The 56,096-nt window shown below is 74.6% G+C and carries 54 protein-coding genes (2 of these 54 running past the window's edge); 29 read left to right on the top strand and 25 right to left on the bottom strand.

The window, feature by feature from the left end:
* Positions 1-1,356, bottom strand: the 5' portion of a protein-coding gene (locus I4I81_RS07315; RefSeq protein ID WP_504739663.1) for a HelD family protein. 1,023 nt of this gene lie to the left of the window's left edge; 1,356 of the gene's 2,379 nt are visible here — the first part of the coding sequence; the start codon lies at positions 1,354-1,356; its stop codon lies off the left edge, out of view.
* Positions 1,357-1,456: 100 nt separating this feature from the next.
* Here I4I81_RS07315 and I4I81_RS07310 point away from each other — a divergent pair, with 100 nt between their 5' ends.
* Entirely contained in the window at positions 1,457-2,233 is a 777-nt protein-coding gene (locus tag I4I81_RS07310; RefSeq protein ID WP_218604512.1) for an RNA polymerase sigma factor SigF, read from the top strand.
* Here I4I81_RS07310 and I4I81_RS07305 read toward each other — a convergent pair.
* Together I4I81_RS07305 and I4I81_RS07300 are read right to left on the bottom strand one after the other, a co-directional pair.
* Complete coding sequence (locus I4I81_RS07305) at positions 2,217-2,699, bottom strand: DUF6328 family protein (protein WP_218604511.1); 483 nt, start codon at positions 2,697-2,699, stop codon at positions 2,217-2,219. The genes I4I81_RS07310 and I4I81_RS07305 overlap by 17 nt on opposite strands.
* 9 nt (positions 2,700-2,708) lie before the next feature.
* Positions 2,709-3,251, bottom strand: a complete 543-nt coding sequence (locus tag I4I81_RS07300) for a type 1 glutamine amidotransferase domain-containing protein (RefSeq protein WP_218604510.1) — start codon at positions 3,249-3,251, stop codon at positions 2,709-2,711.
* 42 nt (positions 3,252-3,293) lie between these two features.
* Between I4I81_RS07300 and I4I81_RS07295 the strand changes: the two genes are divergently transcribed.
* Positions 3,294-3,503, top strand: coding sequence for a hypervirulence associated TUDOR domain-containing protein (locus I4I81_RS07295; protein ID WP_218604509.1), 210 nt, complete (start codon positions 3,294-3,296; stop codon positions 3,501-3,503).
* On the opposite strand, the gene I4I81_RS07290 is transcribed toward I4I81_RS07295, so the two are convergent.
* From I4I81_RS07290 to I4I81_RS07275, 4 genes are all read right to left on the bottom strand, one after another.
* Complete coding sequence (locus I4I81_RS07290) at positions 3,500-3,853, bottom strand: TraR/DksA family transcriptional regulator (RefSeq protein ID WP_218604508.1); 354 nt, start codon at positions 3,851-3,853, stop codon at positions 3,500-3,502. The genes I4I81_RS07295 and I4I81_RS07290 overlap by 4 nt on opposite strands.
* Positions 3,854-3,923: 70 nt before the next feature.
* The gene (locus tag I4I81_RS07285; protein WP_218604507.1) at positions 3,924-6,284 is read right to left on the bottom strand and encodes a glycoside hydrolase family 65 protein; all 2,361 of its coding nucleotides are present in this window, start codon (positions 6,282-6,284) and stop codon (positions 3,924-3,926) included.
* Positions 6,281-6,979 carry an HAD family hydrolase gene (locus I4I81_RS07280; protein WP_218604506.1) on the bottom strand — a complete coding sequence of 233 codons (699 nt, stop codon included), beginning with the start codon at positions 6,977-6,979 and terminating at the stop codon, positions 6,281-6,283. Before I4I81_RS07280 ends, I4I81_RS07285 begins: the two co-directional genes overlap by 4 nt.
* Positions 6,980-7,032: 53 nt before the next feature.
* Complete coding sequence (locus tag I4I81_RS07275) at positions 7,033-8,637, bottom strand: ATP dependent DNA ligase (RefSeq protein ID WP_218615907.1); 1,605 nt, start codon at positions 8,635-8,637, stop codon at positions 7,033-7,035.
* 69 nt (positions 8,638-8,706) lie between these two features.
* On the opposite strand from I4I81_RS07275, the gene I4I81_RS07270 reads away from it, so the two are divergent.
* The 4 genes from I4I81_RS07270 (at position 8,707) to I4I81_RS07255 (ending at position 14,781) form a co-directional block, all read left to right on the top strand.
* Positions 8,707-11,241, top strand: coding sequence for a DEAD/DEAH box helicase (locus tag I4I81_RS07270; protein ID WP_218604693.1), 2,535 nt, complete (start codon positions 8,707-8,709; stop codon positions 11,239-11,241).
* Positions 11,242-11,357: 116 nt separating this feature from the next.
* On the top strand, positions 11,358-11,738 hold the full coding sequence (locus I4I81_RS07265; protein WP_218604690.1) for a hypothetical protein: 381 nt from the start codon (positions 11,358-11,360) through the stop codon (positions 11,736-11,738).
* Between the two features lie 81 nt (positions 11,739-11,819).
* Positions 11,820-12,629: an SAM-dependent methyltransferase gene (locus I4I81_RS07260; RefSeq protein WP_218604686.1), complete on the top strand. Its 810-nt coding sequence runs from the start codon at positions 11,820-11,822 to the stop codon at positions 12,627-12,629.
* Between the two features lie 58 nt (positions 12,630-12,687).
* Positions 12,688-14,781, top strand: a complete 2,094-nt coding sequence (locus I4I81_RS07255) for a putative bifunctional diguanylate cyclase/phosphodiesterase (protein WP_226363807.1) — start codon at positions 12,688-12,690, stop codon at positions 14,779-14,781.
* Here the strand turns inward: I4I81_RS07255 and I4I81_RS07250 are convergent.
* Both I4I81_RS07250 and I4I81_RS07245 read right to left on the bottom strand, forming a co-directional pair.
* Positions 14,778-15,980, bottom strand: coding sequence for an acyl-CoA dehydrogenase family protein (locus I4I81_RS07250; RefSeq protein WP_226363806.1), 1,203 nt, complete (start codon positions 15,978-15,980; stop codon positions 14,778-14,780). The genes I4I81_RS07255 and I4I81_RS07250 overlap by 4 nt on opposite strands.
* Before the next feature lie 50 nt (positions 15,981-16,030).
* Positions 16,031-16,720: a DUF742 domain-containing protein gene (locus I4I81_RS07245; protein WP_225924511.1), complete on the bottom strand. Its 690-nt coding sequence runs from the start codon at positions 16,718-16,720 to the stop codon at positions 16,031-16,033.
* A gap of 148 nt (positions 16,721-16,868) precedes the next feature.
* Here I4I81_RS07245 and I4I81_RS07240 point away from each other — a divergent pair, with 148 nt between their 5' ends.
* The 3 genes from I4I81_RS07240 to I4I81_RS07230 are packed head-to-tail and all read left to right on the top strand — an operon-like array spanning position 16,869 to position 18,790.
* Entirely contained in the window at positions 16,869-17,522 is a 654-nt protein-coding gene (locus I4I81_RS07240) for a Pr6Pr family membrane protein (RefSeq protein WP_218606099.1), read from the top strand.
* Entirely contained in the window at positions 17,519-18,292 is a 774-nt protein-coding gene (locus I4I81_RS07235; protein WP_218606100.1) for an LLM class F420-dependent oxidoreductase, read from the top strand. Before I4I81_RS07240 ends, I4I81_RS07235 begins: the two co-directional genes overlap by 4 nt.
* Positions 18,293-18,310: 18 nt before the next feature.
* Complete coding sequence (locus I4I81_RS07230; RefSeq protein WP_218606101.1) at positions 18,311-18,790, top strand: NUDIX hydrolase; 480 nt, start codon at positions 18,311-18,313, stop codon at positions 18,788-18,790.
* Here I4I81_RS07230 and I4I81_RS07225 read toward each other — a convergent pair.
* Positions 18,779-19,123, bottom strand: coding sequence for a hypothetical protein (locus I4I81_RS07225; protein WP_218606102.1), 345 nt, complete (start codon positions 19,121-19,123; stop codon positions 18,779-18,781). The genes I4I81_RS07230 and I4I81_RS07225 overlap by 12 nt on opposite strands.
* A 111-nt stretch (positions 19,124-19,234) precedes the next feature.
* Here I4I81_RS07225 and I4I81_RS07220 point away from each other — a divergent pair, with 111 nt between their 5' ends.
* Genes I4I81_RS07220 through I4I81_RS07210 form a run of 3 tightly spaced genes read left to right on the top strand, consistent with a single transcriptional unit; the run spans position 19,235 to position 21,513 of the window.
* Positions 19,235-20,161, top strand: coding sequence for a hypothetical protein (locus tag I4I81_RS07220; RefSeq protein ID WP_218615906.1), 927 nt, complete (start codon positions 19,235-19,237; stop codon positions 20,159-20,161).
* Positions 20,162-20,211: 50 nt separating this feature from the next.
* A complete protein-coding gene (locus I4I81_RS07215; RefSeq protein WP_218606442.1) occupies positions 20,212-20,814 on the top strand; it encodes a sulfite oxidase-like oxidoreductase in 603 nt (200 codons plus the stop codon).
* A complete protein-coding gene (locus I4I81_RS07210; protein ID WP_218615905.1) occupies positions 20,815-21,513 on the top strand; it encodes a ferredoxin reductase in 699 nt (232 codons plus the stop codon).
* 143 nt (positions 21,514-21,656) lie between these two features.
* Here I4I81_RS07210 and I4I81_RS07205 read toward each other — a convergent pair whose 3' ends face one another.
* Entirely contained in the window at positions 21,657-22,064 is a 408-nt protein-coding gene (locus tag I4I81_RS07205; RefSeq protein WP_226363805.1) for a MarR family winged helix-turn-helix transcriptional regulator, read from the bottom strand.
* Positions 22,065-22,154: 90 nt separating this feature from the next.
* Between I4I81_RS07205 and I4I81_RS07200 the strand changes: the two genes are divergently transcribed.
* From I4I81_RS07200 to I4I81_RS07190, 3 genes are all read left to right on the top strand, one after another.
* Entirely contained in the window at positions 22,155-23,933 is a 1,779-nt protein-coding gene (locus I4I81_RS07200) for an ABC transporter ATP-binding protein (protein WP_218604242.1), read from the top strand.
* Positions 23,930-24,340, top strand: coding sequence for an SDR family NAD(P)-dependent oxidoreductase (locus I4I81_RS07195; protein WP_218604241.1), 411 nt, complete (start codon positions 23,930-23,932; stop codon positions 24,338-24,340). The genes I4I81_RS07200 and I4I81_RS07195 overlap by 4 nt, the downstream gene beginning before the upstream one ends.
* 67 nt (positions 24,341-24,407) lie before the next feature.
* Positions 24,408-24,560: a hypothetical protein gene (locus I4I81_RS07190; protein WP_218604240.1), complete on the top strand. Its 153-nt coding sequence runs from the start codon at positions 24,408-24,410 to the stop codon at positions 24,558-24,560.
* Positions 24,561-24,645: 85 nt separating this feature from the next.
* Here the strand turns inward: I4I81_RS07190 and I4I81_RS07185 are convergent, their stop codons facing one another.
* The 8 genes from I4I81_RS07185 to I4I81_RS07150 form a co-directional block, all read right to left on the bottom strand.
* A complete protein-coding gene (locus I4I81_RS07185) occupies positions 24,646-25,461 on the bottom strand; it encodes an NAD(P)-dependent oxidoreductase (RefSeq protein ID WP_218604239.1) in 816 nt (271 codons plus the stop codon).
* Complete coding sequence (locus I4I81_RS07180; RefSeq protein ID WP_218604238.1) at positions 25,458-26,276, bottom strand: metal-dependent hydrolase; 819 nt, start codon at positions 26,274-26,276, stop codon at positions 25,458-25,460. Before I4I81_RS07180 ends, I4I81_RS07185 begins: the two co-directional genes overlap by 4 nt.
* Positions 26,277-26,396: 120 nt before the next feature.
* On the bottom strand, positions 26,397-27,407 hold the full coding sequence (gene meaB, locus I4I81_RS07175) for a methylmalonyl Co-A mutase-associated GTPase MeaB (protein WP_218604237.1): 1,011 nt from the start codon (positions 27,405-27,407) through the stop codon (positions 26,397-26,399).
* 48 nt (positions 27,408-27,455) lie between these two features.
* Complete coding sequence (scpA, locus tag I4I81_RS07170) at positions 27,456-29,597, bottom strand: methylmalonyl-CoA mutase (protein WP_218604236.1); 2,142 nt, start codon at positions 29,595-29,597, stop codon at positions 27,456-27,458.
* Complete coding sequence (locus I4I81_RS07165; RefSeq protein ID WP_218604235.1) at positions 29,594-31,423, bottom strand: methylmalonyl-CoA mutase family protein; 1,830 nt, start codon at positions 31,421-31,423, stop codon at positions 29,594-29,596. Before I4I81_RS07165 ends, scpA begins: the two co-directional genes overlap by 4 nt.
* Positions 31,424-31,511: 88 nt before the next feature.
* The gene (locus I4I81_RS07160; RefSeq protein WP_218615904.1) at positions 31,512-32,000 is read right to left on the bottom strand and encodes a Rieske (2Fe-2S) protein; all 489 of its coding nucleotides are present in this window, start codon (positions 31,998-32,000) and stop codon (positions 31,512-31,514) included.
* 10 nt (positions 32,001-32,010) lie between these two features.
* Complete coding sequence (locus tag I4I81_RS07155) at positions 32,011-32,607, bottom strand: DUF6529 family protein (protein ID WP_225924510.1); 597 nt, start codon at positions 32,605-32,607, stop codon at positions 32,011-32,013.
* Positions 32,607-33,182: a hypothetical protein gene (locus tag I4I81_RS07150; protein ID WP_218615903.1), complete on the bottom strand. Its 576-nt coding sequence runs from the start codon at positions 33,180-33,182 to the stop codon at positions 32,607-32,609. The genes I4I81_RS07155 and I4I81_RS07150 overlap by 1 nt, the downstream gene beginning before the upstream one ends.
* A 102-nt stretch (positions 33,183-33,284) precedes the next feature.
* Here I4I81_RS07150 and I4I81_RS07145 point away from each other — a divergent pair, with 102 nt between their 5' ends.
* Positions 33,285-33,809 carry a sigma-70 family RNA polymerase sigma factor gene (locus I4I81_RS07145; RefSeq protein WP_226363803.1) on the top strand — a complete coding sequence of 175 codons (525 nt, stop codon included), beginning with the start codon at positions 33,285-33,287 and terminating at the stop codon, positions 33,807-33,809.
* The gene (locus tag I4I81_RS07140; RefSeq protein ID WP_218605381.1) at positions 33,806-34,465 is read left to right on the top strand and encodes an anti-sigma factor family protein; all 660 of its coding nucleotides are present in this window, start codon (positions 33,806-33,808) and stop codon (positions 34,463-34,465) included. The genes I4I81_RS07145 and I4I81_RS07140 overlap by 4 nt, the downstream gene beginning before the upstream one ends.
* On the opposite strand, the gene I4I81_RS07135 is transcribed toward I4I81_RS07140, so the two are convergent.
* Positions 34,449-35,498: an LLM class flavin-dependent oxidoreductase gene (locus I4I81_RS07135; protein ID WP_218605382.1), complete on the bottom strand. Its 1,050-nt coding sequence runs from the start codon at positions 35,496-35,498 to the stop codon at positions 34,449-34,451. The genes I4I81_RS07140 and I4I81_RS07135 overlap by 17 nt on opposite strands.
* An 85-nt stretch (positions 35,499-35,583) precedes the next feature.
* Between I4I81_RS07135 and I4I81_RS07130 the strand changes: the two genes are divergently transcribed.
* From I4I81_RS07130 to cydC, 4 genes are all read left to right on the top strand, one after another.
* Complete coding sequence (locus tag I4I81_RS07130; RefSeq protein ID WP_218605383.1) at positions 35,584-36,978, top strand: cytochrome ubiquinol oxidase subunit I; 1,395 nt, start codon at positions 35,584-35,586, stop codon at positions 36,976-36,978.
* 9 nt (positions 36,979-36,987) lie between these two features.
* Positions 36,988-37,971, top strand: coding sequence for a cytochrome d ubiquinol oxidase subunit II (gene cydB, locus I4I81_RS07125; protein ID WP_218605384.1), 984 nt, complete (start codon positions 36,988-36,990; stop codon positions 37,969-37,971).
* 10 nt (positions 37,972-37,981) lie between these two features.
* Positions 37,982-39,682, top strand: a complete 1,701-nt coding sequence (cydD, locus tag I4I81_RS07120; RefSeq protein ID WP_226363802.1) for a thiol reductant ABC exporter subunit CydD — start codon at positions 37,982-37,984, stop codon at positions 39,680-39,682.
* A gap of 164 nt (positions 39,683-39,846) precedes the next feature.
* A complete protein-coding gene (gene cydC / locus I4I81_RS07115; protein ID WP_218605254.1) occupies positions 39,847-41,454 on the top strand; it encodes a thiol reductant ABC exporter subunit CydC in 1,608 nt (535 codons plus the stop codon).
* Here cydC and I4I81_RS07110 read toward each other — a convergent pair.
* The gene (locus tag I4I81_RS07110; protein WP_218605255.1) at positions 41,443-42,696 is read right to left on the bottom strand and encodes a DUF4032 domain-containing protein; all 1,254 of its coding nucleotides are present in this window, start codon (positions 42,694-42,696) and stop codon (positions 41,443-41,445) included. The genes cydC and I4I81_RS07110 overlap by 12 nt on opposite strands.
* Positions 42,696-43,454 carry a 3-oxoacyl-ACP reductase FabG gene (fabG, locus tag I4I81_RS07105; RefSeq protein ID WP_218605256.1) on the bottom strand — a complete coding sequence of 253 codons (759 nt, stop codon included), beginning with the start codon at positions 43,452-43,454 and terminating at the stop codon, positions 42,696-42,698. The genes I4I81_RS07110 and fabG overlap by 1 nt, the downstream gene beginning before the upstream one ends.
* A 313-nt stretch (positions 43,455-43,767) precedes the next feature.
* Here fabG and arfA point away from each other — a divergent pair, with 313 nt between their 5' ends.
* The 4 genes from arfA to I4I81_RS07085 are packed head-to-tail and all read left to right on the top strand — an operon-like array spanning position 43,768 to position 51,810.
* Positions 43,768-44,886 carry a channel-forming protein ArfA/OmpATb gene (arfA, locus tag I4I81_RS07100; protein WP_218605257.1) on the top strand — a complete coding sequence of 373 codons (1,119 nt, stop codon included), beginning with the start codon at positions 43,768-43,770 and terminating at the stop codon, positions 44,884-44,886.
* Positions 44,887-44,917: 31 nt separating this feature from the next.
* Positions 44,918-45,079, top strand: a complete 162-nt coding sequence (locus I4I81_RS07095; RefSeq protein ID WP_218605258.1) for a hypothetical protein — start codon at positions 44,918-44,920, stop codon at positions 45,077-45,079.
* Positions 45,080-45,124: 45 nt separating this feature from the next.
* Positions 45,125-47,506: a sunset domain-containing protein gene (locus I4I81_RS07090; RefSeq protein WP_218615901.1), complete on the top strand. Its 2,382-nt coding sequence runs from the start codon at positions 45,125-45,127 to the stop codon at positions 47,504-47,506.
* 26 nt (positions 47,507-47,532) lie between these two features.
* Positions 47,533-51,810 (top strand): PAS domain-containing protein, encoded by a 4,278-nt coding sequence (locus I4I81_RS07085; RefSeq protein ID WP_218615900.1) that lies wholly within the window; start codon positions 47,533-47,535, stop codon positions 51,808-51,810.
* A 3-nt stretch (positions 51,811-51,813) separates the two neighbouring features.
* On the opposite strand, the gene I4I81_RS07080 is transcribed toward I4I81_RS07085, so the two are convergent.
* Positions 51,814-52,647: a class II aldolase/adducin family protein gene (locus tag I4I81_RS07080; protein WP_226363801.1), complete on the bottom strand. Its 834-nt coding sequence runs from the start codon at positions 52,645-52,647 to the stop codon at positions 51,814-51,816.
* Positions 52,648-52,694: 47 nt separating this feature from the next.
* Between I4I81_RS07080 and I4I81_RS07075 the strand changes: the two genes are divergently transcribed.
* The 4 genes from I4I81_RS07075 (at position 52,695) to I4I81_RS07060 (ending at position 55,128) form a co-directional block, all read left to right on the top strand.
* Positions 52,695-53,771, top strand: coding sequence for an AbrB family transcriptional regulator (locus I4I81_RS07075; RefSeq protein WP_218603911.1), 1,077 nt, complete (start codon positions 52,695-52,697; stop codon positions 53,769-53,771).
* 78 nt (positions 53,772-53,849) lie between these two features.
* A complete protein-coding gene (locus I4I81_RS07070; protein WP_218603912.1) occupies positions 53,850-54,023 on the top strand; it encodes a CsbD family protein in 174 nt (57 codons plus the stop codon).
* Between the two features lie 89 nt (positions 54,024-54,112).
* The gene (locus I4I81_RS07065) at positions 54,113-54,499 is read left to right on the top strand and encodes a VOC family protein (RefSeq protein WP_218603913.1); all 387 of its coding nucleotides are present in this window, start codon (positions 54,113-54,115) and stop codon (positions 54,497-54,499) included.
* A complete protein-coding gene (locus tag I4I81_RS07060) occupies positions 54,496-55,128 on the top strand; it encodes a pyridoxamine 5'-phosphate oxidase family protein (protein WP_218603914.1) in 633 nt (210 codons plus the stop codon). The genes I4I81_RS07065 and I4I81_RS07060 overlap by 4 nt, the downstream gene beginning before the upstream one ends.
* 52 nt (positions 55,129-55,180) lie before the next feature.
* Here I4I81_RS07060 and I4I81_RS07055 read toward each other — a convergent pair whose 3' ends face one another.
* The gene (locus I4I81_RS07055) at positions 55,181-55,714 is read right to left on the bottom strand and encodes a response regulator (RefSeq protein WP_218603915.1); all 534 of its coding nucleotides are present in this window, start codon (positions 55,712-55,714) and stop codon (positions 55,181-55,183) included.
* Positions 55,715-55,748: 34 nt separating this feature from the next.
* Positions 55,749-56,096 carry the 3' end of a HAMP domain-containing protein gene (locus I4I81_RS07050; protein ID WP_226363800.1) on the bottom strand. It continues 4,071 nt past the right edge of the window, so the window shows 348 of its 4,419 coding nt (coding positions 4,072-4,419); the start codon falls outside the window, past its right edge; the stop codon is at positions 55,749-55,751.

The raw sequence follows: 56,096 nt of genomic DNA, 5'->3' as shown, positions 1-56,096 counted from the left end.
GGGCCGTTCCAGGCGCGCGCGGTCCTCGGCGGGGATACGGCGGGCCACCGAGTTGAGCCGGCGGGTGTCGGAGTAGAGGTCGGTGAGCAGCTGCTCGGCCGAGAGCGTGGGCCACAGGTCGTCGAGTGCCCTGGCCAGCTCGCGGCTCTCGGTGAGCTCCTCGCGGATGTCGGCGAGGTCGCCCGCGTCGAGGAACCGGGACGAGTTGAGCCCGGCGCCGCCCAGCCCGCGCGCGGCCTGCTCGGCCAGCAGCCGCACGGCCTCCTTGTGGAAGATCCGCTTCGCCTCGTTGTGCGGCTTGCGCGAGCGGCGGGCGCGGGTGCGCGCGGAGTTGGCGAGGTCGCGGTCGAGCCGGAGCTTCTGGCCCTCCACGTCGATCTCGACGGCCCGGCGCGGCACCTGCTGGCGGTCGCGCACCGCCGCGGCGACGACGGCGGCCATGTCGACGCGTCCCTTCACCTCCGCCGTGGCGGCGGGCTCCGGCCGCCGCGCGTCGAGGTTCGGGAACAGCTGCCCGACCGTGCCGAGCACGACGCTGGTCTCCCCCAGCGACGGGAGGACCTGCCCGATGTAGCGCAGGAACGTCGGGTTCGGCCCGACGACGAGCACGCCGCGCCGCGCCAGGCGGTCGCGGTGGGTGTAGAGCAGGTAGGCGGCGCGGTGCAGTGCGACCGCGGTCTTGCCGGTGCCCGGCCCGCCCTGCACCACCAGCACGCCCGACGGCTTGGAGCGGATGATCGCGTCCTGCTCGGACTGGATGGTGGCGACGATGTCGCCCATCCGCCCGGTCCGCCGCGCCCCGACCGCGGCGAGCAGCGCCGCCTCACTGGTGAGGCCGGAGGACTGGCTGCCCGCGTCGGCGTCGTCGAGGTCGAGCACCTCGTCGTCGATCGCGAGCAGCTCCCGGCGCCGGGTGCGCAGGTGCCTGCGCCGCCGCATGCCCTCCGGTGACGCGGCCGTGGCGGTGTAGAACGGCCGCGCCGCGGGCGCGCGCCAGTCCATCAGCAGCGGCTCGTAGTCGTTGTCCTCGTCGAGCAGGCCCAGGCGGCCGATGTAGCGGCGCTCCCCCGGCGTGCCGTCGCTCTCGTCGGCGGCGTCGAGGCGGCCGAACGCCAGCCCGTGCTCCGCGGCCCGCAGCGCGGCCAGCCGGTCGGTGTACATCGCCGCGGCCGCGTCGCGCTCGGTCAGTGCCTGCGGCGTGCCGACGGTCTCGTCGTGCAGCGCGTCGTGCAGCCGCTGCGCGGTCTCCGCCCGGCGGGCGTCGAGGCGGCCGTAGAGCATCCCCACGTACCGCCGCTCGTCGGCGATGCCGTCGTTCTCGGTACCGGGGAGCCCGGAGGACGTGCTGTCTGACACCGGCAGATCACCTTCACGGGCTCGAGAATCGGCGACTGTCCAAGCTACCAGCGCACCCTGACGCGCGTTTCCCGCGCCGGGTCCGCGGGTATGCCCCGTAGTGCCCGACCTTGAGGCCTCACGCGATTCCGAGTACGGCCACCTGGCCCCGCTGTTCGTCGAGTTCGCCGCGCTCCCGCCCGACCACCCCGACCGCGCCGCGCTGCGCTCCCGCCTCGTGACCGGGCACCTCCCGGTGGTCCGGCACATCGCCCGGCGCTTCTCCGGCCGCGGCGAGCCTTCCGACGACCTGGAGCAGGCCGGCACCATCGGTCTCCTGGGCGCCGTCGACCGCTTCGACCCCGCCCACGGCAGCGACTTCCTGTCCTACGCCGTGCCCACCATCACCGGGGAGATCCGCCGGCACTTCCGCGACCGCACCTGGGCGATGCGGGTGCCGCGCCGGCTCAAGGACCTCCAGGCGACGATCGCGGGGGCGGTCGGCCCGCTGAGCCAGGAGCTCGGCCGCGCCCCGCGCCCCAGCGAGATCGCCGCGCGCCTGGACATGCCGGTCGACCAGGTCCTGGAGGGCCTCGACGCCCAGCAGGCCTACCGCAACACCTCGCTCGACGAGCTGGTGGCCGGCGGCGAGACCCCGCTGGCCGACACCCTCGGCGCCATCGACGTCGACATGGCGACCGTCGAGTACCGCGAGACCCTCGGCCCGCTGCTGCAGGAGCTGCCGGAGCGGGAGCGGACGATCCTCGTGCTGCGGTTCTTCGGGAACATGACGCAGACACAGATCGCCGACCGCGTCGGGGTGTCGCAGATGCACGTGTCGCGGCTGCTCGCCCAGACCCTGCGACAGCTGCGGGAGAAGCTCAACGCGGCGGGCTGATCCCGTTGCGCCGCAACGGGACCGGCAGGACGAACCACAGTCCCGCCAGCACGACGCCGACGGCCGCCGCGGTCGGCACCGCGAAGCCCCGCCCGACGGCGACGTCGAGGACGAGCAGCACCGCGCCGCTCAGGGTCAGCGCCAGCGTCGCCAGACCGGCGAGGAACAGCCGCTGCCCGAGCGCGACCGTCGCCTGCTTCACGCCGTGCCCGAACGTGACCCGGTGCGCCGCCGCGGGCCCGACGAGCAGGCCGGCGGTGAGCACCGAGAGGAGCAGCGTCACGACGTAGGTCCAGCGCTGCACCTCGTCGATGCGCCCGAAGCGCTCGGTGAACGACAGCGACAGCAGGAACGCGAACAGGATCTGCACGCCGGTCTGCGCGACGCGCAGCTCCTGCAGCAGCTCCAGCATGTTGCGGTCGGCCCGCCGCAGCGGACCCTCGCCGCGCTCGTCGGGTTCGATCACCGGCGCAGGCTATCCGGCCAACGCGTCGACGACCGCCGCGGTGAACGCGGGCAGGTCGCCGGGGCTGCGGCTGGTGATCAGGTTGCCGTCCACCGACACCTCCTCGTCGACGACGGTCGCACCCGCGTTGCGCAGGTCGGTCCACACGCTCGGGAACGACGTGACCGTGCGGCCCTTCACCACCCCCGCGTCGATCAGGACCCACGGGGCGTGGCAGATGGCGGCGACGGGCTTCCCGGACTCCACGAACGCCTGCACGAAGTAGCGCACGTCGTCGTCGAGGCGGAGCTTGTCGCCGTTCACGGTGCCGCCGGGGACGATCAGCCCGTCGTAGTCGTCCACCGAGACCTGCGCCGCGACGCGGTCGACCGTGAACGTGTCGGCCGGCTCGATGTCGCCGTTCATGCCCTGGATCTCGCCGTCGGCGACCGAGACGAGTTGAACGACGGCCCCCTCGGCGAGCACCGCGTCACGCGGCGCCGTGAGTTCCACCTGCTCGACCCCGTCGGTGGCGAGCAGGGCGATCCGCTTGCCGTGCAACCTGTCAGTCATGCCCCGGGCTTACCCCCGCCGCGGCGGGGGTACTCGCAGCCCGTGAGTGACATCGAGGAAGGCGACCACGTCGCCTGGAGGACGCACGCCACGACGACCGAGGGCACCGTCGAGGAGGAGATCACCGACGACACCGAGGCGGCCGGGCGCACGGTGCGGGCCTCGGAGGACGACCCGCAGTACCTCGTGCGCAGCGACAGGTCCGGCAAGGACGCGGTGCACCGACCGGACGCCCTGGAGAAGACGGACTAGCTCACGACCGGGGTGTCGGCGTGCTCGCGGCACGTCGCCACCTCGGGCCGGGCCTCCAGACGCTCGTCGTCGATCGTGGTGCCGCAGACGGCGCAGGTCCCGTAGGTACCGTCCTCGACGCGCTCGAGCGCCTCCTGTACCAGTCGACGCTGGTCGGCGACGGTGTCGACGAGCAGCTCCGAGTCCATCGCCTCGGCGACCTCGGAGCCGTAGTCGCCGGGGTGCTGGCCGAGCGCACCCTCCTCGGTGTCCCCGGAGGTCTCCGCGCGGGTGCGCTCGGCGAAGCGGGCACGCTCGTCGAGCGACTCCAGCTCGGCGGTCAGGGTCGTGCGGGCGTGGTCGAGGTCCACGGTGGTTCCTTCCGGGTGGGGAGACATCAGTAGGGCTGCATACCCCGTTGCCGCACCCGGGAACCGCGCCTCAGCCGCCGGGGTGGCGTGCCTTCGGGGCCCGGCCGAACGGCTGCTCCACGGGCTCGACGCGCGGCGCGTCCGGGTTGGCGCGCAGCACCGGGTCCTCGGCCAGCGCGAGCGCGTCACCGTGGTGGGTCAGGCGCATCGGAGGGCCGCTGACGAGCTGGTACTCCGTGCCGTCCGGGGTGATCTCGACGCGGATCTGGCGGCCCTGCCACTTGAGCCCGAACGAGATGCGGGTCAGCGCCGCGGGCAGCCGCGGGGCGAACCGCAGCCCGGCGGAGTCGCACTGCATCCCGCCGAAGCCCTGCACGACCGCGATCCAGGTGCCCGCCATCGACGCGATGTGCACGCCGTGGTCGGAGTTGCCCGCGAGGTCCTGCAGGTCGACCAGGGCCGACTCCGCGAGGTAGTCGAACGCGAGGTCCAGGTGCCCGGTCCGGGCGGCCATCACGGCCTGGGTGCACGCCGAGAGCGACGAGTCGCGGACCGTGATCGCCTCGTAGTAGGCGAAGTTGCGCTCCACCTGGTCGGGGGTGAACGCGTCGGGGCGCAGCTGCATGGCCAGCACGAGGTCGGCCTGCTTGGAGACCTGCTTCCGGTACAGGTCGAAGTACGGCACGTTGAGCAGCAGCGGGTACATGTCGGGCTTGGTGTTCTCGAAGTCCCACACCTGGTGGTCGGTGAAGCCCTCCGACTGCGGGTGCACGCCGAGCGTCTCGTCGTAGGGGATCCGCATCGACGTCGCGGCGTCGCGCCAGCTCGCCATCTCCTCCGCGTTGACGCCGAGCTTCGCCGCCGCCCGGGAGTGCCGGGCCGCGGTGTCGGCGGCGACGCGCAGGTTCAGCTGCGCCATGAGGTTGGTGTAGACGTTGTTGTCGACGATCGCGGTGTACTCGTCGGGGCCGGTGACGCCGTCGATCCGGAACTGCCCGGCCGAGTCGTGGTGCCCCAGCGAGCGCCACAGCCGCGCGGTCTCCACCAGCAGCTCGAGCCCGACCTCGCGCTCGAACTCGATGTCGCCGGTGGCCGCGACGTGGCGGCGCACGGCGTCGGCGATGTCGGCGTTGAGGTGGAACGCCGCGGTGCCGGCCGGCCAGTAGCCCGAGCACTCGTGGCCGCGGATCGTGCGCCACGGGAACGCGGCGCCCTTGAGTCCCAGCTGCTCAGCGCGCTCCTTGGCCAGCGGGATGATCGACTGCCGCCAGCGCAGCGCGTCGGCGGCCGCCTCCGGTGCGACGTGGCTGAGCAGCTGCAGGCAGAACGTCTCGGTGTCCCAGAAGGTGTGTCCGTCGTAGCCGGGGCCGGTCAGGCCCTTCGCCCCGATGCAGCGCCGCTCGGCCCGCGCCCCGGCCTGCAGCACGTGGAAGATCGCCACCCGGACGGCCTGCTGCAGCTCGGCGTCGCCGTCGATCTCGATGTCGGCGGTGAGCCAGAAGTCGTCGAGGTAGGTGCGCTGCTCGTCGAGCAGGCCCTGCCATCCGGTGTAGCGGGCGGCGGCGAGGGCGGCCCGCACCTGGTCGTGCACCGCCGACAGCGACCGGCGCGAGGACCAGCCGTAGGCCAGGTACTTGACGACGGTCAGCTTCTCCCCCGGCTTGAGCCGGGAGATGACGGTGGTGCGGGCGACGTCCGGGTGGGCCTCGGAGGAGATCTGCAGGCCCTCGGGACCCTGCACCTCGTGGTCCATCGCCGCGGCCACCCGCAGCCCCGACGCGCGGGTCTGGTGCACCAGCGTGGCGCTGGTGTCGCCGTGGCGGTGCTGCTCGGCGACCAGCGGGTCGGTCATCGCGGCCTCGACGCGCGGGTCGTCGTCGTCGCGGGCGGGCAGGGCCTCGTTGGCCACCAGCTCCGACTGCACCACGAGCAGGGCGGGCGCGTCGTGCACCTCGACCTCGTAGCGGATCGCGGCGATCGCGCGCTGGGTGAGCGAGACCAGCCGCTCGGTGCGCAGCGTCACCACGCGCCCCGCCGGGGACTCCCACTCGACCTCGCGGGTCAGCGTGCCCGCCTGCAGGTCGAGCACGCGCTCGTGGCGGTGCACCGAGCCGTAGCGCAGGTCGAGCGGCTCGTCCTCCACCAGCAGCCGGATCAGCTTGCCGTTGGTGACGTTGATGATCGTCTGCCCGGACTCCGGGTAGCCGTAGCCGCCCTCCGCGTAGGGCAGCGGGCGCTTCTCGTAGAACGAGTTGAGGTAGGTGCCCGGCGTCTCGTGCGGCTCTCCCTCGTCGAGGTTGCCGCGCAGGCCGATGTGACCGTTGGACAGCGCGAACACCGACTCGGCCTGGCCGAGCGCGGCGAGGTCGAGGTTCGGCTCACGCACGACCCAGGGCTCGACCGTGAACGCGCGACTCGGATCGGGACTCACAGCAGGTCCTCCAGGTCCTTCACCACGACGTCGGCGCCCGCGGCGCTCAGCTTGGCGGCATGCTCGAGCCGGTCGACCCCGACGATGAAGCCGAAGCCCCCCGCCTTCCCCGACTCGACTCCGGCGATGGCGTCCTCGAACACCACGGCCTCGGCCTTGTCGACGCCCAGGTCGGCGGCGGCGGCGAGGAACGTGTCGGGCGCGGGCTTGCCCGGCAGGCCCCGCTCCTTCGCCGTGACGCCGTCGACGCGATGGTCGATGTACTGCGCGAGGTCGGCGACGCGGAGCACCTGCTCGGCGTTCGCGCTCGACGACACGACCGCGGTCGCCAGGCCCGCCTCGCGGACCGCCTTCAGGTAGCGCACCGAGCCCGGGTACACCTCCACCCCGACGCTGACGATCTTCTCCTGCACCAGGTCGTTCTTGATCGTCGACAGGCGCACCAGCTCGTCGTGGTCGAGCTCGATGCCGCGCGAGCGCAGGAACGAGTCCGTGCCGTCCAGCCGCGGCTTGCCGTCGACGTAGGGGCCGTAGTCGGCCGACACGTCGAACGCGCGGAAGTCGTCGCCGTCGCGTTCGCGCAGGTAGTCGTCGAACATCTGCTTCCAGGCGGCGGCATGGACGCTCGCGGTGTCGGTGAGGACGCCGTCGAGGTCGAAGAGGCACGCGCGGGTGCCGTCGGGGAGGCCTAACATGGCCGAACCGTACCCACAGGGTCGATCATCACCGAGCGGTGGCCGCCCGGAGTTCACCCAGCGTTGACAGCGCCGGGGGGCTGCGCGGGGAACAGCAGCCGGGCCGTCTCCCCCGCCGCGGTGATGGCCACCTCGCAGCCGTCGTCCACGCGCCGGGCCGCGACGGTCAGCAGCCCGCCCTCGCGCCGCGGCTCGATCCCCTTCTGCACCGCCTCGCGGACCACCGACAGCACCTGCATCGTCGCCACCGGGACCGACCCCACGTCGTCGGCGAGATCGATCTCGACCTGCAGCCGCGCCCCGAAGCGGGCCTGCTCGATCTCCAGGTAGTGGCGCACCGTCTCCAGCTCGCGGGACACGGTGCTGTCCGGCGGACCGTCGGCGGCGCGGGTCAGGTCGGCGAAGCCGAACAGCAGCTCGCGGGCCCGGAACGGGTCGGTGCGGATCAGTGCGGCGATCGTGTTGAGGGAGTTGTAGACGAAGTGCTGCTCGAGGCGGCGGGCGTCGGGGTCGACGGGCGGCGGCGGGGCGGGGACCGGCGGCGGGGCGGGGACCGGCGGCGCGGGGTCGGCCGCAGCGACGGGGGCGGGGGCCGGGCCGACGGGGCCGGCAGCGGGCGCGGGCGCAGCGGAAGGCGTGGACGCAGCGGGTGTGGGCGGCACCGCCCACTGCGAGTCGTCGAGGTCGTCCAGGTCGGCCAGCCCGCGCCACAGCGGCAGCCGCATCCGCGTGCCGCCGACCCAGCCGGTGAACTCGACGAGCCCCACCAGGTCCGGGAGGACCCACACCGCGTGCCGGGCGGCGTCGGCGGGCAGGTCGGCGGTGAACGGGGAGTCCTCGCGGGCGCCGCCGCGCAGGTCGGCGTCGAGCCTGCGCCGCTCGTCGACCCCGATGCCGACACGGCCGACGTAGCGCAGCCGGTCGCCGTCGGGCACGCCGAGCAGCAGCGTCCCGATCGCGTCCGCACGGTGCGGGTCGGTGGGCGTCCACCCCCCGATGACGACCTGGCGGGTGCGCTGCACGGGAACCCGCAGCCAGAACTTCGACCGGCCGCCCGGGCGGTAGCGGGCGCCCAGGTGCCGCGCGTGGAAGGCGTCGATGCCCTCGGCCGCGGCGATCCGCATGATCGACCCCAGCTCGGTGGCCGGGAACAGCGCCGTCGTCCACACCGGGGCGCCGTCGAGCCCGAGCCCCTCCAACAGCGTGCGCCGCTCGCGCAGCGGCAGCCCGGTGGTGTCGCGGCCGTCGAAGAACAGCAGGTCGGCGACCTGCAGGTCGACCGGCACCGCCGCGATGTCGTGGTCGCTGGGCTTGTAGCGGGAGTGCCGTCGCTTGAGCAGTCGCGGCCGGGCGGCGTGCTCCTCCCCGCGCGCGACGATCGTGCCGTCGAGCACCATGCCGCCCGGCGGGCAGCGGGCCAGCAGCGGCGCGGAGAACTCCGGGTAGGCGTGGGTCATCGAGTTGTCGGCGCCGGACAGCAGTCGCACCCGGCCGTCGCGCCCGGGGCCCGGCGGGTGGACGTAGGCGACGCAGCGGTGGCCGGTCCACGCCACCTCGACGCGCCAGTCCGGGCCGGTCGGCGGATCACCGGAGGTCACCGCGGGCATCATGGGCGGGACGAGGAGCGGCACACCGTCGTCGGATGCGGCCCCCGTCACGGCGTCACCGTATCGGCCCACCCCCACCTCCGGCACCGCAGCGGCACACAGAGGACGATCAGGGACATCATGACGCTCACCGACCGCCTCCCTCCCGGCAACAGTCCCGACGACCTCGTCGAGGCGTTCACCGACTGGGCCTACGAGGAGCGGGGCCTGTCGCTGTACCCGGCGCAGGAGGAGGCGCTGCTGGAGCTGGTGACCGGCAGCAACGTGATCCTGTCGACGCCGACCGGGTCCGGGAAGTCGCTGGTGGCCGTCGGGGCGCACGCCGCCGCGCTGGCCCGCGGGCAGCGCACGTTCTACACCGCGCCGATCAAGGCGCTGGTCAGCGAGAAGTTCTTCGCCCTGATCGACGTGTTCGGCCCCGACAAGGTCGGCATGCTCACCGGCGACGCCGCGGTCAACGAGAAGGCCCCGATCATCTGCTGCACGGCGGAGATCCTGGCCAACATCGCGCTGCGCTCGGGCCGCGACGCCGACGTCGGCTCGGTCGTCATGGACGAGTTCCACTTCTACGCCGACCCCGACCGCGGCTGGGCCTGGCAGGTCCCGCTGATCGAGCTGCCGCAGGCCCAGTTCCTGCTGATGAGCGCCACGCTCGGCGACGTCACCTTCTTCGAGGAGGACCTGACGCGGCGCACCGGCCGGTCCACCGCGGTGATCACCTCGGTCGAGCGGCCGGTTCCGCTGCTCTACCAGTACGTCTTCACCCCGGTCCACGAGACGATCACCGACCTGACGACGACGAACCAGGCCCCGGTCTACGTCGTGCACTTCACGCAGCAGTCGGCGGTGGAGCGGGCGCAGTCGCTGATGAGCGTCAACGTCACGTCGAAGGAGGACAAGGCGGCCATCGCCGCCCTGATCGGGAACTTCCGGTTCACCTCCGGCTTCGGCAAGACGCTGAGCCGGCTGGTGCGCCACGGGATCGGCGTGCACCACGCAGGGATGCTCCCCCGTTACCGGCGGCTGGTGGAGACGCTCGCGCAGGCCGGGCTGCTGCGCGTCATCTGCGGCACCGACACCCTCGGCGTCGGCATCAACGTCCCGATCCGCACGGTGCTGTTCACCGCGCTGGCCAAGTACGACGGCACGCGCACCCGCCCGCTCAAGGCGCGCGAGTTCCACCAGATCGCCGGGCGCGCGGGCCGGGCCGGGTACGACACCGTCGGTTCGGTCGTCGCGCAGGCCCCCGACCACGAGGTCGAGAACGCCCGCCGGGTCGCCAAGGCCGGCGACGACGCGAAGAAGCTCAAGCGCGTGGTGCGGACGCAGCCGCCTGAGGGGTTCGTCGGGTGGTCGGGAGTCAGCTTCGAGAAGCTGCAGACCGCCCAGCCGGAGCCGCTGACCAGCCACTTCCAGGTCTCGCACGCGATGCTGCTCAACGTGATCACCCGCCCCGGCGACGCGTTCGCGGCCATGCGGCACCTGCTCGAGGACAACCACGAACCCCGGCCCCGCCAGCGCCGCCACATCCTGCGGGCCATCGCGATCTACAGGGCGCTGCGGGCGTCCGGGGTGGTGGAGGAGCTGCCCGAACCGGACGCGGAGGGCCGGCGCGTGCGCGTCGTCGGCGACCTGCAGCTCGACTTCGCCCTCAACCAGCCGCTCTCGCCGTTCGCGCTCGCCTCGCTGGAGCTGCTCGACCGGGAGTCGCCGTCCTACGCGATGGACGTGCTGTCGGTCATCGAGGCCACCCTCGACGACCCCCGCCAGGTCCTCTACGCCCAGCAGAACAAGGCCAAGGGCGAGGCCGTCGCGGCGATGAAGGCCGAGGGCATCGAGTACGAGGAGCGGATGGCGCTGCTCGAGGAGGTCACCTGGCCCAAGCCGCTCGACGAGATGCTCAACGCCGCGCTGGAGACCTACCGCCGCGGGGCGCCGTGGGTGGAGGACGCGAAGCTGTCGCCGAAGTCGGTGGCGCGCGACATGTTCGAGCGGTCGATGACGTTCGTCGAGTACGTCTCGCACTACCAGCTCGCGCGGTCGGAGGGACTGGTCCTGCGCTACCTCGCCGACACCTACCGCGCGCTGCGCCAGACCGTGCCCGACCAGGCCCGCACCGAGGAGCTCACCGACGTCATCGAGTGGCTCGGGGAGCTCGTGCGCCAGGTCGACTCGTCGCTGCTCGACGAGTGGGAGGCGCTCGCGGCCGGCTCCGGCACCGGCGACGAGATCGTGCCCCCGTCCCTGGACTCCGGGCCCGCGGGCGTCACCCGCAACATCCGGGCGTTCCGGGTGCTGGTGCGCAACGCGATGTTCCGCCGCGTCGAGCTGGCGTCGTTCCGGCGCTGGGACCTGCTCGCCGAGCTCGACGGCGCCTCCGGCTGGGACGCCGCGGCGTGGCGCGAGGCGCTGCTCCCCTACTGGGAGCGCTACGGCGACACGATGACCGCGATCGGCACCGGCCCCGACGCCCGTGGCCCGCAGCTGATCACGATCACCGCGGAGCCCGAGCGCTGGCTGGTGCGCCAGGTCCTCGACGACCCCGACGGCGACCGCGACTGGGCGATCACCGCCGAGGTCGACCTCGCGGCGTCCGACGAGGAGGGTGCCCCGGTCCTCTGGGTCACCGGCGTGGAGCCCCTCGGCGGGGCCTGAGGCCCAGACCCCTACTGCGCCGGCGAGGTCCCGGTCGTCGGCGTGGTGGACACCGCAACGGATCCGACCGTCAACGATCGATTGCCGATCCGAAGCCGTCAATGTATGATTGACGAATGAAGTACGAAGAAGCGCAGCGCTGGCTGGAGCGGGCCGACCCGTCGATCGCGAAGCAGCGGGAGTCGATCACCCAGCAGCTCGACGGGCTCAAGGAGCGGGCGAGGGCGGGCGTGCTCACCCACGACGGGGCCGCGGCCTGGTACGCCCTGGTGCAGGAGATGCGCCGGCTCGCCGACTACTACGAACGCGACCTGATCCGCAAGCTCCGCTCCGACGGTCTCACCTGGCAGCAGACCGCCGACGCGGTGCAGGCGCAGCTGTCGAGCCGGCAGGCCGCGCAGGGCAAGTGGAAGCGGCTGATCGACCCGGGGCGGCGCACCACCACCGGCGACATGCAGCGCGGGGGCCGGAAGAAGCAGACCCCCGACGGTCAATGACGCACGGTGGTCGGTGACAGCCGGTATCGTCGTGTCGTGTTCGCCGGGTGTGACCCCGGCACGATCCGGGGGGATGGTCACATGGGGGAACGGCCGAGCTGGGCGCCGGACGAGGTCGACATCACCGTGCCGAGCGTGGCCCGGGTGTACGACTTCTACCTGGGGGGCTCGCACAACTTCGACGCCGACCGCACGTTCGCGCACGACGTGCTGGCGGTGTTGCCCGACATGCCGCGGGTGGCGCAGGAGAACCGCGCCTTCCTGCGCCGCGCGGTGCGCGATCTGTGCGCGGCGGGGATCGACCAGTTCCTCGACCTCGGTTCCGGCATCCCGACCGTCGGCAACGTCCACGAGGTCGCCCGGGCGATCGACCAGGACGTCCGGGTGGTCTACGTCGACCACGATCCGGTCGCGGTCACCCACAGCACCCGCCTGCTCGGCTCCGACGACCGCGTCGGGGTGGTCGCCGGCGACCTCCGCAAGCCCGAGGCCGTGCTGGCCGACCCGGCCGTCCAGGAGCGGCTCGACCTGTCCCGGCCGGTCGCGGTGCTGCTGGTGTCGGTGCTGCACTTCGTCGCCGACGACCAGCGACCGGCCGAGTTCATCGCCCGGTACCTCGACGCGGTCGCGCCGGGGAGTCACCTGGTGATCAGCCACGCCACCACAGACGGCACGGCCGGGGCGGCCGTCGCCCAGGGGGTCTACAACCGGCAGCGGACGCCGAACCCGATGCGGATGCGCTCGCGCGACGAGGTCGCCGCCCTGTTCGGCGGCCGGGAGCTGCTGGAGCCGGGGCTGGTGCGGATCCCGCAGTGGCGCCCGGACGCCCCGGACGACGTGCCGGCCGACGTGGACGCCTACCCCGGTTACGCCGGGGTGGCCCGGACCTGACGTCGCAGCAAGTGAGAGCATCACCCCGGTAGGTGTGCCGGATCGGTCGGGGGGCCATGTGGATGCCGAGGCGCTGGCCCGGTCGTGGGGGCAGGCGGTGCGCGGCACCAGCCACGTCGCCCTGAGCCGGTCCGAGCTCGACGTGCTGCTGCGCGGCCTCTCCGAGCGGCTGCTCCGCGCGCTGCGGACCCCGGAGCTCGACCGGGCGGACGTGATGGCGGCCGGGCGGGAGCTCGTCGGCGCCCACTTCACCGAGATCGCCTCGCTCGACCGGACGCTCGAGCACCTCGGGACCCACCTGCAGCCGCACGCCGAGCCGGGCCGGCTCATCGCGGTGCTGTCCGCGCTCGCCGTCGGCTTCGCCGGGGCGCTGCAGGAGCGCACCCGCCACGAGCTGGAGCGCATCACCGTCTCCGCGTTCGACGCGCGCGCGTCCGTCGAGCGGGAGCGGTGGAACAGCGAGGCCCGGTTCGCCGCGGTGTTCGCCGAATCGCCGGTCGGCATCGGGGTGGGCGGGATCGACGGCGTCATCATCGACGTCAACAAGGCCCTGTGCCGCATGTTCGGGTTCACCGCCGAGGAGTTCGCGGGCCGCTCGTTCTACGACTTCGTCCATCCCGACGACGACCCCGCCGTGTGGGAGCAGATGCAGCAGATGGTCGCAGGGCAGATCGAGTACCTGCGGTTCGACAAGTCCTACTTCCGCGCCGACGGGGGCCGGATCAGCAGCCAGCTCGTGATCTCCCTGATCCGTGACCCCGGCGGCGAACCCCGCTACGTCGTCGCGATGGTCGAGGACGTCAGCGACCGCCGGGCGCTGGAGGACCGGCTGCGCCACCAGGCCGAGCACGACCCGCTGACCGGCCTGCCCAACCGGGCCGTGTTCTTCGAGCGGCTCGACGCGGCGCTCGCCGACCCCGCCGCCGCCGTCGGCGTCTGCTTCCTCGACCTCGACGGGTTCAAGGCGGTCAACGACACGCTCGGGCACTCCGTCGGCGACGAGCTGCTGCGGGTCCTCGCGCGGCGGCTCGACGCCGAGCTCGGCCCCGACGGGCACCTCGTCGCGCGGATGGGCGGCGACGAGTTCGTCGTGCTCGTCCACGACGGCGCGGACCGCGACGTGCTGACCGGGGTCGCCGAGCGCGCGCTGGAGACCGTGCGCCGCCCGGTCCGGGCCGGGGGCCGTGACCTGACCGTCACCGCCAGCGTCGGGCTCGTCGAGCGCGGCGACGGCGGGGCGTCCGCCGCCGAGCTGATGACGGCCGCCGACACCACGCTGTACTGGGCGAAGAACGACGGGCGCAACCGCCGCGCGTTCTTCGACCGGGAGCGCCACCTCGCCGACATCGAGCGGTTCGCCGTGGCCGCCCGGCTGCCCGACGCGCTGGAGCGGGGCGAGTTCGTCGTCGAGTACCAGCCGCTGGTCCGGCTGGAGGACAGCCGGATGACCGGCGTCGAGGCGCTGGTCCGGTGGCGCCGCCCCGGCGGGCTGGTCGGGCCGGACGCGTTCGTGCCGCTCGCCGAGGAGTCGGGCCTGATCGTCCCGCTCGGGCGTTGGGTGCTGGAGCAGGCGTGCCGCCAGGCGGTGCGGTGGCAGGACGAGCACAGGGCAGACGGCGTGGGGCCGATGTTCGTCAGCGTCAACGTCTCGGCCCGGCAGGTGCGCGAGCCGGGCTTCGTCGCCGTCGTCGAGAAGATCCTCTCCGCGACCGGGTGGCCGGCGCGGTCGCTGCAGCTGGAGCTCACCGAGACCGACGTCATGGCCACCACGGGCGAGCCGCTGCACGTCCTGCGGGAGCTGGCCGCGCTCGGCGTCCGCATCGCGATCGACGACTTCGGCACCGGCTACTCCAACCTCGCGTACCTGCGCGACCTGCCGGTCCACGTGCTGAAGCTGGCCGGCCCGTTCGTCTCCGGCACCGGCGGCGCGGAACCCGACGACGTCGCCGTCGCGGTGCTCGCGCACGTGGTGCGGCTCGCGCACACCCTCGGCCTGTCGGTCACCGCGGAGCACGTCGAGACCGCGCGGCAGGTGGAGCAGCTGCGCACGCTGGGCTGCGACCTGGGGCAGGGTTGGCACTTCTCCCCCGCCACCGATCCCGCCCGCATCTCCGAGATGCTGCGGGCGGGGTCGGCCGGCCGGGTGGGCTAGCCGAGCGGGCTGCGCGGGAGCAGGCGGTCGGCGATGATCTTGCGCTGGATCTCGCTGGTGCCCTCGAAGATCGTGGTGAGCCGGGCGTCGCGCCAGTGCCGCTCCACCTGGTGCTCGGTGGTGTAGCCGTTGCCGCCGTGCAGCTGGATGCCGTCGCCGGTGACCTCGGCGGCCATCTCCGTGGCCATCAGCTTCACCATCGCGGCCTCCCGCTGGCAGGGGTGGCCGAGGTCGATCAGGTGGGCGACGTGCTGGTAGAACGCCCGGGCCTGTTCCACCCGCGCGGCCATGTCGGCGAGGGTGAACCGCACCGCCTGGAAGTCGCCGATCGGGTGCTCGAACTGCTCGCGGTCCTGCAGGTAGCCGATGCAGTCCTCGACGGCGGCGCGGGCGAGCCCGACCGCCCGCGCCGCGGTGTGCACGCGCGCGATGTTGAGCCACTTCTGGGCGTCGGCGAAACCCTTCTCCCCCACCTGGTTCGCGACCGGCACGCGGAAGCCGTCGAACTCGAGATCCCAGGTGACGAACCCGTGGTAGCCGATCTTGTCGATCGGCTTCCCGGTGATGCCGTCGGGGAAGGAACCGCGCTCCTTCTCCACGAGCAGCGACGCGAGGCCGGCGGAGCGCTTCTCGTCCGGGCCCGGGTCGGCGGTGCGCACGAGGACCTGGATGAAGTCGGCCGCCTTGGCGTTGCCGGTCCAGCGCTTGTGGCCGGTGACGACGAAGTCGTCGCCGTCGCGCACGGCGCGGGTCGCGACGCCCGCGAGGTCGGAACCGGCGTCGGGCTCCGACAGCGCGATCGCACCGATCCACTCCCCCTTCGCGCTGCGGCGCAGCAGCTCCGCGCGCCGGGCCGGGTCGGCGACGTCGGTGCCCGCGCCCTGCGCGCGGGCGATGATGCTGCCGACGCTCATCCACGCCCTGGCCAGCTCCTCGGCGACCATGCAGTACTCGAACGCACCGAGGCCCATCCCGCCGAACTCGCGGTCGACGGTGATGCCGAACCACCCCTCGCCCGCCATCGCGTCGAGCAGCGACCGCGGGATCTCACCCTTGACCGGGTCGAGCTCGTTGGCCACGGGCAGCACCCGCTCGGCGGCGAAGGTGCGGGCCCGCGCCTGCAGCTCCTCGCGCTCGGGCGTGTGGTACGGAGGGGCGACGACGGGCACGGGGGGCAGCAGCGGATCCTCGTTGGTCACCCGGCAGTTGTGCCACATTGTGCAACGGAACGCGACCGCGGGGCCGGCGGTCAGAGCCGGCGCAGCCCCGCGAGCACGCGCTCCATCAGGGCCAGGTCGGGCCCGCCCGCGTCGGCGGTGCGGTGGACCTGCACGGCCCCCGCGCCCAGCATGTCACCCAGCAGGACCTGCGCGACCCCGAGCGGGACGCCGAGCAGTGCGGCGACCTCGGCCACGGACCGCGGCTCCCGGCAGAGCTGCCGGATCCGGGTGTGGTCCAGCGGTTCGCCGACCCGGCCGGGGCCGGTGGCCGTGATCAACGCCTCCACCGCGAAGCTCACGCCCGCGCGGGTGCGGCCGCCGGTGAGGACATAGGGCCGGACGATCGTGTACGGCGACGGCTCCCCGGCGACGTCGTCCTCGGGGGCCGGTGCGACGGGGAACGGTGCGGCGGGGAGCGGTGCGGCGGGGAGCGGTGCGGCGGGGAGCGGTGCGACGGGAGGGGTCGGGCTCGGAACGGGCGGTGCGGCCACGACGACGGGCGGGTCGGCCTCCGCGGTGACCTGCTCCCGGCGCCGCCGCGAGGACCCGCCGAAGCGCGCGCCGGTGAGTCCGACCGGGGCGTCGTCGACGGGGAGGTCGGGTCGCGGCGCGGCGCGCGGGGGCTCGGGCCGCTTCTCCCGGCGCTTGCGCGACGCCCCGCCGAACCGGGCACCGGTGAGCCCGATCTCGGGGCCGGTGTCGTCGGGACGCTCAGGCATTCCGGGACCTTGACCGGAGCGCGTGACGAACGTGTTGCGTCCCCGTTCCACGGTCATGACGACACGCTACGCCGCGCCGTTCCACCCGATCCGGTGGCGGCGGCCTCCGCCGGGCCGCGGGGCGTGACCCGGCGTAGCGTGACCGTCCATGAGCACGCCCGCCCGTGCGTGGCACGCGACGAGCGCACTCGTGGTCGTCGTGGCGCTGGTGATCCAGGTCCCGATCACCGCGGCGGCGACGGGCGGCGCGTTCGACACCCCGGCCGCGCGCGTCGCCAACCTGTTCACCTTCTTCACGATCCTGACCAACCTCCTCGTGGCCCTCACGGGGGTGGCGCTGGCGCTCGCCCCGCGCCGGCGCTCCACGCTGCTGTCGGTGCTCCGCCTCGACGCGGTGCTCGGCATCACGGTCACCGGGATCGTGTTCCACACGCTGCTCGCCGACCTCGCCGACCTGCGGGGCGCCGAGGCGTTCGCCGACCTGCTGTTCCACACGGTGTCGCCGATCGTGGTGGTGCTGGGCTGGCTGCTGTTCGGCCCGCGGGGGCTGATCGACCGCCGCGCGGTGCTCCTGTCGCTGCTCTACCCGCTGCTGTGGCTCGGGTTCACGCTCGTCCGCGGTGCGGTGATCGACTGGTACCCGTACCCGTTCGTCGACGTCTCCCGGCTCGGCTACCCGACGGTGCTGCTCAACTCGCTCGGGATCACCGCGCTGTTCCTCGTGCTCGCCGCGGCGCTGCTCGGGGTCGACCGGGTGCTGGCCCGGCGCGCTGACGCGCGCAGTGCCAGGATCGGATCATGACCCACCCCATCCGGATCGGTGTCCAGCTCCAGCCCCAGCACGCCGACTACGCGCAGATCCGCGGCGCCGTCGCCGCGGCTGAGGAGGCGGGCGTCGACGTCGTCTTCAACTGGGACCACTTCTTCCCGCTCTACGGCGAGCCCGACGGCGAGCACTTCGAGTGCTGGACCATGCTCGGCGCCTGGGCCGAGGCCACCAGCCGCGTCGAGATCGGCGCGCTGGTCACCTGCAACAGCTACCGCAACCCCGAACTGCTCGCCGACATGGCGCGCACCGTCGACCACATCTCCGGCGGCCGGCTGATCCTCGGCATCGGCGCGGGCTGGTTCGAGCGCGACTACGACGAGTACGGCTACGAGTTCGGCACGGCGGGCTCGCGGCTCGCCGACCTCGCGCAGGCCCTGCCCCGGATCAAGGACAGGTGGAGCAGGCTCAACCCGGCCCCCACCCGCGAGATCCCGATCCTGATCGGCGGCGGCGGGGAGAAGAAGACGCTGCGCTACACCGCCGAACACGCCCAGATCTGGCACAGCTTCGGCGACGTCGACGTGCTCACCCGCAAGAACGGCATCCTCGACGCCCACTGCGCCGACGTGGGCCGCGAACCCGCTGCGATCGAGCGCTCGATCGGCGTCCAGAAGCCGCCCGGCGAGGTCGCCGACGCCCTGGTCGCGGCCGGGGCCACGCTGTTCACCGTCGGTGTCGGAGGCCCGGACTACGACCTGGGCCTGCTGAAGCAGTGGATCGCCTGGCGCGACGAACGTTCCTGATCTGGGAAGCTGTGGGGCGTGGCTGTACTGAGCGCGGGGTTGTTGCTGTTCCGACGGGGGGCGGCCGGGGTCGAGGTACTCCTCGGGCACATGGGCGGGCCCTACTGGGCCCGTAAGGACGACGGCGCGTGGTCGATCCCCAAGGGCGAGCACGAACCCGACGAGGACGCGTTCGCCGCCGCGGAGCGCGAGTTCGCCGAGGAGCTCGGGCACCGCCCGCCCGCGGGCGACTCGCACGAGCTCGGCACCGTCGCCCAGCGTGGCGGGCGCAAGCAGATCACCGTGTTCGCGCGCGAGGGCGACTTCGACCCCGAGTTCCTGCACCCGGGCACGTTCGACCTGGAGTGGCCGCCGAAGTCGGGCACGATGCAGGCGTTCCCCGAGATCGACCGCGTCGCGTGGTTCGAGCTCGACGCCGCGCGGCACAAGCTGGTGGCCGCGCAGGTCGAGTTCGTCGACCGGCTCGACGCGCTGATCAGTGCCGGGTCATCCACCTAGCGCGGTCGTGAGCACGGCGCCGGCGGCGACGGGGCCGGCATCGAGGTACCGGACGTCGTCGTCGACGACGACCGACCGGTCCTGCGCCACCGCGGGGAGCGCCCGCCACAGCGGTTGCTGCAGCGCCCCGCCCGCCTCGCCCGCCACGCCGTAGCAGACGCGGCGGTCGGCGTCGGCGAGGGCGAGTTCCCCGGCGCCGATGGGGAGGACGCCGTCGGGCTCGGGGCTGCCCGTGCCGTCGGGGACGGTCCGGGGGCCGCCACCCCGGCGACCGGCGTCGCGCAGGCGGTGGACGGCGGCACACCAGCCCGACGACGGCGCACACGCGAACACCAGGTGAGGCCCCGTACCGGTACCCGACAGGACCTGCCCCCCGCGCCAGGGTGGTCACCCGAACATCCCGGCGCCCGGTTCGGCGCCGCGCCCGCCGGGTACCGCTGGACCATGAGCACCTCCCCCTGGAGCGGCCTGCTGCGCGGGGCCGCGGCCGGCGCCGCCGGCACAGCCGCACTGAACGCCGTCACCACGCTCGACGTCGCCGTGCGCGACCGTCCCGCCTCCGATGCACCCGAGCAGGTCGTCGCGGCACTGGCCGACCGCGCGGGCGTCGACGTCCCCGACGGGCGGCTCGCCGCGCTCGCCCCGCTCGCCGGCACGGCCACCGGGGTCGGGGTGGGTGCGGCCGCCGGAGCGCTGCGGGCCGCCGGGGTCCGGCTGCCGACGGTCGTCGGTGGGCCGCTGCTGGGGATCGCCGCGATGCTGGCGAGCGACGGCCCGATCGCGGCGCTGGGGATCTCCGACCCCCGCCGCTGGACGGCGCAGGACTGGGTGACCGACGCCGTCCCGCACCTCGTCTACGGCGTGACGACGCACGCGACCCTCGTCGCAGCGCTGCCGGACGCCGGACCCGCACCGCGGGTGGGTGCGCTGCTGCGGGCCGCGGCCCTGGGTGCCGCGAGCGGGTCGCGGAGCACCGCGGGTGCGGCGGCCGTCGCCCTCACCTCCTCGCGCGGGGACCGTGGCGTGGCCGCACGCGTCGGCGGCCGGGGGGCCGGGGTGGTCGCCGGGCTGCTCGCCGCGGGCGAGGCCGTGGCCGACAAGCTCCCGTCGACCCCCAGCCGCACGGACGGGCCGGGTCTGGTCCCCCGCGCCGTGCTCGGGGCGGGGTCCGCCGCCGCGGTGGCCCACCGCGAGGGCGACGACGCGACGCTCGCCGGGGTGATCGGCCTCGGGGCCGCGCTCGGGGCGTCGGTACTCGGCGTGCGGGCGCGCGCCGCGGCGTCGCGCCGGTTCGGCTCGGACCTGCCGGGTGCACTGGCCGAGGACGCGCTCGCCGCCCTGCTCGGCTGGCTCGGCGCCCGGCGCCGCTGAGTCGCCGGCCCGGGCGGAATGCCGGCCCCCCGCCCGGGGTTGAGGGCGGCATGGCGATCACCCGAGGCTTCACCGGACGGCGCGCCCGCGACCCGCGCCTGCCCCCGGGCCAGTACGACGCGCGCGACGAGTGGCCGGTGCTGCACATCGAGTCGACACCCTCGCTCGACACCGCCCGGTGGACGTTCGGGATCGAGGGACTCGTCGAGCGCCCGGTGAGCTGGAGCTGGGACGAGATCCACGCCCTGCCCCGGTCCCGGTACGCCGGAGACATCCACTGCGTCACGACGTGGTCGAAGTTCGGGATGACGTTCGACGGCGTCTCGGTCGACACGCTGCTCGACGCCGCGGGACCGCTGCCCGCCGCGACGCACGCGGAGATCCTCACCCACTCCGGGTACACCACGAACCTGCCGCTCGCCGACCTCACCGGAGGGAAGGCATGGGTGGTGTGGGACGCCGACGGCAAGCCACTCACCCGCGAGCACGGCGGCCCGGCCCGGTTGCTGGTGCCGCACCTGTACTTCTGGAAGAGCGCGAAGTGGGTGTCGGGCCTGCGCCTGCTCGACCACGACGAGCCCGGTTTCTGGGAGCGCAACGGCTATCACGACCGCGGCGACCCCTGGTCCGAGCAGCGCTACCAGGGCGACTGAATGTCCGCCCCCACCCACCGCAAGACGCTGCGCTGGCAGATCGCGCGCGTCCTGTCGGTGCGCGACGAGACGCCGAGCGCCCGCACGTTCCGGCTCGCACTGCCCGACCCGCGCCCGCACCTCGCGGGGCAGCACTACGTCGTGCGGCTCACCGCACCCGACGGCTACACCGCGTCCCGGGCGTACTCGATCGCCTCCGCGCCGTCGGGCGACCCCGAGATCGAGCTGACGGTGGAGCGGCTGCCCGACGGGGAGGTCTCGGAGTTCCTGCACGACGTCGTCGAGATCGGTGACGAGCTCGAGGTCCGCGGCCCGATCGGTGGCGGCTTCTTCGCGTGGCCCGGCGACACCCCGGCCCTGCTGGTCGGCGGCGGGTCCGGCGTCGTGCCGCTGATGGCGATGCTGCGGCACGCCCGGTCGATCGGCCGGCCGGACCTGGTGCGGCTGGTGGTGTCGGCCCGCACAGAGGCCGACCTGTACTACGCCGCCGAACTGCCCGGCCCCGAGACGACGGTGGTCCTCACCCGGTCCGGGCGCGGGCGGCTCACCGCGGCCGACCTCGCCCCGCTCGTCCGGGGCGGGGAGGACGTGTTCGTGTGCGGCTCCCCCGCGTTCTGCGACACCGTCACCGACCTGCTCGCCGCCGTCGGGGTGCCGGTGGCGTCGATCCGCACGGAGCGCTTCGGCCCCTCCGCCTGACCACACCCCGCCACCCGCGCCGCCCCGTGCGTTGCAGTGGGGTGGCTTCACTCCAGCCGGGTTGGAGTGAAGCCACCCCACTACAACCGGGGGCGGGCTGTGGCGCGCCGTCGGGCGGGTGGGCGGGGGTCGTGGGGCCCGGGTCAGGGCCCGGTGAGCGTCCGCAGGATCCGGGCCAGGTGGGCGCGGTCGGCCTCCGACAGCGGACGGAACACGCTCTCCGCCTCGGCCGCCCGCGCCGCGCGGATGGCATCGCCCACCTCCCGCCCCCGCTCGGTGGGGGCGACGAGGGTCGCCCGGCGGTCGGCCGGGTCCGGCCCGCGCTCGACGAGCCCGCCGCCCTCCAGCGCGTCGACGACCTCGGTCGCGGACCGGGGCGCGATCCGCAGCGCGTCGGCCAGGTCCCCCAGCCGGAGCGGTCCCGCACGCAGCAGCGTGCCCAGCGCCCGGGCCTGCGCGGGCGTGACGTCCCACGGCGCCAGCGCCTCGCGCGCGGCCTCGCGCATCCGTCGCGCGACCGCGCGGAAGCCGTCGGAGAGGGAGTCGTCCACGGGGAACAGACTAGACAGCGCCCGTGTTGCACCCTCATAGTGAGGTTACCTCAACAAAATCCTCGGAAGGATCCGTACTTGGAAGCCGACATGCAGAAGCTGTCCCGTCGCGCTGGTCGCGACACCGTCACCGCCGCCGACAAGGCGCAGGCCCGCGAGGTCTCGCTGCGTCGCATCGGCCGTCTGTTCACCCCCCACCGCCGCGCGCTCGCGGTCGTCACGGCGATCATCGTCGCGTCGTCCGTCGTCGCGCTGGCCTCGCCCTTCCTGCTCCGCGCGGTGATCGACACCGCCCTCCCGGAGCGCGACGTCCCGCTGCTCGCCTGGCTGGCCGGCGCGATGGTCGCGGTCGCCGCGATCACCGCCGCCCTGGGCGTCGTGCAGACCTGGATCGCCACCTCCGTCGGCCAGCAGGTCATGCACCGGCTGCGCACCGACGTGTTCACCCACCTGCAGCGCCAGTCGATCGCGTTCTTCACCCGCACCCGCACCGGCGAGGTGCAGTCGCGCATCACCAACGACATCGGCGGCATGCAGACCGTCGTCACCTCGACGGCCACCTCCGTCGCCTCCAACCTGACCACCGCGGTCGCCACCGCCGTCGCGATGGCCGTGCTGTCCTGGCAGCTCTCGCTGATCTCGCTGGTCGTGCTGCCGCCCGCGGTCTACCTGACCCGCCGGGTCGCGCAGATGCGCCGCGCGATCACCGCGCGCCAGCAGCGCGAGCTCGCCGACCTCAACGTCACCGTCGAGGAGGGCCTGTCGATCAGCGGCATCCAGCTCTCCCGGACGATGGGCGCGGGCCCCGCGCTCGTCGAGCGGTTCACCGGCTCGTCGGCGCGCCTGGTCGACCTGGAGCTGCGCAGCCAGCTCGCCGGACGCTGGCGGATGGCCTCCACCGGTGTCGTGTTCGCCGCCGTGCCGGCCGTGATCTACCTCGGCGCCGGGTTCACGAACACGCTGTCGATCGGCACGCTCGTCGCGTTCACCACGCTGCAGGCGGGGCTGTTCCGGCCGCTGCTGGGCCTGATGAGCGTCGGCGTCTCGCTGGTCAGCTCGCTCGCCCTGTTCGCGCGGATCTTCGAATACCTCGACCTCCCCGTCGAGGTCGACGACCCCGTCGACCCCGTGGAGATCGACCCGGCCCGGATGCGCGGGCACGTCCGCATCGACGACGTCACCTTCGCCTACCCGGGTGCCGACACCGCGGCCGTCGCGGGCATCACCCTCGACGTCCCCGCCGGCAGCACGCTGGCCCTGGTCGGCGCGACGGGATCGGGCAAGTCCACGCTCGCCTCGCTCGTCGCCCGCCTCTACGACCCCGACGCCGGACGCGTCACGATCGACGGCGTCGACCTGCGCGACATGCGCCTCACCGACCTCGCCTCGGTCGTGGGCGTCGTGAGCCAGGAGACCTACCTGCTGCACACCACGGTGCGGGAGAACCTGCGCTACGCCAAGCCCGACGCCACCGACGCCGAGATCGAGGCCGCGGCCCGTGCCGCGCAGGTGCACGAGCTGATCGCGGCCCTGCCCGACGGCTACGACACCATGGTCGGGTCCCGCGGTCACCGGTTCTCCGGTGGGGAGAAGCAGCGCCTGGCCATCGCCAGGACCCTGCTGCGCGACCCCCGCGTGCTGGTCCTCGACGAGGCCACCTCGGCGCTGGACACGACCACCGAGAAGGCCGTCCAGGCCGCGTTCGACGCGCTGTCCCGCGGCCGCACGACGATCACCATCGCGCACCGCCTGTCCACCGTCCGCGACGCCGACCGGATCGCGGTCGTCGACCACGGCCGGATCGCGGAGTCCGGGACGCACGACGAGCTGGTCGCGCGCGAGGGCCGCTACGCCACACTGGCGGCATGATCGGTCGCACGGCTCTGGTCACGGGCGTCAGCAGCCGCCGCGGCATCGGGGTCGCCCTGGCCCGGCGCCTGCTCGCCGACGGCCACCGCGTCGTCGCCCAGTCCTTGAGCCCCAACGACGCCACCGAGCCGTGGGGCGCCGACCCGATCGACGAGGTGGTCGCCGAGCTCGGTAGGGAGGGGTCGCGGTCCGCCCACGCGGAGGTCGACCTGGCCGACCCGGCGGCCCCCGCGGCCCTCGTCGCCGCGGCCGTCGAGCGGTTCGGGGAGCTCGACACCCTCGTCGTCGACCACGCACGCTGCTGCTGTCGCCGGACGCGGGATCGATCACCGGGCAGGTCCTCGACGCGGAGGGCGGGTTCCGCCGTTCCACTCCGTGACGCCGGCCCCGGTCGAGTGACGCCTTGACCACACCTTCGGGGCCGATCGCCGTGCGGAACCTGACGGCGGGCCGGTCCGTGGGGAAGCTGGGGCCATGCAGCTCACCCGATACGTCCTGGCCGGCGCGCTCGCGATGGTCCTCGCCATCGGCGGTGCGACGGTCGCGTTCGCCGCGGACTCACCGGGCAACCGCGGATGGACCGCCCCGGTCGGCACGGCCGACGAGTTCGCGGACCGCTCCGAGTAGCCGGCACTCCTCCCGGGTCGCTCACGGCGTCCTCCGGACGTGGAGGGTCCGTGGCCGGATGGTGCTGACCCTCTGATTCACCGGGTCAGACCGACGGGTCCGGCCCCGGGAGGTTCCGGTACACCTGCGCGGCGGCGCGGCTGAACCCGTCCGGCACCCCGGCCGCGGCGAACGCGTCCGCCGCCTCCTCCATCTCCCCCGCCCAGCGCCATGCCTTCGCCGACGACCGGGCGGTGACCTCGTCGATCCGCGCGCCGTAGTCGATCCCGTCGCGGGCCAGCTCGGCGCGCAGCGCGTCCTCGACGCCGTGGGCGCGGGCGGCCTGCGCGAGCGCCAGCCACAGGGCGGGGATCGCCTTGCTCTGCAGGCCGAAGCACGCCTTCAACGCGCTCGCCGCGCCGAGGTCGGCACCGAGGACGCGGGCGTCGAACGGGGAGCGGGCGAACAGCGCCGCCACCTCGCCCGCCCGGGCCCCGGACAGCCACAGGACCGTCGTGCCGCGCTCCCACGCGGGCGGCCCGATGACCGACCCGTCGACGACGTGCTCCGCGCCGAGCAGGCCCGCGATCGCCTCGACCGTGGCCGGGGAGACCGCGTTGGCGTCGACGTAGAGGGGCCGCTCGGCACGGTCGGACAGCGCGTCGGTGACCTGCGACGCGACGTCGAGCGCCGCGTCCGGCGGGCAGATCGAGATGATCACGTGGCTGCGTCGGGCCAGCTCCGCGAGGTCGGGCACGGCGATCAGGTCGGCGGTCTCCGCGCGCTTGGACGTCGGCACGCTGCGCGCGGCCGCGGCCCAGATCACCGCGCCCGCAACGGGTTTGAGCGCCGAACCCAGCGCGGCACCCATCACGCCGGGGTGCAGGATCCCGATCACCGGGCGGGGCGGGAGAACGCTCATGGGGTCATCATCGCCGCTGCGGAGATCAGCTGCTCCACCCGGTCGCGCAGGTCGAGCAGGACCGGCGCCACCCCCGGGACGACGAGTGCGACCAGCACGAACGTCGCGACCGTCAGGCCCGGAGCGACGAGCCACGCCTCGACCTTCCCGCCGGTGCGGAAGCGCATCGCGCGCGGGCTGCCGATCGGGTACCAGCGGCGCTGCCGGACAGGGAGCGGCCACAGCAGCGGCGCCCCGGACTCGGTGATCGCGTCGCCGACGGAGTGCACGACCATCCCCATCGTCACCGCGGTGCCGAGCCAGCCCGCGGTCCCCGCGGTGCCGCCGGGCACCCAGACCTCGACCGCGGACGTCAGGCCCGCCGCGATCACCAACGACGGCGGGCCGGGCACGATCGCGTCGAGTCCCTTGATCGCGAGCGCGAGGCAGACGAACAGCGTGCCGAGCAGCACCGGTGTGCCCCAGGCCGCGGACGCGAGGTTGATCCCGAGCCCGAGCAGCACCGCCCCGACGACGGTGTGGGTGAGGCCGCGGTGCGTGCCCTTCCCGGTGTCGCGCCGGGCGCGGGTGAGCCGGTAGACCAGCCCGGACAGCGGCCGCACCACCTGCGAGGCGAGGAACGACGCCGCGGTGAAGTGCTTCGTCGCCGTCGAGCTCGGATGGTCCAGATCGGGCAGCAGCGCGGCCCCGGCGCAGACCGCGGCGAACGTGAGGATGGACCCGGCGGAGGGCTCGACGCCGAAGGCGAGCGGGGCGTACCCGGCCACCGCCAACCCGAGCACGGCACCGGACGTGGCATGACTGACCCCGAGCACGTGGTGACGCTACGCAACCACCAGGGCTGCGCGGGTGAGGCGCGCCGCCCGCTCGTCGCACACCGTCCGGCTCCTCGCACGGGCTGCACCCTGTGCGAGGGACCACGACCGGTGCGACGGCTAGCGCGGGTCGGGCAGGCCGAGCGTCGCGAGGAGCCTCGTCGCCGCCAGGGTCGGGGTGAGGTCGCCGCTGCGGACCCCGGCCTCCACCTCGCCCAGCGTCTCCTTGGCGCTGCTCTGCAGGCGGTCCATGAGCTGGTCGCGGACCATCGCCCACATCCACTCGACCTGCTGGTCGGCCCGGCGGCGGCCGAGGGACCCGTCGGCCTCCAGGGTGCAGCGGTGCTCCTGCACCGCCGCCCAGACCTCGTCCATCCCGGCGCCGGTCTGCCCGCTGCAGGCCAGGACGGGCGGGCGCCACGACTCGTGGGTCGGCGTCATCATCCGCAGCGCTCCGGCGAGCTCGCGGGCGGCGACCTTCGCGTCGCGCTCGTGGGAGCCGTCGGCCTTGTTCACCGCGACGACGTCGGCGAGCTCGAGGATGCCCTTCTTGATGCCCTGGAGCTGGTCGCCGGTGCGGGCGATCGTGAGCAGCAGGAACGTGTCGACCATCCCCGCGACGGTGACCTCGGACTGCCCCACCCCGACGGTCTCGACGAGCACCGCGTCGTAGCCCGCGGCCTCCATCAGCACGATCGTCTCCCGCGTCGCACGGGCGACGCCGCCGAGCGTACCGGCGCTGGGCGACGGCCGGACGAACGCGTTGTCGTCCACCGCGAGCTTCGCCATGCGGGTCTTGTCGCCGAGGATCGAGCCGCGGGTCCGTGTCGACGACGGATCGACCGCGAGGACCGCGACCCGGTGCCCGTCGCCGGTCAGGCGGGTGCCGAGCGCCTCGATGAACGTCGACTTGCCGACGCCGGGCACGCCGCTGATCCCGACGCGCACCGCTCCCCCGCTGTCCGGGAGCAGGTCGAGCAGGAGCTCCTGGGCGGCGGCGCGGTGGTCCGGGCGGTTCGACTCGACCAGCGTGATCGCCCGGGCGAGCAGCGACCGCGACCCGTCGCGGACACCGGCGGCGAGAGCGGCGACGTCGACCGGCGGCCGCTCAGCCACGGGGCCTCCGGACATCGTGCGCGGAGAGGAGGGCCGGAGCCCCCGTCTCCGCGCACGGGCGGTTCAGTGCTCCCCCAGCTTCGTCAGCAGGTCCACCGCCGCCTCGGCGATCACGGTGCCCGGCCCGAAGACCGCGGCCGCGCCCATCTCCAGCAGCGTGGGGACGTCGGCGGGCGGGATCACGCCGCCGACGACGACCATGATGTCGGCGCGGTCGAGCTTGGCCAGCTCCTCGCGCAGCTCGGGCACCAGCGTGAGGTGCCCTGCGGCGAGGGAGTTGACGCCGACGACGTGCACGTCGGCCTCGACGGCCTGCCGCGCGACCTCGCCGGGCGTCTGGAACAGCGGGCCCACGTCGACGTCGAAGCCGAGGTCGGCGAACGCGGTGGCGATGACCTTCTGGCCGCGGTCGTGGCCGTCCTGGCCCATCTTCGCGACGAGGATGCGCGGCTGGCGGCCCTCGTCGGCGGCGAACGCGTCGACGAGCTCGCGGGCGTGGTCGAACGTCGGGTTCTTCCCCGTCTCCTCGGAGTACACCCCGGAGATGATCCGGATCTGGCCCGCGTGGCGCGAGTACACCTTCTCCAGCGCGTCGGAGATCTCCCCGACGGTCGCCTTCGCCCGGGCGGCCTGCACGGCGAGCAGCAGCAGGTTCTGGTCGTCGCCGCGGGTGGCCTGGCCGGCGGCGTTCGTCAGGGCGTCGAGGGCGGAGTCGACCTCGCGGGAGTCGCGCTCCTCGCGCAGCCGGCGCAGCTTGTCGAGCTGCTCGGCGCGCACGCCGGCGTTGTCGACCTTGCGGACGTCGAGCTGCTCGTCCTGCGCCACGACGTACTTGTTGATGCCGATGACGGGCTGGCGGCCGGAGTCGATGCGGGCCTGGGTGCGGGCCGCGGCCTCCTCGACGCGCAGCTTCGGGATGCCCGCGTCGATGGCCTGCGCCATGCCGCCCGCCTTCTCGACCTCCTCGATGTGCCCCCACGCCCGGCGGGCCAGGTCGTAGGTGAGCTTCTCGACGTAGTAGCTGCCGCCCCACGGGTCGATGACGTCGGTGGTGCCCGACTCCTGCTGCAGCAGCAGCTGGGTGTTGCGCGCGATCCGGGCGGAGAAGTCGGTGGGCAGCGCGAGCGCCTCGTCGAGGGCGTTGGTGTGCAGGCTCTGCGTGTGGCCCTGGGTGGCGGCCATCGCCTCGACGCAGGTGCGGATGACGTTGTTGTAGACGTCCTGCGCGGTCAACGACCAGCCACTGGTCTGCGAGTGCGTGCGCAGCGACAGCGACTTCGCGTTCTTCGGGTCGAACTGGCTGACGAGCCTGCTCCACAGCAGCCGGGCCGCGCGCAGCTTCGCGACCTCCATGAAGAAGTTCATGCCGATCGCCCAGAAGAAGCTCAGGCGCGGGGCGAACGTGTCGATGTCGAGCCCCGCGTCGATCCCGGCCCGCAGGTACTCCACGCCGTCGGCGAGGGTGTAGGCCAGCTCGAGGTCGTTCGTCGCCCCGGCCTCCTGGATGTGGTATCCGGAGATCGAGATCGAGTTGAACTTCGGCATCTCCCGCGAGGTGAAGGAGAAGATGTCGGAGATGATCTGCATCGACGGGGCGGGCGGGTAGATGTAGGTGTTGCGGACCATGAACTCCTTGAGGATGTCGTTCTGGATGGTCCCGGTCAGCGCCTTGTGCTCCACCCCCTGCTCCTCCGCGGCCACGATGTAGAGCGCGAGGACGGGCAGCACGGCGCCGTTCATCGTCATCGACACCGACATCCGGTCGAGCGGGATGCCGTCGAAGAGCTGGCGCATGTCGTAGATCGAGTCGATCGCGACGCCCGCCATGCCGACGTCGCCGCCGACGCGGGGGTGGTCGGAGTCGTAGCCGCGGTGGGTGGCCAGGTCGAACGCGATCGACAGGCCCTTCTGCCCCGCGGCGAGGTTGCGGCGGTAGAACGCGTTGGACTCGGTGGCCGTGGAGAAGCCCGCGTACTGGCGGATCGTCCACGGCTGCGTCGCGTACATCGCCGGGTACGGCCCGCGCAGGTACGGCGCGATGCCCGGGTAGGTGTGCAGGAAGTCGACGTCGTCGAGGTCGGCCGCGGTGTAGAGCGGGTTCACCGCGATGCCCTCGGGGGCCTCCCACGGGCTCCCGGACCCCGCCCAGGCGTCGGCCGGGGCCGCGTCGGAGCGGAGCGGGACCTGGGTGAAGTCGGGGATCATCGGCCGGCCTCCTGGTAGATCGCGTCGATCACGGTGACGGCGTCGCAGCCCGCGTACAGGGTGCCGTCCAGCCCGTCGAGGTCGGACCTCCCGGCGAGCAGGACGTGCGTGGCCCCCGCGTCGCGCAGCGCGGCGACGGTCTCGGCCGCGCGCTCGGCGTAGAGGTCGTCGGTGGAGCACAGGACGGCGACGGTCGTGTCGGCATCGGCGAACGCCGTGGTGACGTCGGACGCCGTCTCGGTCGGGCCCGCCTCGACGGGCTCGATCCCGCCGGCCTGCAGCAGGTTGCGAGCGAACCCGGCGCGGGCGGTGTAGGCCGCGAGCGGGCCGAGCGTGGCGAGGAACGCGCGGGGGCGGGCCCCGGACTCGGCCAGCCGGGCGTCGGAGCGGTCGCGGAACTCCTCGTACACGCCGGCGGGGCGGTAGACCGGGAGGCCCCCGGTCGGCGCCTCGGGCAGCGGGCCGCGTTCGACGGGCTTCTCGTCGAGGTCGGGGAACTCGCTGACGCCGGTGAGCGGGCGCTTCCGTGTGGCGGCGTCGCGCTCGCGGCGGGCCCGCACCTCCCCGGTCCGCTCGGCGAGCCATCCCGAGTCGAGCACCGCGACGGCCCCGCCCGCGGCCTCGATCTCCTGGAAGAACGCCCAGGCGGCCTGCGCGAGCTCGTCGGTGAGGGACTCGACGTAGAACGATCCGCCCGCCGGGTCGATCACCCGGGCGACGTGCGACTCCTCGACCAGCAGCGCCTGGGTGTTGCGGGCGATGCGGCGGGAGAACGGCTCGGAGGCGCCGAGTGCCGCGTCGAACGGGGCGACGGTGACGGCGTCGGCTCCCCCGACGCCCGCGGAGAACCCGGCGAGGGTGCCGCGCAGCAGGTTCACGTAGGGGTCGCGGCGGGTGTACATCGTGGGCGAGGCGACGGCGTGCTGCGCCATCGGCTCGGGTGACCCGCACGCCTCCGTGACCCGGGACCACAACCGCCGCGCCGCCCGCAGCTTCGCGATCGTCGGGAACTGCTCGGCGGTGGCGGCGAGGCGGAACTCCAGCAGCCGCGACGCCGTCGCGATGCCGAGGCCCTCCAGCACCCGCAGGTACTCCAGCCCCGCGGACAGGGCGAACCCGAGCTCCTGGGCGTCGGAGCCGCCCGCGGAGTGCACCGGCAGGGCGTCGACGACGACGGCGCGGACCAGCGGATGGTCCGCGCTGACCCGCGTGGCGAGTGCGACGACCGAGTCGACGGGCGGGCCGTCTCCGGTGCGGGCGCGCAGACCGATCGGGTCGAGGCCCAGCGTGCCGCGCAGCGCCTCCCCCGTGCCGCGCTCGGCGGCCAGCGCCAGGAACGCCTCGGCGAGGGCCGGTTGGTCGGGGCCGTCGAGGACGACGGGGGCGAGGTCGAGCAGCACGTCGCCGAGGACGTGCGGGAGGTCGGCGGGCGCGGTGCCGGTGAGCCAGACCGAGGTGACGCCGTTCTCCAGGTCGGCGAGCACGGCCGCGCGGGCGGTGTCGGCGTCGACGTCGGTGTGGCGCTGGCGGACGTCCCAGCCGTCGGGGACGGGGCCGTCGGCGGTGCCGCCGCGGACGAACGGGGCCGCCCCGGGCACGCCGACCGGGGCGTCGGGGGCCGCGGTGTAGAGCGGGCGGACCGCGATCCCGTCGGGGCTCGTGCGCACCAGCTTCTCGACGCCGGCGCCCGCGGGGGCGTCGTCGCCGATCCGGCGGGCCTTGCGCAGCACCCCGTCGACCAGGGCGGACCACTGCGCCTCGGTGGCGGCGGGGAACTCCGCGGCCAGCGACAGCGTGGCGACCTCGGACGGCTCTGTCTCGGGCATCCCCGGATGTTAGTGAGTACGCGCGGCCGTGGCCGGATCCGCCGTGGGTGGTTCCGCTCACGTCCCCCGTCGTCGTAGCGGCCGCGAGTCAGGCCGGCACCACCGACCCGTCGCGCACGGCGACGGTCCGACGCGGCAGTGGCTGTGCGGCCGGGCCCGCGGTGGGGCTGCCGTCGACGGCGGAGAACGTGCTGCCGTGGCACGGGCACACGATCTGGCCGTCGGTCACCTCCGTCACCGCGCAGCCCTGGTGCGTGCAGGTCGCGGAGAACGCCCGGAACTCCCCCGCCGTCGGCTGGGTGACCACCAGGTCGAGGTCGGCGAACACCCGCCCGCCGCCGACGGGGATGGTCGCCGCCGCGGCGAGGGCGTCGGCGACCGGGATCGAGGCGGCAGGCGCGGCGGGGTCGGGCGCGGCGGGATCGGGCGCGGCGGGGTCGGGCGCGGCGGGGTCGGCATCGGCCGGCGCCGCGGGCCGGCCCGCGCCGTAGGCGGCGCACCCGGTCAGCGCGACGGCGCAGGTGCCGCACGCGGCGGCGAGGAGGGAACGTCGGGTGGTGGAGGGCGTGGTCGTCATCGGTGTCCCCTCAGAACGTGAGGCCGGAAGTGGTGAAGAACCACAGTGACGAGGTGAGCCACAGCGCGGTCAGCGCGACGAACAGCAGCGCGCCCAGCACCGGGACGGCCCACCGCGGGCCGCCCGGACGGGCGAGCACCAGCATCTTCGCGACGAACGCGCCGTATACCGCGCACCCGGCGAGCGAGTGCACGAGCACGCGGACGGTCGTGTCCTGGTAGCCGAGTGCGTAGAGGCAGTGCACCGCGACGGGGACGGTGAGCAGCACCGCCGCCCGGCCCGACCAGCGGTGCAGCCCGGCGGCGACCCGCCCGCCGCCGCGGTACATCCGCCGCGCCGACATCAGCTGCACCAGCACGAGGACGAACGCGAGGGTCCCCAGCCAGCTCTTCACCGCGGGGCCGCTGGAGAACCCGGCGACGCTGATAGCGAAGAACGTGGGCTCGTGGACACGGCCGTAGACACCGAGGCCCACCGAGACGAGCGTGCCGATCGCGACCGCCCCGAGCAGGGGGCCGGTGCGGACGGCGGGAACCGCGGAGTGCGCCGGGCCCTCGGCCTCCCAGACGCTCTCGGGCTCGGCGGGGGCGTGCGTCGGGGTCGCCATCAGTACGACATCCCGGCGCGGTCGGCCACGTCGGCGACGTCCTCGCGGCCGCCCGCGACCGCGTCGTCGACGTCGGTCGCGTCGGAGGAGAAGGTCCACTCGTCGCCGTCGAGGGCGAACGTCCCGGTGGCCCCGTCGGCGTCGGCGGTGCCGGTGAGGGTTGCGGTGCCGTCGGCGTCGTCCAGGCTCAGCTCGCCGTCGGCGGCGGTGCCGCGCAGCCACACCTCGTCGCGCGCGTCGCAGACGTAGGCGACGGCCTCGTCCCCGGTGACGACGATCGCGACCGTCATCCGACGGCCCTCGGTCCGGCCGGCGTAGGCGACCTCGGCGGCCGGCGGGGCCCCCGCGGGTCCCGGTTCGGCGGCGGGCGCGGGTGCGGCGGCGGGCGCCGGGACGGAGCCCGCCACCCCGGGGGCGGGGACCGTGCCGGTCTGCGGGGCGGGCGCGCTGTCGGCGACGGGCACCGCCTCGACCACCGGCGGATCGGCCGGGGTACTCAGGTGGTTCGTGGCGAACAGGCCACCGCCGAGGGCCGCGACGGCCAGCAGCGTGAGGAGGGGAGCGGTGCGGGTCATGACCGCTACACGGACGAGTGACGGCGGCGGTTCAGCTGAACCGTCCCCGGTCGCGCTCCGTGTGGGGATGAGGCGGTCGGACGTTGAGTAGGGTCCCCGCCCGTGGACCGCACCGGTGGTGACCGTCGAGACAGGGCGGACGAGGCGTTGGTCCACGCCGTCTACTCCGAACACGGACGGGCGATGCTGGTGTACGCGACACGACTGCTCGACGACCGCGCGGCGGCCGAGGACGTGGTGCAGGAGGCCCTCATCCGGGCCTGGCGCCATCCCGACGTGCTCACCAACGGCCGCGGGTCGGTGCGGGGCTGGCTGCTCACGGTGGTGCGCAACATCGTGATCGACCGGGTCCGGGCCCGCGACGCCCGCCCGCGCGAGGTGGCCGAGGAACCCGAGCGGCCGCCGGTCTCGCGCGACCACGCCGACGCGGTGAGCGCGTCGGTCACCGTGCACGCGGCGCTCGGGTCCCTGTCCGACGAGCACCGCGCCGTCCTCGAGCAGGTGTACCTGCACGGCCGCAACCTCGACGAGGCCGCGACCGCGCTCGGCGTCGCCAAGGGCACGGTCAAGTCGCGGTCGTTCTACGCACTGCGCTCCCTGCGCTCGGCCATGGAGGCGACCCGATGACCCTCCACGACCGCGGCGACCTCGGCGCCCACGCCCTCGGCCTGCTCGACGCCGACGAGGCCCGCGCCCTGGAGGCCCACCTCGCGACGTGCGCAGACTGCCGCAACGAGTGGGAGTCGTTGCGCGACACCGCACTCGCGCTGCGCGAGGTGCCGCCGGAGATGTTCCTCGACGGCCCGCCCGACTCCGAACTGCTGCTGCGCCGCACCGTCCGCGCGGTCCGCACCGAGGGCGGCGGGTCCCGGCGCCGCACCCGGCTGGCGCTGGTGGCCGTCGCCGTCGCCGTCGCGGTGGCGCTGGTCGGCGGGGGTGCCGTGGCGGGTCGGACGCTCGCCCCCTCGACGACCGTCTCCGCCGACTCCCGCACCGTCGAGGGCACCGCGGGCCCGATCGTCATGTCCGCCACGGTCACGCCGGCCGCGGGCTGGGTGCGGGTGGCGACGACGGTGCGCGGGATCGCGGCCGGGAAGCGCTGCACGATCATCGTGGTCGGCCGCGACGGCACCGAGAACGTCGCGGGGAGCTGGCTGGTCTCCCCCGCGTGGGAGGTCGAGGGCGGGACGGTGCAGGGGTCGACGATCATCGATCCCGACGACGTGCTCGCCGTCGCGATCCGCGACGAGGGCGGGACGGACCTGATCACCCTGCCGGTCTGACGCGCCGCAGCCGGGGCAGCACCTCCGCCCCGAGCCGGCGGACGTTCTCCAGCACCCGCCCGCGGTCGCCGCTGCCCTCCACCATCAGCAGGACGTGGTCGATCCCGGTGCGGGCGGCGCTGCCCGCGAGGCGGGCGACGGCGTCGTCGGGGGTGCCGACGGCGTGCAGGCGGCAGAGCAGGTCGGTGTAGGCGACGGGGTCGCGGGGGCGGTGCGGCGCGTCGTCGACGCGGCGGTGGCCGGCCAGGCCGGGGCCGAGCCAGCGCGGCAGTGCCTCCCGCAGGACGGCCTGCGCCCCCGCCGTCGTGTCCTCGACGTGCGCGACGGCGACCGACACGTGCCCGCGTGCGCCGATACCGCACCCGGTCCCGGCCGCACCGGGTACGCGGCCGTCGGGGACGGCGGCCGGGTACCCGCGGACGAACGCCGCCTTCTCCACGTCGTCGGCGTGCATCCCCAGCAGCATCGGCAGGCCGTGGGCCGCGGCGAGTGCGCGGCCCTGCGGCGAGGTCACCGCGAGCACGACCGGCGGGTGCGGGGCGGTGTGCGGTGCAGGGACCACGTCGACCTCCCGGAACGCGAACCGCTCCCCCGCCGCCGCGACCGGGCCGCCGCGCAGGGCGCGCAGCAGGAGGTCGAGGGACTCGGCGAAGCCGTCGCCGACCCGGTCGGTCCCGGTCCCGAACACCTCCAGGTCGACCCACGGCCCGCCGCGCCCGACCCCGAGCCGGAACCGGCCGCGGGAGACCTGGTCGAGCAGCAGCGCCTGCTCCGCGAGCGCCACCGGATGGGTCGTGGACAGGACGCTGACGGCCGTGCCCACCGCGATCCGGCTGGTCGCGCCGAGCAGGTAACCCGCCATCGTGATCGCCGACGGCACCAGGCCGTAGCTCATGAAGTGGTGCTCGGCGACCCACACGTCGTCGAACCCGGCCTCCTCCGCGGCGACGGCGGTGGCGACGCAGGAGTCGAGCACGTCGGCGTGCGTGCGTCCCGGGAACCCGGCGGCCAACAGGAACGCCCCGATGCGCATGTCCCGGGACACTAACGGCGAGCCTCGACTTCTACAGGGTGTAGAACTACTACAGGACGTAGAAGTTCGAGCCTGGAGGCAGCCCGTGGACGCCCTGGACCTGGCCCGGTGGCAGTTCGGGATCACGACGATCTACCACTTCCTGTTCGTGCCGCTGACGATCGGGCTCTCGGTCGTCGTCGCCGCCCTGCAGACCGCGTGGCACCGCACCGGGAAGACCGAGTACCTGCGCGCGACGCGGTTCTTCGGAAAGCTGTTCCTGATCAACTTCGCGATGGGCGTGGTCACCGGGATCGTCCAGGAGTTCCAGTTCGGGATGAACTGGAGCACCTACTCGACGTTCGTCGGCGACGTCTTCGGCGCCCCGCTCGCCCTGGAGGCACTGCTCGCGTTCTTCCTGGAGTCGACGTTCATCGGACTGTGGATCTTCGGCTGGGACAAGCTGCCGAAGCGCGTCCACCTGGCGACGATCTGGGCCGCGGCGATCGGGTCGAACCTCTCGGCGTACTTCATCCTCGCCGCGAACGCCTGGATGCGGCACCCGGTCGGCTTCGAGGTGAACGAGGCGACGGGCCGCGCGCAGCTCACCGACATCGGTGCGGTGCTGACCAACCCGCAGGCGTGGTCGACCTACACGCACGTGCTGGGGGCGTCGTTCGTCGTCGCGGGCCTGTTCGTGGTCGCCGTGAGCGCGTACCGGCTCTGGAGGCACCGCGACGCCGACCACGAGATGTTCCGGAAGGCCCTGCGCGCCGGGCTGCTCACCACCGTCGTCGCCGGGATCGTCGTGGCGGCCTCGGGCGACCACCAGGCCAAGCTCATGGCGCAGGACGAGCCGATGAAGCTCGCCGCGGCCGAGGCGCTGTGGCGCACCGAGGCCCCGACCGGGTTCTCGCTGTTCGCCGTCGGTGACGTCGAGGGCTCACGCAACGTGGTGAACGTGCAGGTCCCGTACGTGCTGTCGTTCCTGGCGACGGGCGAGTTCACCGGCGAGGTCGAGGGCATCGTCGAGCTGCAGGAGCGGTTCGAGGCGCAGTTCGGGCCCGGTGACTACGTGCCGAACGTGCCCGTCCTCTACTGGGCGTTCCGGCTGATGATGGGCCTGGGCGGGGCCGCGATCGGCGTCGGGGTCCTGGGGCTGTGGATCACGCGTCGCGGCCGGCTGCCCGAGCGGGGCTGGACGTACGGCGTCGCGATGCTCGCGCTGCCCGCCGCGCTCGCCGCCAACATCGCGGGCTGGGTGCTCACCGAGATCGGCCGCCAGCCCTGGACGGTGACGGGCGAGCTGCTGACGGCGGCGAGCGTGTCACCCGGCGTCTCGCTCGGCGAGGTCGCGTTCTCGCTGACGACGTTCACGCTGCTCTACGGCGCGCTGGCCGTCGTCGAGGTGCGGTTGCTCTGGCGCTACGTGCAGGCCGGGCCCGCGCACGTCACCCCGACCGTCGAACCGGGCGCCCGCGTCCCGGCCTTCACCTACTAGGAGCCGGTCATGGACCTCCCGACGATCTGGTTCCTCGCCATCGCCCTGCTCTGGACCGGCTACCTGGTGCTGGAGGGCTTCGACTTCGGCGTCGGGATGCTGCTGCCCTCCGTCGGGCGCGACGAGTCGGGGCGCCGCACGATGATCAACGCGATCGGACCGGTGTGGGACGGCAACGAGGTGTGGCTGATCACCGCGATCGGCGCGATGTTCGCCGCGTTCCCCGCCTGGTACGCCGCGACGCTGAGCGGCTTCTACGTGCCGGTGCTGCTGATCGTGGTGGCGCTGGTGTTCCGCGGCGTCGCGTTCGAGTACCGCGGCAAGATCGACTCGGCGGTGTGGCGGCGGCGCTGGGACGCCGCGATCGTCGGCGGCAGCCTGGTGCCCGCGTTCGGCTGGGGGCTGGTGTTCGCCAACCTGCTGCGCGGCGTCGAGATCGGTGCCGACGGGGTGGTGCGCTCGTCGCTGCTCGACCTCCTCTCCCCCTACGCCCTGCTCGGCGCTCTGGCGACCACCGCGCTGTTCGTCCTGCACGGCGCCCTGTTCCTGGGTCTGAAGACCGACGGACCGGTGCGGCACCGGGCGCGGGCGGCGGCGCGGCGGGCCGCACTCGTCGCGGTGCCGGTGGTCGGCGGGTTCCTGGCCTGGACGGCGCACGACCGGGGCACCGGGGTCCCCGCCGCGGTCGCCGCGGTCGCGCTGCTGCTCACGGCCGTCGGGTGCGCGGCGCAGCGGCGCGAGGGATGGGCGTTCGCGGCGACCGCGGCATCGATCGTCGCGGTGTCGGTGATGGTGTTCGGCGGCCTGTACCCGGCCCTGCTGCCGTCGCTCATCGACCCCGCGTTCGGGCTGACCGTGGCGAACGCGTCGTCGGCGCCGTACACGCTCGGGATCCTCAGCGTCGTCGGCGCGGTGTTCCTGCCGCTGGTGATCGGCTACCAGGCGTGGAGCTACTGGGTGTTCCGCAGGCGGGTGCACGTTGACGCCGCTTGATCCCCGCCTGGTGCGCAGTGTCGCGGCGGTGCGGGTGCACCTCGTCGTCGTGGTGGTCCTGGGCGTCGCCACGACCGGGCTCGTCCTGGTCCAGGCGTGGCTGCTCGCGCGGACGATCGCGACCGGCGACCTCGCCGTCGCGGTGGGGGCGCTCGCCGCGTTCGCCCTGGCCCGGGCCGGCATCGCGTACGGCGGCGAGACGCTCGCCCTGCGCAGCGCGGCCACCATCAAGTCGGCCCTGCGCCGTCGGCTGGTCCGCCACGTCGTGCACGACCCCCACGGCGCGGGCGAGGTCGTCACGCTGGCCACCCGCGGCCTCGACGCCCTCGACGACTACGTCGCCCGCTTCCTCCCCCAGCTCGTGCTCGCCGTGCTGGTCCCGGCCGCTGTGCTGGTGGTCGTCGCGCGCGCCGACTGGATCTCGGCTCTGGTGATCGGGCTGACACTCCCCCTGATCCCCCTGTTCATGGCGCTCGTCGGCTGGCACACCCGGGCCCGGACGCAGCGGCAGTGGCGGCTGCTCGAACGCCTCGCCGGGCACTTCCTCGACGTCGTCGAGGGGCTGCCGACGCTCGCGCTGTTCCGCCGTTCCCGGGCCGCCGCCACACAGATCCGCGCGGCGACCGACGCCCACCGCGACGCGACGCTGGGCACGCTGCGGATCGCGTTCCTCTCGGCGTTCGTGCTGGAGGTGCTGGCCACGCTCGCGGTGGCGCTGGTCGCCGTCGAGGTCGGGCTGCGGCTGCTCTACGGCCACCTCGACCTGGAGACCGCGTTGCTCGTGCTGATCCTCGCGCCGGAGGCGTACCTGCCGCTGCGCGAGGTGGGGGCGCGGTTCCACGCGTCGACCGAGGGGGTCGCGGCGGCGGAGCGGGTGTTCGAGGTGCTGGAGCGGCCGGTGCCGGCCGAGGTGACCGGTCCCCCGATCGCCGTCCCGCGGGTCGTCCGGTTCGACGACGTCGCGCTGTCCTACGGCGACGTCCCCGCCCTGCACGGCCTGGACCTGGAGCTGGTCGCGGGCACCACGACCCTCGTGACCGGGCGCAGCGGGGCCGGCAAGTCGACGCTGCTCGCGCTGCTGCTGCGGTTCGCGTCGCCGGACTCCGGGCGCATCACCGTCGACGGCCGCGACCTCGCCGACCTGTCGACGCAGCAGTGGCGCCGCCTGGTCGCCTGGGTGCCGCAGCGGCCGCACCTGTTCGACGCCTCGCTCGCCGACAACATCCGCCTCGGCTCCCCCACCGCGCCCCTCGTCGAGGTCGCGCGGGCCGCCGAGCGGGCCGGGCTCGCCGACGTCGTCGCGGACCTGCCCGAGGGCTACGACACGCGCCTCGGCGAGCGCGGCACGCGGCTGTCGTCGGGGCAGCGTCAGCGGGTGGCGCTGGCCCGGGCGTTCCTGCGCCGGGCCCCGATCGTGCTGCTCGACGAGCCGACCGCGCACCTCGACGCGGAGGCCGCCGCAGGCATCCGCACGGCGGTGGCGGACCTGGTGCACGGCACGACCGCCGTGATCGTCGCCCACGACGACGGGTGGGCCGAGCTCGCCGACGCGGTCGTCCGGCTCGACCCGGCCGCCGCCGACCCCACCGCCGATCCCACCGCCGCGAACCCCGCCGCACACCCGGACACCGCAGCTCCGGACACCGCAGCTCCGGGCGCCGGGGTCCCGGACGCGGTCCCCGGCGCCCCCGTGCCGGAGCCGGTCCGATGATCGTTCCGAAACGGGCCTCCCGATCGAGCGGACCGCCTCGAGCCGCACCTCGGAACGGTCACCCCGACGGTGATCGCCGCGAGACGGGGCTCCCGGTCGGGCCGGTCGCATCGAGCCGCAGCTCGGAACGATCACCCGGACCGGCTCGCGACCCGCTGCTGCGGATGGTCTCCCTCGCCCGGCCGCGGGGCGCCCGGTTCGCGCTCGGGGTGCTCGCCGGCGCCGTGGCCACCGCGTCGGCGGTGGCCCTGCTCGCCACCGCGGCCTGGCTGATCGCCACCGCCGCCGCGCACCCGCCGATCACTGCGCTCGGTGTCGCAGTCGTCGCGACGCGGGCCCTCGGCGTCACGCGCGGGGTGGCCCGGTACCTCGAGCGGCTGGTCACCCACGACGCCGCGCTGCGGACCCTGTCCGACGTGCGGGTGCGGGTCTACGAGCGGCTCGCGCGCACCGAGCCGGTGCGCCGGTTCCGCTCGGGTGACCTGGTGACGCGGCTGGTCGGTGACACCGACGCCACCCAGGATCTGCTGATCCGTGGGCTCACCCCGCCGGCGGCCGCGCTCGTCACGGGGGCCGGGGTCGTCGTGCTGTCGACGGCGGTGCTGGTCCCCGGCGGGGTGCTGCTCGCTGCGGGCCTGCTGCTCGGCGGGGTCGCGGTGCCGCTGCTCGCCGCCGCGGCCGGTCGCGGGCCCGGGCGCCGGGCCGCGGCGGCGCGCGCGGAGCTGGCGACCGCCCTCGTCGACGCCCTGCACGGCGCCCCCGACCTGCACGCCCACGGCGCGATGGCCGCCGCCGTGGCCCGGGTCGAGGCCGCCGACGCCGCGCTCACCCGCGTCGCCCGCCGCGACGCGACACTGCTCGGGCTCGGGGCCGGTGCGTCCGCGCTGGTCGCGGGCCTGACCCTGTGGGGCACGCTGCTGCTGGGCGTCGCCGCGGTCGGCGACGGCGCGCTGTCCACCGTCGGCCTGGCGGTCCTCGTGCTCACCGCTCTCGCCGCGTTCGAGGTCGTCGCCCCGCTCCCGGCCGTCGCCGCCCGCCTCGGCGGACTGCGGGCCTCCGCCACCCGCCTGTTCGACGTCCTCGACACCCCGCCCGCGGTGACCCGCCGCCCGGCGGTCCCTGTGCGGGACGAGCCCGGGCTGCGGATCCGGGGCCTGCGCGTCCGCTACGGACCCGACGGGCCGTGGGTGCTCGACGGGCTCGATCTCGACCTCCCGCCCGGGCGCCGGATCGCCGTCGTCGGGCCCAGCGGGGTGGGCAAGTCGACGCTCGCGTCGGTGCTGTTCCGGTTCCGCGACCCCGACGGCGGCACCGTCCACCTCGACGGCGTCGACGTCACGACGCAGGACCCCGACGACGTCCGCCGGGCGATCGGCGGTGTCCCCGCCGATCCGCACGTGTTCGACGCGACGGTCCGCGCCAACCTGTTGCTCGCCCGCCCCGGGGCGACGGACGCGGAGCTGTCGACGGTCCTCGACCGCGTTCGCCTCACCGCCGCACTGGCCGCGGCGGGCGGCCTCGACGCGGAGACCGGCCCGCACGGTGACCGGCTCTCCGGCGGCATGCGCACCCGCCTCGCGCTGGCCCGCGCCCTGCTCGCCGACCCCCGGGTACTCGTCCTCGACGAACCGACCGCGCACCTCGACCCGGAGACCCGCGACGCCGTGCTCGCCGACGTCCTGGACGTCACCCGCGGCCGGTCGCTGGTGCTCATCACCCACGATCCGGCGGGCCTCGACGCGCTCGACGAGGTGGTCGACCTAGCTCGGTGAGCCGGGCCCCTCCGGCAGCACGGTGAGGGTCTTCGGGGTGCCGGGGAGGATCCGCTGCACGTAGGAGCGGGCCGCCGCGGTCGTGCCGACGTCGGTGCAGGCCTGCTCCGAGAGGAACCAGCGGTGCTCCAGGATCTCGTGGAACACCTCCGCGGGGGCGAGCCGGTCGGACAGGTCCGGCGGCACCATCGCCAGGACCCGGTCGTAGATCTCGGCGCGCCAGCGGTGCGCCGCCACCGTCTCGGGCACCGCCCGCCCCTCCTTCTGCTCCAGGTGCGCGCGGTAGCTGACGACGTCGTTGAGGAGGCGGCGCGCCTGGTTCTCCGTGACCTGCAGGCCGGTGAGCGCGAACAGGCGGTGCCGGTGACGCCCGGACTCCGCGACACGCGTGTGCACCTTGAGCCGCGTGCCCTCCGCGGTGGTGACGAGCTCGATCTCGTCGACGTCGAAGCCCAGCTCGTTGAGCCGGTCGATCCGCTCGGCGACGCGGTAGCGCTGCTCGTCGGGGCGCATCAGCTCCTCGCGCGTCAGCTCGTCCCACAGCGCGTGGTAGCGCGCCGGGAGCTCCGCGGCGATCCGGATCGGGTCGACGTCCTCGGGCAGCAACCCGCCCGCCTGCAGGTCGAGCAGCTCGCCGCCGACGCGCTCCACGGCGTAGTCGATGTCGAACCCGCGCTGGCCGTCGGTGAGCGAGGGGTGCAGCTCCGCGGTCTCGGCGTCGACCAGGTAGGCGGCGACGCTGCCCGCGTCCGGGCGGAACAGGGTGTTCGACAGCGAGCAGTCCCCCCAGAACAGCCCGGCCAGGTGCAGCCGCGCGAGCAGCTCGACCATCGCGTCGACCAGCTGGTCGGTGGGCTGCTGGGTGTGCCCGTGGGAGAACACGTAGCGGTAGGACATGGAGTAGTCCAGGAAGCGGGTCACCAGGATCGCGTCCTGGTCCGGGCCGTCCTGGCCGGGGGCGGGCCCGCGCTCCACGCAGATGCCGAGCACCGACACCGCCGGCATCTCCATCGCCTCCAGCTCGCCGAGCAGGCGGTACTCCCGACGGGCGAGCCGCTCGTCGATCTCCTTGAGCGCGTAGACCATCCCGTCGACCTCGACGAACCGCACCACGTGCCGCGAGATGCCGCGCTGGGCCACCTCGAGCATGTGGTCGTCGTCCCACTCCTCCAGCGGCGTGGCCCACGGCAACGACAGCAGGCCCGCCGCGTGCGCCGCCGGAGGGCGGAAGATGAAGCGCATCAGGCCTTCGGTCCGCCTGCGACGTAGACGACCTGCCCCGACACGAAGCCGGCCCCCTCGCTGACGAAGAACGACACGGTGTGCGCGATGTCGTCGGGTTCCCCGGGGCGGGCCACCGGGATCTGGGCGGCGCGCGCGGACACGTAGGTCTCCCAGTCCTCGCCGATCCGCTCCGCCGTCGCCCTCGTCATGTCGCTGACGATGAAGCCGGGGGCGATGCAGTTCGCGGTGACACCGAACTTGCCCAGCTCGATCGCGAGCGTCTTCGTGAAGCCCTGCAGGCCGGCCTTCGCGGTGGCGTAGTTGGACTGGCCGCGGTTGCCCAGCGCCGAGGTGCTCGACAGGTTGACGATCCGGCCCCACTTCGCTGCCACCATGTGCTTCTGCACGGCCTTGCTCATCAGGAACGCGCCGCGCAGGTGCACACCCATCACCGAGTCCCAGTCGAGCTCGGTCATCTTGAACAGCAGGTTGTCGCGGGTGATCCCGGCGTTGTTGACGAGCACGGTCGGAGCGCCCAGCTCCGCCTCGACCCGCGTGACGGCGGCCTCCACCGCGGCGGCGTCGGAGACGTCGGCGCCGACGGCGAGCGCCCGGCCGCCCTCCGCGGCGATCGCGTCGGCGACGGTCTTCGCGGAGGACTCCTCGAGGTCGAGGACAGCGACCGCCATCCCGTCGCGCGCCAGGCGCAGTGCGGTGGCGGCACCCAGGCCACGCGCCCCGCCGGTCACGATGGCCACCCGCTGGTCGTTCGTCATCACTGCACCCCTCGTCACGCTCACTCGGTCGGCCCCGATCCTTCCACCTGCGCGGGTCGCGGGCGCAGGTGTCGTCGGATCGGGCCGTCATGGGGCCGCATGTCGCAGCTCGGGTGACCCGTCCGGAGCACTGCGCTACCGCCGGTCCTCCCCACACGACCACTGGCCGCATGATCACCCCCGCGAGGGCGACACGTATCCCGCTCGTCACCGTTCCGTGACCTGGATGGTCGACCGTTCGCCCTCGGTGTCGGGGGGCGCCTCAGGCCGCCCTCCCCCGTGAGTTCCCACCGCTAGCGGAATGCGAGGGCCCGTGAGCTCTGCCGATCGATCCCGTGACCGCCGCCCCGGCCCGGCCTGGCTGCCCCTGGCCGCCGCAGCACTGGTGGTGCCGACCGCGCTGGCCGGCCTGACGCTGCTGTGGCCGCGGCCGCAGATCGAGGGCGACCTGACGCGCACCGCCTCCGAGTCGCTCGCCGCGGCCGGCATCACCGGTGCCGGGGTGGCGTTCAGCGGCCGCGACGCCGTCGTCTCCGGACTGACCGGTCCGGACGCGGCTCGGGCGGTCGAGATCGTGCAGGGCGTGCCCGGGGTGCGGATCGCGCAGCTCCCCGCCGACGGGGCGGGAACGGGCGACGGGACCGGTGACGGCACGGGCGCCGAGCCGGACGCCGCCGCGAGCGGGCCGTTCGGGATCGCGCGCCGCGGCGGCGACATCGTCCTCACCGGCGTGGTGGGTTCCGAGGCGGAACGCGCGGCGCTGGTCGCCGCGGCCACCGAGCAGGCGGGCGGGAGCCCCGTCGTCGACGAGCTCACCGTCACCGAGGGGGCACTCCCCCAGCCCGGCGTCACCACGTCGAGCGTCGGCGCGATCGCGGCGCTGCTCAGCACCGTTCCCGGCGACATCGCCACCTCCGTCGACGGCGACACCGTCACCCTCACCGGTAACGCGCCCGACTCCGCGTCCGCGCAGGCCGCGGGTGCGGCCCTGTCCGCGCTGGTGCCCGGGGCGACCGTCGACAACCGGCTCACCGTCGCCGGTGGGGGTGCGGCCCCGTCGGGCGAGCTCGACGACGCGGGCAAGCGGGAGCTGCAGAGCGCGATCGACGCACTCGTCGCCGGTGCGCCCGTCACGTTCGAGCCGGACAGCCCGGCGCTCACCGCGAGCGGGGCCGCCACCGTCGACGGCATCGTGACCCTCGTCGCGCTGGTGCCCGGCGCGCAGCTGCAGGTCGACGGCTACGTCGCCACCGGCCCAGGCAACGGCGTGCTCAGCGCGCAGGAGCTGTCCGACCAGCGCGCCGCCGCCGTCCGGGACGCGCTGGTGGCCGGCGGGGTGCCCGCCGACAACATCACCGCCCGCGGTCTCGGCGAGGGCGACTCCCCTGCGGCGCAGGCCGCGGGACGTCGCGTCGAGATCACCGTCGTCTGAGTCCCGCACACCGCACCGAGGAGGAGTCGTCGTGCTCTGGTTGTTCGCCCAGGTCTGGGTCTGGCTGATCGTCGCGCTGGCCCTCGGGGTACTGGCCGGCTGGCTGTTCTGGGCCCGCCCGCTGCGCCGCCGGGTCGCCGAGCTCGAGGCCTCCCGCGGGCAGGCGGCGCCGCCGTCCCGCTCCGCCGCCTGACCCGCCCGCTCTACCCGCTCCCGCACCGCTCTCTGGAGGAACTCCGTGTCTTGGCTCTACGGGCAGACCTGGCTCTGGTACCTGCTGGCGTTCCTGGTCGGCGTGCTGCTGGCCTGGCTGCTCCTGGTGCTCCCCGCCGGGCGGCGGCTGCGGGAGCTGGAGCGCGGGCGGCCGGTCGCGGCGTCCGGTGAGCAGGAGCGGCCCGCACCCGCCGCCGCTGCGGCGACTCCCGTCGCGATGGGCAAGGGCGAACGGCCCGCGGTGGACGACGCCGTGACCGAGCAGATCCCGGCGGTCGACCCGGCGCTGAGCACGCTGGACACCTCCCGTTCCCGCCCCGACCTCGCCGCGGGCGCCACCGCGGCCGGGCTGGGGGCCGCCGGGCTGGGCGCGGCCGGCATCGCCGCGGCGAACGACTCCGAGACGACCCGCGAGATCCCGCGCGTCTCCCCGGACGACGACACCCGTGAGATCGACCTCTCCGGTGGGGAGGCCACGACCGTCCTCCCGGTCGTCCCGCCCGCCGACACCGACGCCACGACCGTGATCGAGCGGCCGACAGGCGACGACACCACCCCGTCCGACACCACCCCGTCCGACACCACCCCCGCCGGCCCGACCGGCCCGGCCGAGTCGGCTCCGGGCGACTCGGGTGCCGCAGGTGTCCCGGGTGCCGCAGGTGTCCCGGGTGCCACCGCCGCCGGACTCGGCGTCGCCGGGCTCGCCGCGGGTGGGGCGGCGGTCGCCGCGTCGAACCGTTCCGACGACGACGCCACCCCGGCCGACAGCACCCGGGCCGACAGCGCGACCACCACCGACAGCGCGACCACCACCGACGCCGCGACCACCACCGACGCGGGGACCACCACCGACGCGGGGAGCGACACCGTCGACCCGGACGCGACCGCGGTCCACGCGACGGCGGATGCCCCCGTCGACCCGGCGCCCGTCGACCCGGCGCCCGTCGACCCGGCGCCCGAGAGCGCGGCCCCCGAGAGCGAGACCCCCGAGGCCGCAACCGACGAGCCTGCTGCGGACGCCACCGACGAGGCCACCACGGACGGCTCCACCGGCGCCGACGCGGGCGCGACCGACGCCGGTGCCGTGGGCACCACGGACGACGACGGGTCCCCGGGCCTCGGCGCCGCCGCACTGGGCGCCACGGCGGTCGGCGCGGCCGCCGTCGCCGGGTCCGGCGACTCGTCCGAGGAGACCTCCGCCGACGCCACCGCCTCGGACGCGGTCCCGGCCGACCCCTCCGCCGGCGACACCTCCGCCGGCGACACCTCCGCCACCGGCACGGCCACCGCCGACGCCGGCACGACCGACGCCCCCGCCGCGGAGCCCGTCACCCCGGCCGTCACGACCGTCGACCCCTCCACCGCCGACCCCGCGGCTCCCGACACCGGGGACACCGACACCGCGGCTCCCGACACCGGGGACACCGACACCGCGGACACCGACACCGCGGACACCGACACCGCGGACACCGACACCGCGGACACAGCGGAACCGGGCGCCGTGACCGCGGACGCCCCCACCGCCGACCCGGAGACCGGCCCCGGGGCCGGCGCCGCCGCGGCCGTCGGCGTGGCCGGGCTCGGCGCGGGTGCGGTGACCGCAGCCGCCGTCTCCCACGACGCCGCCGGCGAGACGACCGACGGAGACGCGGCCACGACGACCGGCACCGGTGACCCCGCCACCGACGCCCCCACCGGGGTCACCGGCTCCGACATCGTGTCCAGCGTCGCCGACACCCCCGCACGGGACCCTGTCGGCGAGAGCACGGCCGACGAGGGCGGCACGTCCACGGGTACCGCCGCACCGGCCGCCGGAGCCGTGGGCGCCGGGGCGGTCGGGGCCGGGGCGCTCGCCGGGACCCCGGCCGACACCCCCGCGTCGGCCACCCCCGACCCCGACGACGCCCCCTTCGGCCCGGGCTCGGCCCGCGCCACCTCCGACGGCGCCTCCCCCGACCCCGCGTTCGGGATCAAGGGCAACGTCGACACGATGCGCTACCACGGCCGGACCTCGCCGTACTTCGAGCGGACCCGCGCCGCGGTGTGGTTCCGCACCGGGCGCGACGCCGAGGAGGCCGGGTTCGTCGCCTGGAACACCCGCGGCCGCATTCCGCACTCCCCCTCCGTCCCGGCGACCCCGCAGGGTCTGCTCGGTACGCCGGACACGGCGCAGGCGGCCGGGACGGTGCCCGTCGTCAGTCCCGGACGGTTCCCCGGTTCGGCCCTGCCGAGCGAGGGCGGCGCCGCCCCGACACCGGAGCACACGATCAAGGGCAACGCCGACTCGATGCTCTACCACACCCCCGAGTCGCCCTACTACGGCCGCACCAAGGCGGAGGTGTGGTTCACCAGCACCGCCGACGCCGAGGCCGCCGGCTTCTCCGACTGGAAGCGCCGCACGCGCTAGACGCGGGAGCCTCCTAGACTCTTCCCGTGTCGGACGACCCGGGCGGGAACGTGATCACCTGGGTGAGCGACCCGACCGGCGCGCGGACGGCGCTCTCCCCCGCCTGGCGCAGCGCCACCGGGGCCGATCCGGCGGGTGACCTCGGGTCGGGGTGGCAGCGCCGGGTGCACCCCCGGGACCTGCCCGGGCACCTCGACCGCACCGCGGCCGCCCGCGCCGCCGGCACGGGCTGGACTGCGACCTACCGCCTGCTGCACACCGGCGGCACCGTCCAGGCCGTCCGGGAGCACGCCGTCGCCGTCGACGGCTCCTGGGCCGGGGTCGTGGTGCCGGACACCGACGGCGCCGACCCGGCCGCGACGGGGGCCGCGTTCCGGCTCCTCGCCGAGCACGCCGACGACGTGATCGGGCGGCACACCGCCGACGGCAGGTGGCTGTGGATCTCCCCGTCGGTGCAGCGGGTCGTCGGGTACCGGCCCGATGACGTGATCGGCCTGCACCCCCGCGACCTCGTGCACCCCGACGACGCCGGCCGGCTCGACGCCGCACTCACCGCCCTCACCGACGACGAGCCCGCCGAGCTGACGCTGCGGCTGCGCTGCTCGGACGGCACGCACCGCTGGTTCGCGCTACACGCGCGGCGGGTCCGCAACGACCGCACCGGTGCCGTCGAGGTGCACACGTCCCTGCGCGACGTCACCGACCAGCTCCTCGCCCAGGAGGAGCTGGGGCGGTTCCGCGGGCTCGCCGACCGGGCCGCCGACCTGATCGGCATCGCGGCCGCCGACGGCACCGTCCTCTACCTCAACCCCGCGGGCCGGGAGATGCTCGGCTTCCCCGGGGAGCACCCGCTCGACGGCCTGACCATGCCCAGGACCGTCGCGCCCGCCGACCGCAAGCGCTTCGCCGGGGTGATCGCCGAGGTCGACCGCACGGGCACCTGGTCGGGCTCGATGCGCCTGGTCGACACCGCGGGCATCATGATCCCGGTCTGGCTCGCCGCGGCCGCGCACCCCGACCACAGCGGGCGCACCGCCTTCTACTCCGCGGTCGCGCAGGACCTGCGCGAGCGCCGCGGCGGCGAGCCCGCGCTGCAGCAGGAGCGCGAGCGCTACCGCATCCTGGTCGCGCAGGCCCCGGTCGGCATCTGGGTCGCCGACCGCACCGGCGCCACGACGTTCGTCAACGACCACATGGCCGAGATCACCGGCCGCGACGCCGCCGGGCTCGCCGGCGCCGACCACATCCACCCCGACGACCGGGCGGCCCTCGCCGACAGCTGGTCCGGCGCGGTCACCCGCGGATCGGCGTGGCGCGACGAGTTCCGCATCGTCACCCCGGCCGGCGAGGTCCGCACCGTGACCTCCACCGCCCGGCCCCTGCACGACGCGGTCGGTACCGTCACCGGCTTCCTGGGCACGACCACCGACGTCACCGAGCAGCGGGCCGCAGAGCACGACCGACGCGAGGCCGCGGGCCAGCAGGCCGCCCGCCTGGTGTCCGACGCCGCCGCGGCCCGGCTGCGGGCGATGATCGGCGGGCTCACCGCCATCGTGTGGGAGGCCGACTGGGACCCCGCCGCGGCCGCGCTGCGGTTCACCTTCGTCTCCGACCGCGCCGAGGAGCTGCTCGGACACCCCTCCCCGCGCTGGCTCGACGACCCCGGCTTCTGGCCCGGGGTGATCCACCCCGACGACCGGGCCGACACGCTCGCGTTCACCGCGGACCGCACCGCGGGCGGGTTCGACCACGACCTGACCTACCGCGCCCGCACCGCCGACGGCCGCACGGTCTGGCTGCACCAGGTGGTGCACGTGGTCGGCGGAGGCGGGTCGCCGGTGCGCGCACAGGGCCTCACCGTCGACGTCACCGAGCAGCGGCGCGCCGAGCGGTCCTCGGAGATCCTCGCCGAGACCGGGCGGCTGATGGCCGAGACCGGGTCCGTCGAGCAGAAGCTGGACGCGCTGGTCCGGCTCGTCGCGCACGATTTCGGCGAGGCCGCGGTCGTCTCGCTGGCCGGGCCCGACGGGCTGCTCCGGCGCGCCGCCGTCGCCCACCCCGAGGACCCGGCCGGGGAACGCGCCCTGCTGCGGCTCCCCCCGGCCGCCCCCGGTCCGCGGGTGTTGGAGGTGGCCGCCGACGGCGTCCCGGTCGTCCTGCCGCCCGCCGACGCCCCCGAGGGGCACCACGCGCTCACGGTGCCGCTGCGCATCGAGGGCCGCTTCGCGGGCGTGCTGTCCTTCCTCGCGCTCGGACCGGTGCGCCACCACGACCACGCCGTCCTCGAACTCGCCGCCGAGCTCGGGCGGCGCACGTCGCTGATGCTGGAGGCCGACCGCAGGCGCACCCGCGAACGCCAGCTCCAGCGCGTCACCGCCGACCTGGCCACCGCCGACACCGTCGACGAGGCCGGTCGGCGGCTGGTGGAGCGGCTCCGCGACATCCTCGGGGCCGACGCCGCGAGCATGTACCGGGTCGACGCCGAGCACGGCGTCCTGCGCAGCGTCATCGCGGTGGGCTACGCCGACGAGCTCCGCGCGCAGTACGCGACGATCCGCGCCGACGCCGACGTACCCCTCGCCCTCGCGACCCGGACCGGCCAGGCGTCCTGGATCCGGGACCGGGAGGAGTGGGCGCTCCGGTTCCCCGACCTGCTCGGCCCCGCCGTCGCCGGGGGCCGGCACGCGTGCGCCACGCTGCCGCTGCTCTCCCGGGGGATCGCCGTCGGCGCGGTCTACCTGAGCTTCGCGACGCCCCGCATCTTCCCGGCCGACGAGCAGGCGTTCGCGCTGGCCATGGCCGCGCAGGCGGCCCCGGCCCTGGAACGTGCCGTCGCGGCCGACGAGCGCCGGGTCATCGCCGAGACCCTGCAGAACAGCCTGCTCCCGCCGACGCTGCCCGACCTCGACCGGCTCTCCCTCGCCGCCCGCTACCTCCCCGGCGCGCAGGGCACCCGGGCGGGCGGCGACTGGTACGACGTCCTGCCGCTGGACGGGGGTCGGGTCGCGATCGCGGTCGGCGACGTCGTCGGGCAGGGGACGCGGGCCGCCGCCGTCATGGGGCAGCTGCGCAGCGCACTCGCGGCCTACCTGCTGGAGGGGCACGACCCGGCCGGGGCACTGGGTCACCTCGACAGGTTCGCCCGCCGCGTCCCCGGCGCCGCCGGCAGCACGGTCACCTGCCTGGTCCTCGACCCGGTCGACGGCGTGCTGACGTGGGCGCGGGCCGGGCACCCGCCGCCGCTGGTGCTCGGGCCCGGCGGGCCGCGGCTGCTGGAGGACGCCACCGGCACCGTGCTCGCCGTGCGCGGCCGCCCGCCCTACGTCGCCGGGACCGCGCGGCTGGCCCCGGGCGACAGCATCGTGCTCTACACCGACGGGCTCGTGGAGCGGCGCGGCGAGGTCGTCGACGACGGGCTGGAGCGGCTGTGCGCGGCCGGGGAGAAGGCCCACCCACTGCCGCCCGCCGCCCTCGCCGAGGCACTCCTCGCCGCGGGCCTCGACGACGGTCCGACCGACGACGTCGCCCTGATCGTCGCCCGGCTGACCCCGGCGCCGCTGCTGCTGGACCTGCCGGCCGACGGCGATGAGCTGCGCGGCCTGCGGCGCGCCGTCGCCCGGTGGACCGCCGAGATCGGGCTCGACCCCGACGAGTCCTACGACCTGCAGCTCGCGCTCGGCGAGGCCGCGGCGAACTCCGTCGAGCACGCCTACCGCGGCGCCGCCGGACCGGGCCGCATGCAGGTGCGCCTGGCCCGGGACGGCGCCACCCGGATCGCCGTGACGGTGCGCGACGGCGGCGTGTGGCGACCCCCACCCACCGATCCCGGCCACCGGGGCCGGGGCCTGACCCTCATCAGCGAGATCGGCGACGACGTGCACCTCGAGCACGGCGCGGACGGCACGGAGATCCGGTTCAGCGTGCCCGCGGTGCCCCGGCCGCCCGACCCGCCCGCCCCGGCGCCGCCGCCGGGCGCCGTCGCCGACGGCGCCGGGCCGACCCGCCTGCGCATCCGGCGGACCGCGGCCGCCGAGCGGATCGCCGTGGCGGGCGACCTCGATCCCTCCGGCGCGGCGTCGGTCGGGCCCGCCCTGCTGGCCGCGGCCCGCGCGGACGGCCCGGCGCTCGTGCTCGACCTGCGCGCCACCACCTACCTGTCCAGCGCCGGGATCGCGCTGCTCGCCGAGGTGGTCGACACAGCCACGCAGGCCCGGCGGGCCCTGCGCCTCGACGTCACCGCGTCGGGTGCCATCGGCCGGGCCCTCGCGCTGTCCGGCCTCTCCCGCCTGGCCGGGCCGGCGTGACAATCAGTCGAAGAGCTCCGGTTGCTCCGCGCTGATCCGCTCCCAGATGGGCTGGAACTGGAACCAACCGGCACCCTCGTAGCCGACCTGCCCGCGGGTCAGCTCCGCCTCCTCCCGGCCGATCCGCCGGGGCGGGCGACTCAGGCCGGCGGCCGCGGCGTACGCGTCGAGCTGGCAGCGGGCCGTGCGTTCCAGGGTGAGGAACCACCACGCCGCGCTGTCGACGCTGGTGCCGACGGTGAGCATCCCGTGGTTGCGCAGGATCACCGCCTTGTGGCCGCCCAGGGCGACCCCGATGCGGCGGCCCTCCTCGCGGTCGAGCACGACGCCGGTGAAGTCGTCGAACACGCCCACGTCGTCGTAGAAGGCGCAGGCGTCCTGGGTGAGCGGCTCGATGCCGACCTCCAGGCTGGACAGCGTCTTCCCGGCCGGGCCGTGCGCGTGGGCGGCGGCGAGGACGTCGGGCCGCGCGGCGTGCACCGCGCAGTGGATGGCGACCGCGGCCCCGTTGACCGCCCGGTCGCCCTCCACGACCTGCCCGTCCTCGTCGACGCGCACCAGGTCGCTGCTGCGGATCATCGCGAAGTGCATCCCGAACGGGTTGACCCAGAACGTGTCGGGCTCCGCCGGGTCGCGCACCGTGATGTGGCCGGCGACCCCCTCGTCGAGCCCGGCCCGGCTGAACATGCGGAACGCCGCGGCCAGCTTGGCCTTGCGGTGGGCCCGCTCCTCCTCGACGGTGGCGAACTCCTGCGGCCGGGCCATGTACAGGCTGCGCCCGCCCGCTCCGGTCATGGCCGCGCCGGCCGGGGCTGCGGTGTTCGTGTCGGTGCTCACCCGCCCAGTGTGCACGTCCACCCCGACATGATCGAGGCTCGGCCGTGATGAGATGTGACGGGACGGACCGGGACGGGTGGACGCGCTGGGGGCTGCTCGTCGGGCTCACCGCGGCCGTCACGCTGGGGATCGCCGCGTTCGGCGTCCCCTCCCCCGCGCTGTTCGGCGGGCTGCTCGTCGGCACGGTGCTGGCGCTGGCCGGACGGGCACCCGAGCACGTCCCGGGCGGTGCGACGACCGTCGCGCAGGCCGTCATCGGCGTGGTCATCGGCCTGCTCGCCCGGCCGGGCACGCTCGGGGCGGTCGCGCAGAGCTGGCTGCCGGTGCTGCTGGTGGCCGTCGGCACGCTCGCGGTCAGCATGGCCGCCGGGTTGCTGATGGGCGTGCGGCGCGGCGTCACCCCGCTCACCGGGATGCTCGCCCTCACCGCGGGCGGCGCGTCCGGACTGGTGGCCGTGGCCAGGGAGCTCGGCGGGGACGAGCGGATGGTCGCGGTCGTGCAGTACCTGCGGGTCGGGATCGTCACCGCGACGATGCCGGTCGTGGCCGCGCTCGCGTTCGGGGCCACCGTCACCGGCGGCGCCGACCCCGGCACGGGCCCGGGAGCGCCGTGGGCCGTCGACCTGGGGTTCCTCGCCGTGTGCGTCGCGGCCGGGCTGGGGATCGCCCGTCTCGTCCGCGTGCCGGCGGGCGGGCTGCTCGGGCCGATGGCGGTGGCCCTCGCGCTGAGCCTGACCGGCGTGACGTTCGGGGCCGCCCCACCCGTGCTCGTCGTCGAGATCGCCTACGCGGTGATCGGCTGGCAGGCCGGCGTGCGGTTCACCCGGACCGCCCTGCGCACGGTCCTCGGCGCACTGCCGCTGGCCACGGCGCTCATCGCGGCCGTCGTCGTGGCCTGCGCCGGACTGGGCCTGCTGCTGTCCGCCCTGACCGGTGTCACCCCGCTGGAGGGCTATCTCGCGACCACCCCCGGCGGGGTCTACGCGGTGCTCGCCACCGCCATCTCCGCGGGCGGCGACGTGACGTTCGTGGTGGCGGTGCAGGTGATCCGGGTGCTCCTCATGCTGCTCGTGGCCCCGCTGCTGGCCGGCCTGGTGGGCCGGCTCGGACCGTCCCCGGGGTGATCGCCGCGACGCGAGGTGTCGGCACCGCGGGACCGGGGTAACCCTTCGGCGACATCCGATGGACGACGGGAGAACCCCATGGCAGCCGACGACAAGGTCGACCACAAGGCCGAGGAGCTCAAGGGCAAGGTCAAGGAGGGCGTCGGCAGCGCCACCGGTGACGAGAACCTCGAGAACCAGGGCCGTAACGACCAGGCCAAGAGCAACCTCAAGCAGGCCGGCGAGAAGGTCAAGGACGCCTTCAAGAGCTGAGCGTCCGCACGCGGGAGGGGCCCCGGTCGACACGACCGGGGCCCCTTTCCGCGGGCGAGCCGTCGGGGTGACGGGCTAGCGTCGGCGCCATGACCGCGATCGCCACCTTCTCCCTCGTCGCGCTCGACTGCCCGGACCCGTCCGAGCTGGCCCGGTTCTACGGGGCCATCACCGGCTGGGAGGTCGACGGGAGGCCCCCCGAGCTGGTCGGGGAGGACGACGGCTGGGTCCAGCTGAGCGCCCCCGGCGGCGGGGCCACCATCGCCTTCCAGAAGGTCCCCGGGCACCGGCCCCCGCAGTGGCCGGGCACCGAGCACCCCCAGCAGGCCCACCTCGACTTCGACGTGCCCGATCTCGACGCCGCCGAGGAGCGCCTGCTCGCGATCGGCGCCCGCAGGCACGAGGTCCAGCCCGGTGAGACGTTCCGGGTCTACCTCGACCCGGCCGGGCACCCGTTCTGCCTGGTGCTCGCATGAGCACGACCGAGATCACCACGCTGGAGGAGCTCGACGAGCTGATCGGCACCCCGCTGCCGTGGATCGCGGACAAGGCCCGCGACCGGCTCGACCCGATCGACGTGGCGTGGATCGGGGCGTCGCCGTTCTGCCTGGTGTCCACGAGCGCTGCCGACGGCACCTGCGACGTCTCCCCCAAGGGCGACCCCGCCGGCTTCGTCCGCGTCCTCGACGACCGCACGCTCGCGATCCCGGAGCGCCCGGGCAACCGGCGCATCGACGGTTACCGCAACATGGTCACCAACCCGCACGTCGGCCTGCTGTTCGTGGTGCCGGGGCGCACCGACACGCTGCGCGTCAACGGGCGGGTGCGCGTGATCCGCGACGCGCCGTACTTCGACGACATGGTCGTGAAGGGCCACCGGCCGCTCCTGGCCGCCGAGGTCACGGTGCAGGAGATCTTCTACCACTGCGCGAAGTCGTTCCTGCGCTCCCACCTGTGGCAGCCCGACCACTGGCACCCCGAGGACCTGCCGTCGCGCGCGCAGATCGTGCAGGCCCTCGAGCGACGGTCCGACTCGCTCGAGGAGGTCACGAGCTACTACGAGAGCCCGGCCTACGCCGACGGGCTCTACCGGCAGAACCTCTAGGAGTGTCGCAGAAGCTCCGGCCGTAGCCGGCGGCCGAGCTTTCAGCGCGCTCCTACGGGGCTTCGCGCACCGCGTCCAGCCGGGCCCGCGCCGCCGCGGGGTCCGGGGTCCGGTCGCGGCCCGTGCCGTCGAGCAGCTCCACCGCGTCGTCGACGGCCCGGCGCAGCCGGCCCACCTCGGCGGCGCGCAGGGCCAGCTCCGTGTGCATGGACCACAGGTCGACGAACACCGCCACCTTCGACCGCAGCACCCACGGGTCGAACGGCTTGGTGATGTAGTCGACCGCCCCGGCCTGGTAGCTGCGGAACGCCAGGTGCGGGTCGTAGTCGACGGCGGTGAGGAACAGGATCGGGATGTGGCGGGTCCGCTCCCGCTGCTTGACGTGCCCGGCCGTCTCGAAGCCGTCCATGCCGGGCATGTGGGCGTCGAGCAGGATCACCGCGTAGTCGCCGGTGAGCAGCCGTTTGAGGGCGTCCTCCCCGCTGGTGACCGACTCGATCTCGATCGGCAGCCCCTCCAGGATCGCCTGCAGGGCCAGCAGGTTCTCCCGCCGGTCGTCGACCGCGAGCACGCGCGCGATGCTCATGACGCCTCCGCCGGAGAGATCACGTCGACGGGGCTCACGATGCCACCCGCCCCGCCACCCACGACGCCATGAGCACGAGCAGTTCGTCGAGGTCGACCGGTTTCGTCACGTAGTCGGTGGCTCCCGCGGCCAGGCTGGACTCGCGGTCGCCCGGCATCGCCTTCGCCGTCAGGAACACGACCGGGAGGCCGCGGCCCTGCGGCAGGGCGCGGATGCGTCGGGTGGTCTCGTTGCCGTCGATGTCGGGCATCATCGCGTCCATCAGGACGACGTCGACATCCGGGTGCTCCGTGAGCATCGCGATCCCGTCGTGGCCGTTCTCCGCGTACAGCACGGTGAGCCCGTGCAGCTCCAGCGCGCTGGTCAACGCGAACACGTTGCG

It is taken from the genome of Pseudonocardia abyssalis, assembly GCF_019263705.2.
GTDB classification, from domain to species: Bacteria; Actinomycetota; Actinomycetes; order Mycobacteriales; family Pseudonocardiaceae; genus Pseudonocardia; species Pseudonocardia abyssalis.
Note: the sequence above shows the minus strand (reverse complement) of the source record. Positions and strands in the feature narration are given on the sequence as shown.

What these genes read in the sequence shown, in the direction of transcription:
- I4I81_RS07165 (WP_218604235.1), bottom strand. Translation starts at nt 31,423, where the DNA reads ATGCCCGAGACAGAGCCGTCCGAGGTCGCCACGCTGTCGCTGGCCGCG.
- I4I81_RS07270 (WP_218604693.1), top strand. Translation starts at nt 8,707, where the DNA reads ATGACGCTCACCGACCGCCTCCCTCCCGGCAACAGTCCCGACGACCTC.
- I4I81_RS07155 (WP_225924510.1), bottom strand. Translation starts at nt 32,607, where the DNA reads ATGGCGACCCCGACGCACGCCCCCGCCGAGCCCGAGAGCGTCTGGGAG.
- I4I81_RS07200 (WP_218604242.1), top strand. Translation starts at nt 22,155, where the DNA reads ATGCAGAAGCTGTCCCGTCGCGCTGGTCGCGACACCGTCACCGCCGCC.
- I4I81_RS07210 (WP_218615905.1), top strand. Translation starts at nt 20,815, where the DNA reads ATGTCCGCCCCCACCCACCGCAAGACGCTGCGCTGGCAGATCGCGCGC.
- I4I81_RS07055 (WP_218603915.1), bottom strand. Translation starts at nt 55,714, where the DNA reads ATGAGCATCGCGCGCGTGCTCGCGGTCGACGACCGGCGGGAGAACCTG.
- I4I81_RS07110 (WP_218605255.1), bottom strand. Translation starts at nt 42,696, where the DNA reads ATGCGCTTCATCTTCCGCCCTCCGGCGGCGCACGCGGCGGGCCTGCTG.
- I4I81_RS07220 (WP_218615906.1), top strand. Translation starts at nt 19,235, where the DNA reads ATGAGCACCTCCCCCTGGAGCGGCCTGCTGCGCGGGGCCGCGGCCGGC.
- I4I81_RS07140 (WP_218605381.1), top strand. Translation starts at nt 33,806, where the DNA reads ATGACCCTCCACGACCGCGGCGACCTCGGCGCCCACGCCCTCGGCCTG.
- I4I81_RS07060 (WP_218603914.1), top strand. Translation starts at nt 54,496, where the DNA reads ATGAGCACGACCGAGATCACCACGCTGGAGGAGCTCGACGAGCTGATC.
- I4I81_RS07065 (WP_218603913.1), top strand. Translation starts at nt 54,113, where the DNA reads ATGACCGCGATCGCCACCTTCTCCCTCGTCGCGCTCGACTGCCCGGAC.
- I4I81_RS07190 (WP_218604240.1), top strand. Translation starts at nt 24,408, where the DNA reads ATGCAGCTCACCCGATACGTCCTGGCCGGCGCGCTCGCGATGGTCCTC.
- I4I81_RS07195 (WP_218604241.1), top strand. Translation starts at nt 23,930, where the DNA reads ATGATCGGTCGCACGGCTCTGGTCACGGGCGTCAGCAGCCGCCGCGGC.
- I4I81_RS07160 (WP_218615904.1), bottom strand. Translation starts at nt 32,000, where the DNA reads ATGACGACCACGCCCTCCACCACCCGACGTTCCCTCCTCGCCGCCGCG.
- I4I81_RS07235 (WP_218606100.1), top strand. Translation starts at nt 17,519, where the DNA reads ATGACCCACCCCATCCGGATCGGTGTCCAGCTCCAGCCCCAGCACGCC.
- I4I81_RS07185 (WP_218604239.1), bottom strand. Translation starts at nt 25,461, where the DNA reads ATGAGCGTTCTCCCGCCCCGCCCGGTGATCGGGATCCTGCACCCCGGC.
- scpA (WP_218604236.1), bottom strand. Translation starts at nt 29,597, where the DNA reads ATGATCCCCGACTTCACCCAGGTCCCGCTCCGCTCCGACGCGGCCCCG.
- I4I81_RS07260 (WP_218604686.1), top strand. Translation starts at nt 11,820, where the DNA reads ATGGGGGAACGGCCGAGCTGGGCGCCGGACGAGGTCGACATCACCGTG.
- I4I81_RS07215 (WP_218606442.1), top strand. Translation starts at nt 20,212, where the DNA reads ATGGCGATCACCCGAGGCTTCACCGGACGGCGCGCCCGCGACCCGCGC.
- I4I81_RS07150 (WP_218615903.1), bottom strand. Translation starts at nt 33,182, where the DNA reads ATGACCCGCACCGCTCCCCTCCTCACGCTGCTGGCCGTCGCGGCCCTC.
- I4I81_RS07075 (WP_218603911.1), top strand. Translation starts at nt 52,695, where the DNA reads ATGAGATGTGACGGGACGGACCGGGACGGGTGGACGCGCTGGGGGCTG.
- I4I81_RS07245 (WP_225924511.1), bottom strand. Translation starts at nt 16,720, where the DNA reads ATGCCTGAGCGTCCCGACGACACCGGCCCCGAGATCGGGCTCACCGGT.
- I4I81_RS07300 (WP_218604510.1), bottom strand. Translation starts at nt 3,251, where the DNA reads ATGACTGACAGGTTGCACGGCAAGCGGATCGCCCTGCTCGCCACCGAC.
- meaB (WP_218604237.1), bottom strand. Translation starts at nt 27,407, where the DNA reads ATGTCCGGAGGCCCCGTGGCTGAGCGGCCGCCGGTCGACGTCGCCGCT.
- cydB (WP_218605384.1), top strand. Translation starts at nt 36,988, where the DNA reads ATGGACCTCCCGACGATCTGGTTCCTCGCCATCGCCCTGCTCTGGACC.
- I4I81_RS07240 (WP_218606099.1), top strand. Translation starts at nt 16,869, where the DNA reads ATGAGCACGCCCGCCCGTGCGTGGCACGCGACGAGCGCACTCGTGGTC.
- I4I81_RS07280 (WP_218604506.1), bottom strand. Translation starts at nt 6,979, where the DNA reads ATGTTAGGCCTCCCCGACGGCACCCGCGCGTGCCTCTTCGACCTCGAC.
- I4I81_RS07135 (WP_218605382.1), bottom strand. Translation starts at nt 35,498, where the DNA reads ATGCGCATCGGGGCGTTCCTGTTGGCCGCCGGGTTCCCGGGACGCACG.
- cydC (WP_218605254.1), top strand. Translation starts at nt 39,847, where the DNA reads ATGGTCTCCCTCGCCCGGCCGCGGGGCGCCCGGTTCGCGCTCGGGGTG.
- I4I81_RS07070 (WP_218603912.1), top strand. Translation starts at nt 53,850, where the DNA reads ATGGCAGCCGACGACAAGGTCGACCACAAGGCCGAGGAGCTCAAGGGC.
- I4I81_RS07265 (WP_218604690.1), top strand. Translation starts at nt 11,358, where the DNA reads ATGAAGTACGAAGAAGCGCAGCGCTGGCTGGAGCGGGCCGACCCGTCG.
- fabG (WP_218605256.1), bottom strand. Translation starts at nt 43,454, where the DNA reads ATGACGAACGACCAGCGGGTGGCCATCGTGACCGGCGGGGCGCGTGGC.